This is a genomic window from Streptomyces hokutonensis, from assembly GCF_042751305.1.
Taxonomy (GTDB): Bacteria; Actinomycetota; Actinomycetes; order Streptomycetales; family Streptomycetaceae; genus Streptomyces; species Streptomyces hokutonensis_A.
Map to the genome: position 1 here is coordinate 68,352 of NZ_JBHYWD010000022.1, position 56,735 is coordinate 125,086.

The window sequence follows — 56,735 nt, forward strand, 5'->3', positions numbered from 1 at the left end:
GGTCCCCCCGGGGGGCGGGGGGGGGCCGAGTCCGGCGTGCCCCCGGGAGCCCCCGCCGCCGCGGGGGGGCGGGGGGGCCAACGGCTTGCGCACCGACGGTACTTATCACTCCGTGGAGCGGTCGGGTCCGTCGAGTGCGAACTCCACATCCACAACCCCCTCGACGCCTCGGACGAGCCGCGCCGCCACGGGAACCAGGGAGGTGTCCCGTACCCGGCCGCCGAGCCGTACGACCCCGTCCCGCACCTCGACCCGGACCGCCGACGCGGGACCGGGGAACAGGTACGCCACCACTTCTCGCCGCACCTCCTCGGCGATCTCCTCGTCGTCCCGGAGGAACACCTTCAGCAGGTCGGCCCGGCTGACGACGCCCTCCAGCCGGCCCGCGTGGTCGACGACGGGCAGCCGCTTGACCTTCGCGCGGGCCATGGTCCGCGCCGCCTGCGCGAGGGTCGCGCCCGCGCCCACGGTCAGGGCGGGCGACGTCATCAGCTCGCCCGCGGTCACCGAGCCGGCCTTCGCGAGGTCGGACAGCCGGCGCAACTGCGTGTACCGGTCGGGGTCGTTGTCGCGGAACTCCTCCTTGGGGAGCAGATCGGCCTCCGAGACGATCCCGATCACGCGGTCCGCCGCGTCGAGCACGGGCAGGGCGCTGACCCTCCGCTCCTGCATCGTGCGGACGATGTCCTTGAAAGCGGCCCCCCGGACGACGCTGGCGACGGTGCGGGTCATCACGTCGCTCACGATGTGCGGTGATCCATGCATGGTCACTCCTTGCTCGTGGCGGTCCGTCGGCACGGTCACCGCATGCCGCCGCTGCCGTACGGGGCGTACAGGTCCAGCAGCCGGGTGCGGGCCGAGCGGAGCCGGTGGGCCACGATGTCGCCCACCCACTGGGAGACGGTCATGCCGAACTCGGGATCGTCCTTGCACAGCGTGCGTACGGCCGTGGCGTCGAACTCCCAGGCGCGTACCGGTGTCGTCGCCTCGGCGCCCAGGTGCCAGGAGTGCGGGCCGAACAGCCAGGACCAGCCGACGAGTTCGTTGTGTCCCAGCGACTCGATGACGGCGGCCCGTCGGCCGGGCACGCGCATGTCGAGGGCGATCGTGCCGGTGCGGATGATCCAGAACCGGTCGGCGCGGGCGCCCTCCTCGAAGAGCCGGGTGCCCTGGGGGATCGACACCTCCCGTGCGAGCTTCATCAGCCGTTCGCGGTGCTCCGCGGGCAGGGCCCGCGGCATGCCCGTGGTGGGGGAAGCGTTCATGGCGTGCCTCCAGAGAGTCTTACGGACCTACCACCTCCAGCGTGTGCCCGTTGGCCCCGCCCTGCCATGGGCCACTTGGCCTGCGGAACGGGCCGACCGGCGCCCCCGGGGGAGCCCTGCGGCACCCTGTGCCGCCGTGTCTGCCGCGGTTCGATGAAACCGAGAGAAGTACTCGGCAGAGATACGGCAGAGACGAGGGGGTGGACACCGTGGGTACGACCTTGACACCGGAGTTCTGGAGGCAGTTCGCCGTCCTGCTGGTGATCGCGACCGCGCTCACCGTCGTGGTCGGCGCCGCGCTCGACGCGCTGGTGCTGCGGATGCGCGCCCGCCGGACCTCGCAGCGGACCTCGGCGTCGCCAGTGGTTCGCACGCACCGGCCGGCCGGGCGGACGCCCGTTCACCACTGACGCACCGTTCACGAAGGCCGGACCCGCAGTCGCCGATCCATTTCGGTGACCTGCGGGTTCGTCGTTTCTCGGAACGTGGGGGGCGCTGTCTGTGGCCCAGCAGTGGGTTCGTACGATCGGACAGTGATCAAGCAGACGACGGTGCGCATGGGACGGAAGCAGGTCCTCGGGACCGTCGTCTGCGGTGTGATCGCTCTTTCCCTCGTCGGTGTCGCCGTCTACATGGCCGTCTCGGCCGTCGGTCGCCTGGGGCTGATCGGGCAGCAGCTGACCATGCGGGTCACGTATTGCGACGCGACCGCGCCGGCCACGACATCCCGGGGCGGCACTCATCCCGACCTCGTGTGCCGGGGGTTCGTGGATCCGGCGCAGATCTCCGACGACAGGACACACCGGATCACGGCGACCGGCTTCTCCTCCGAACCCCGCTTCGGTGCGCCCGTGGAGGTGTCCAAGGAACCGTGGGGGTCCTGGGTGCCGGTGGACCAGGGTGACTGGAACAAGCTGGGCCGCGCGCTCTCCCCACTGATCCCGCTCGCCTTCGCCGGCTTGTTCGCCAAGGTGCCGGTGGCCGTCTGGCGCGGCCGGAGGAACTCCGGACGGCTGGTCGCGGGGCCGTCGGAGTAGGAGGAGGCCGCGCTCCGGCTGCGGCCTGAAGTCGCGCGCTCCGTAATGGCGTTCGCGGCAACCGTACTGACGGCCGGTCAGCGGGCCGGACAGCACCGGCGCCGGCACGGCGACAACAGCTACCACTCCCGTGCCGGGGCTTTGGCGCGCTCCTCGTCCGTGCGCACAGCGTGCCCCCGAAGGGGCGAGGGGTCCGCCTTCTGGCCCGATGGGCCGCGCACTGACCGAAGCCTGTCCTGCCGGAGGCCCAACAGGCCCCGCGGAAGGGGCCGTTCAGCCCGCCACCGGCGGACCAACGGCATCAGGTGACGGACGTCCCGCCGCACCAGAGTGAGCGGTGCAACGAACGATCCGACACCTCGAAGGGACCACGATCATGGCTGTGCACGAGCACCCGCACCGCACCTCCGGCTTCCACCTGCCGACGTTCCGCAGGAACGGGTCCGCGTCCGAGGGCGCCGTGACGGCAGTCGCCACGGCGACCACCACGGCGCGTGCCTATGGGTTCGCGTCTCTGCGTCTGCTGACCGGGTTCGTCTTCCTGTGGGCGTTCCTGGACAAGACGTTCGGGTTCGGTTATGCGACTCCGTCCGGGAAGGGCTGGGTCGACGGTGGTTCGCCGACGAAGGGTTTCCTGAGCGGTGTGGCTGCGGGTCCGATGGAGTCCACGTTCCATGACTGGGCCGGTGCGGGCTGGGCGGACTGGCTGTTCATGCTCGGTCTGCTGGGTATCGGTGTCGCGCTGGTCTCGGGTGTCGCGCTGCGGCTGGCCGCGGTGGCGGGCACGGCGATGATGGCGCTGATGTGGATCGCCGAGTGGCCGCCGGCCAGGCACCTGTCCGACGGGTCGCTGAGCATGTCGACGAACCCGTTCGCCGACTACCACCTGATCTACGCCGTCGTGATCATCGCCCTCGCGGCGGCCGGTGCCGGCGCGACCTGGGGCCTGGGCAGGGTCTGGGCCAAGCTCCCCGTCGTCCGAGACCACAACTGGCTGCGCTGACCACGCCAGATACGGCGGGCCCCCGTGAGAGGGCCCGCCCTGCGGCTGCCCATTGGGCCGAACGGCCCCTGTCGGGGACCTGCGGCCCCTGCCGCGGGAACCCCTACGCCACGACTCTGGAATCAGACATCCGTTCAGGAGGAAGAATCATGGTCCGCACTGTTGTCGCAGGACTCGACGGTTCCCCGGAGAGCCGTGCCGCCGCCGAATGGGCGGCCCGCGAGGCGAAGCTGCGCGGCCTGCCGCTGAAGGTCGTCCACGTCTGGGAGCCCGCCCCGGATCCGCTGGCCCAGGCGCCGCTGCTGGGCGCGGAGACGCAGCAGCACTGGAGCCAGCGGATTCCGCGCGAGGCGGGCGAGGGCCTGCGCCTGCGTCACCCGGGTCTGGACGTGATCGAGGACCAGGTGACCGGCACGCCCTCGGACGCGCTGCTCGACGCGGCGAAGGACGCCGAACTGCTGGTCCTCGGCTCACGCGGACTGAGCGGCGTCGGCGGATTCCTCGTCGGCTCCGTCGGCCTCTCCGTCGTCGCTCGCGCCGAGTTGCCCGTGGTCCTGGTCCGGGCCGGCGAACAGGCCGCCGACGAACACGAGAAGGACCCGGCGGGCAGCCCGTCGACCGGCACCCCGTACCGGCCGGTGGTCCTCGGCCTCGACGCCGACACCCCCGCCGACACGGTCATCGAGTTCGCGTTCGCCGAGGCCGCCCGCCGCGACACCGGCCTTCGGGTCGTCTACGGCTGGAACCTGCCGCCGTACTACGCCTACGGCCTCGCGATGGACGCGGGCCTGAACGACGAGCTCTCCCGAGAGGAGACCACCGCCCTCACCGAGGCCCTGCGCCCCTGGCGCCAGAAGCACCCCGACATCGAGGTCGCCCTGCAACCCCGCGTCGGCAGCGCCGCCGACCACCTGGTGGACGCCTCCCGCGAGGCCTCCCTGGTCGTCATCGGCCGCCGGATCCGCCGCGCCGCGCTCGGCGCCCACATCGGCCCGGTCGCGCACGGCGTCCTGCACCACGCCGTCGCCCCCGTGGCCGTCGTCGCCCACGACTGACCCACCCCCGACTTTCCCCCTGAGGAGCATTGGCCATGAAGGCAGCAGTTGTACGGGCGTTCGGTGAGCCCCTGGTGATCGAGGACCGCCCCGACCCCGAGCCCGGCCCCGGCCAGGTCCGTGTCCGCGTCGAGGCCTCCGGGCTGTGCCACACCGACATCCACGCGGCCCACGGCGACTGGCCCGTCAAGCCCAACCCGCCCTTCGTCCCCGGCCACGAGGGCGTCGGCCTCGTCGAGAAGCTCGGCGACGGCGTCACCCATCTGACCGTCGGCCAGCGGGTCGCCGTGCCGTGGCTCGGCAAGGCCTGCGGGCGGTGCGAGCACTGCCTGTCCGGCTGGGAGACGCTGTGCGAGCAGCAGATCAACACCGGCTACGGCTGCGACGGCGGGTACGCCGAGAAGATGCTGGCCTGGGCCGACTTCGCCCAGCCGGTGCCCGACGGCGTGAGCGCGATCGACGCCGCCCCGCTGACCTGCGCGGGCGTCACGACGTACAAGGCGCTCAAGGTCGCCGGCGTGCGGCCCGCCCAGCTCGTCGCGATCTCCGGCGTCGGCGGACTCGGCCACCTGGCCATGCAGTACGCGAAGATCGCCGGAGCCCAGGTCGCGGCCATCGACGTCACCGACGAGAAGCTCGAACTCGCCACCGCGCTCGGCGCCGACCTTGTCATCGACGCCCGCAAGGACGACGTGGGAGAGGTCCTCAAGCGGCACGGCGGTGCGCACGCGGCGATCGCCCTGGCCGTGAACGAGGACGCGTTCGCCGCCGTCAACTCCGGTCTGCGGCGCGGCGGGAAGCTCGTCATGGTCGCCCTGCCCGCGCACGGCACCATCCAGGTCCCGATCTTCGACACCGTGCTCAACGGCACCTCGGTGATCGGCTCGATCGTCGGCACCCGGCAGGACCTCGCCGAGGTCTTCCAACTGCACGCGGCCGGCCGGACCAAGGTCATCTCCGAGACCCGCCCGCTGAGTTCCGTGAACGAGTCCATCGCCGACGTGCTGCGCGGCGGTGTCAAGGCCCGGATCGTCTTCGACCTCGGTGCGGGGCGGTGACGGTGATGACGAAGGCCCTGCCGATCGTCGTCGGCGTCGACGGTTCCGAGCCCAGCCTGCGGGCCGTCGACTGGGCGGCCGACGAGGCCGCCGTACGCGGACTGCCGCTGCGGCTGGTGTACGCGTCGCTGTGGGAGCGGTACGAGGGAACCTCGCTCGCCGACGAGGTCGGCAAGCCCACCGAGCAGGTGCTCGCCGAGGACATCGTCGACAGCGCCGCCCGCCGGGCGCGCGGCCGGCACCCGGACCTCGACGTGAGCGTCGACGTACTGCCGGAGGAGCCCGAGTACGCCCTGGTGAGCGAGGCACGGCACGCGACCGCCCTCGTCCTCGGCACCCGAGGGCGCAGCGGCCTGACGGAAATGCTCCTGGGCTCCGTCAGTCTGACCGTGGCCGCACACGCGGACTGCCCGGTGATCGTGCTGCGCGGCAGCCACGACAACCGGGCCGGCTCCGGCACCCACGGCCGTGTCGTGGTGGGTGTCGGCGAGGACGGCAAGGAGTCCCCGGCCGTGCGCTTCGCGGCCGAGGAGGCCAGGCGTCGCGGGGTTCCTCTGGAGGCCGTACGGGCCTGGCGCTGTCCCGCGCACGAGACCACCGACCATCCGTTGATGTCCGGCGAACCCGCCCGGCTGCACGAGGAACGGGCCGTGGAGGCCCTGGACGCCGCGGTGGCGGACGTACCGGCCGACGTGGAACTGCACCGGCGCACCGTCGAGGGAAACGCCCGCCGGGTCCTCCTCGACGCCGCGGCCGACGCCGACCTCCTGGTCGTCGGAGCCAAGCGCCGCGACGTCACCTTCGGGCTCCAGCTCGGCCGCGTCGCCCACGCGGTGCTGCACCACTCCAGCTGCCCGGTCGCCGTCGTACCCCAGCGTGTCTGAAGGCCGCGGCTGCGCCCTGCTCCTCCGCTCGATGACGTCACCTCGATGACTTACGGAGTCACCATGACCAAGGTCGAAGACCAGCAGAGCACCGCCCTCTCCGACGACGAACTGCGCACCCTGGACGCCCACTGGCGCGCCGCCAACTACCTTGCCGCAGGCCAGATCTACCTGATGGCGAACGCCCTGCTCACCGAGCCCCTGAAGCCGGAGCACATCAAGCCGCGGCTGCTGGGCCACTGGGGCACCTCGCCCGGCCTCAACCTCGTGTACACCCACCTCAACCGGGTGATCAAGGCGCGCGATCTGGACGCGCTGTGCGTGTGGGGACCCGGCCACGGCGGACCCTCCGTGGTCGCCAACTCCTGGCTGGAGGGCAGCTACAGCGACACCTACCCGAACGTCCCGCGCGACGGGGCGGGGATGGAGCGGCTGTTCAAGCAGTTCTCCTTCCCCGGCGGCGTGCCCAGCCACGTGGCACCCGAGACCCCCGGTTCGATCCACGAAGGCGGCGAACTCGGCTACTCCCTGGCCCATGCCTACGGCGCCGCCCTCGACAACCCGAACCTGCTGGTCACCTGTGTCATCGGTGACGGCGAGGCGGAGACCGGCCCGTTGGCCGCCGCCTGGCACTCCAACAAGTTCCTCGACCCGGTCCACGACGGCGCGGTCCTGCCGATCCTGCACCTCAACGGTTACAAGATCGCCAACCCGACCGTCCTGTCCCGGCTCCCCGAGTCCGAACTCGACGAACTGCTACGGGGATACGGTCACGACCCGATCCACGTGACGGGCGACGACCCGCTCCAGGTGCACCGCGCCATGGCCGCCGCGTTCGACGACGCGCTGGACCGCATCGCGGCGATGCAGCAGTCCGCCCGCGAGGACGGCGTCACCGAGCGCGTGCACTGGCCGGTGATCGTCCTGCGCACCCCGAAGGGCTGGACCGGTCCCGCCGAGGTCGACGGCGTCCCGGTCGAGGGCACCTGGCGCGCCCACCAGGTCCCGCTGTCCGAGGTGCGCGAAAACCCCGAGCACCTACGGCAGTTGGAGGCATGGCTGCGCTCCTACCACCCGGAGCAGCTCTTCGACGCCGGCGGCCGGCCCGTCGCGGACGTCCTGGCCTGCGTGCCCGAAGGCGCCAAACGCCTCGGCTCCAGCCCGTACGCCAACGGCGGCCTGCTGGTGCGCGACCTCCCGGTCCCGTCCCTGGACCGTTTCGCGATCCCCGTCGAGAAGCCGGGCACGACCCTGCACGAGCCGACCCGCGTCCTCGGCGACCTCCTCGAACAGGTCATGCACGACACCTCGGCCAGCCGCGACTTCCGTGTCGTGGGCCCGGACGAGACCGCCTCCAACCGCCTCCAGGCCGTCTTCAACGCCAGCGGCAAGGCCTGGCAGGCCGAGTACCTCCCGGTCGACGAGCACCTGGAGCGGCACGGCCGGGTGATGGAGATCCTCTCCGAACACACCTGCCAGGGCTGGCTGGAGGGCTACCTCCTCACCGGCAGGCACGGACTGTTCTCCTGCTACGAGGCGTTCGTGCACATCGTCGACTCGATGGTCAACCAGCACATCAAGTGGCTGAAGACATCGAGGGAGTTGGCGTGGCGGGCACCGATCGCCTCCCTCAACTACCTGCTGACGTCGCACGTCTGGCGCCAGGACCACAACGGCTTCTCCCACCAGGACCCCGGCTTCGTCGACCACGTCCTCAACAAGAGCCCCGAGGTCGTCCGCGTCTACCTCCCGCCGGACGCCAACACCCTCCTCTCGGTGGCCGATCACGTCCTGCGCAGCCGCGACTACGTCAACGTGGTCGTCGCCGGCAAGCAGCCCTGCTTCGACTGGCTCTCCATGGAGCAGGCCCGCGCCCACTGCGCGCGCGGCGCCGGGATCTGGGAGTGGGCCGGCACGGAGAACGGTGGCGAACCGGACGTCGTGCTGGCCTGCGCCGGCGACGTTCCGACTCTGGAGGTGCTGGCCGCCGCCCAGTTGCTGCGCCGCCACCTGCCCCAGCTCGCCGTCCGTGTCGTCAACGTCGTCGACATGACCCGGCTGCTGCCGCGCGAGGAACACCCGCACGGCATGAGCGACTTCGAGTACGACGGCCTGTTCACCACCGACAAGCCGGTCATCTTCGCCTACCACGGCTACCCGTGGCTCATCCACCGCCTCGCCTACCGCCGCGCCGGCCACGCCAACCTGCACGTGCGCGGCTACAAGGAGTCCGGCACCACGACCACGCCCTTCGACATGGTCGTCCGCAACGACCTCGACCGCTACCGCCTGGTCATGGACGTCATCGACCGCGTACCCGGCCTCGCGGTACGCGCCGCGGCCGTACGCCAGCAGATGGCCGACGCCCGCACCCGCCACCACGCCTGGATCCGCGAACACGGCACCGACCTGCCCGAAGTCGCGGACTGGACCTGGAACGCCTGAAATCCCCTTCCCGGCAAAGGAGTTCACCGCCATGACCGTACGCGTCGGCATCAACGGCTTCGGCCGCATAGGCCGCACCTATCTGCGCGCGGCACTCGACCGCGCGGAGGCGGGCACCCAGGACGTCGAGGTCGTCGCGATCAACGACATCACCTCGCCCGCCACCCTGGCCCATCTCCTGGAGTACGACTCGACGTTCGGCCGCATCGGACGCGAGGTCACCCACGACGACACCTCGATCACCGTCGACGGCCGGCGCATCGAGGTCACCGCCGAACGCGACCCGGCCGCCCTGCACTGGTCGGACTACGGCGCCGACATCGTGATCGAGTCCACGGGCCGCTTCCGCGACCGCGACTCCGCCGCCCTGCACCTGAAGGCGGGCGCCCACACCGTGCTGCTGTCCGCGCCCGGCAAGAACGCGGACGCCACCATCGTGATGGGCGTCAACGACACGACCTACGACCGCCGTCAGGACCGGATCGTCTCGGCGGCGTCCTGCACCACCAACTGCGTCGCCCCGATGGTCAAGGTGCTGCACGAGACCTTCGGCATCGAGCGCGGCATGATGACCACCATCCACGGCTACACCAACGACCAGTCCCTCCTCGACGCCCCGCACAAGGACCTGCGCCGGGCCCGCTCGGCCGCCCTGAGCATCATCCCGACCAGTACCGGCGCAGCCCGTGCCGTGGGCCTGGTGGTGCCCGAGATGGCGGGCGCCCTGGACGGCATCGCCGTACGCGTCCCCGTGGAGGACGGCTCGCTCACCGACCTCGCGGTCGTCCTGAACCGCGAGACGACGGTGGACGAGGTCAACGCCGCCTTCGCCGAGGCGGCCGACGGCCCGCTCAACGGCATCCTGCGCGTCTCGAAGGCCCCGATCGTCTCCCGTGACGTCATCGGCGACCCCGCCTCGTGCATCTTCGACCCGGCGCTCACCCAGGCGAACGGCACCTTGGTCAAGGTCTTCGGCTGGTACGACAACGAGTGGGGCTACACCAACCGCCTCCTCGACCTGACAGCGCTGGTCGCCGACGGCTGAGCACGACCGCGAGAGGCCCCGTGAGGTGGGCCTGTGGGCGGATTCCTGAGGGCCGAAAGGCCCCATGGTCCGCCCCCAGGCAGCCCATGGGGCCTCTCCCCGTTCCGCGGGACGCTCGAAGTGTCGAAGAACCCCGGAGGAGATCCCCGATGACGGACGACGTGCTCAACCGACCCACAGTCCACGCCTTCGAACAGACATGGCACGGCCCGCAGGGCGGGCTCGTCGTCCAGCGCGGCGACGAAGTGCAGTTCGGAGGTGCCGGGGTTGGCGAAGCACACCTCGACGCCGGAGTCCCGGAGGGTGCGCGCGACGGCACGGGCACCGTTCACGGTGATTCCGCCCTTCATGGGGTCAGTCGAAGAGGACACCGGGGTTGAGGATCCCGTCGGGGTCGAAGGCGTGCTTGATCCGGCGCATCAGTTCCACCTTGGCGGGATCACGCCGCGGCGAGCAGCCGGGGCAGGGAGGCGCGGGGTACCACGATCTCGTCGGCGCCGGCCGCCTTGGAGGCCCAGAACGCCCGCTCCCGGGCCTCGATCAGTTGCCGCGCGGCTGCTGCGGGCAGCAGGTAGACGTCGGCCGCGCCCAGTTCGAGCAACTGCCCGCCGAGCGACTCCACATCGGCTTCGAGCCGATCGGCCGACCGCTCTTCGAGGACCACGACCAGATAGGCGAGCGCCGTGTCGCGGACCTGTTGCGGGATGCCGAGCCCGAGATCCTGCTGGGCGGTCATCGCCGCCATCGTGAGCATGTCGACGTACTCCAGGGCCAGCGGATCCAGTCCCCGGGCCAGCAGGCGCGGTACCGCGCGGGCGATTTCCTCGGCTGTCGCGAAGGGCGCCAGCACCGTCGCGCCGTGCCCGGCGCGGGGCTTCAGGCGCAGGACCGCCTCGGTGACGAGGGCGAGGGTGCCCTCGGAGCCGACGAGTAACTGCGTCAGGTCGTAGCCGGTGCTGGTCTTGACGTACTTCCCACCACTGCGCACGATCGCGCCGGAGGCCAACACGGCCTCGACACCGAGGACATGGTGGCGGGTGACACCGTGCCGGACGGCGTGCATGCCACCGGCGTTGGTGGCGATCGTGCCGCCGACCGACGCGCTCGGCTCACCCGGGCGCACCGGATAGCACAGCCCGAACTCGGCTGCGTGGTCGTCGAGTTCGGCCAGGGTGACCCCCGGCTGGACCACGGCCACGTGGTTGTCGGCGTCGATCTCCACCACGTGGTTCATCCGCTCGAAGGACACGACGATCCCGTCCGCGCCGGGCACGCAGGCCCCGCACAGCCCGGTGCCGGAGCCCCGTGCTGTCACGGGGACCCGCCGCATGGCGGCGACCGCCAGGATCTCGGACACCTCGGCGGTCGCCGCGGGTCGCACCACGTACCTCGGCCGTCGGGCCGCGACGGCCAGCGACTCGTCGTGCCCGTACTCCTCCGGAACGCGGTCCTCCATGAGCATGTGCTCCGGCCCCACCACCTTCGCCAGGAGTGATCCGGTGTCGGTCATGTTCCCGTTCCCTTCGTCGGGTTTCCCGCCTGCCAGGTCAACTAGCCCTAATGCAAGGCCAGTTGATCCTTCCGCTCCCACTCAGGCCAGCGGCGCCCTGAGCACGTCGAAGGCCGTCGCCGGATCGGCCAGGGCGTGGTAGATGCCGGGTATCTCGCGCTCGTCGAGGCCGAGCAGGCCGTGGACGGCGTGCATGGCGCCGCGCACGGAGTACTCGACGGTGAAGACCACGTCCTCGGGGATCTCCGTGAACTGGCCCAGGAAGGCGAAGTTGGCGGAGCCGCGAGGGATCACCAGGGGGCGGTCGTGCACGGTGCGCGGGGCGAACTGGCTGGTGATGTACGGCATCATCACCGGGATCACGGTCGTGCTCGCCGCGACCTGTTCCTCGATGTCCGACATCCCGAGGTGGCCGAGGAGTTCGGTGAGGATCTCCCGGCCCGTGGCCTCGGCCATCGGCTTGCCGACGAAGTCGCCGTCGCGGTCGGTGAACAGGCCGTAGCCCCACAGGGTGTGGACGTCCTCGGGCTGGCCGTCGAAGTGCGGGGCGTGCGGTACGACCACGGACATCAGCCAGTTGGAGTCCTTGAACGTCATCAGGGCGCCCGTGCCCGGGAGGTTGCCGGACAGTTCCTCGATGCGGTGCAGGAGCAGCGGGTCGCGCAGGGTGAGGGTGAAGGACTCCCACTTGGCCTCGTCCACGTTGCCGTTGAAGGCGGTGGGCCGGCCGAAGTCGTCGGCCTTGGCGGCGATGGTCTCCCACAGCCGCCATCCGCCGTCCCGCTTGTCGCGGACCAGTTCGGGCGCGGTGTCGTCGGTGCCGTAGGCGGCGTCGGCGGTCATCGATCCCAGGGTGAGGAACGCGTAGTCGTCGGCGGTGAGTTCGTACGTGTCGGGGTGCCCGTCGCGTTCGAGGTGCAGGCGGTGTGCGCGCCGTACGCCGTCCTCGGCGGTGGCGAAGTCGACGTCGGTGACCCGCACGCCGTACTCGAAGACCACGCCACGGGCCTCGAGCCAGGTACGCAGCGGCCGGATGATCGAGTCGAACTGGTTGAGGCGGGTGCGGCGCACGCCGGCGAGGGTGTGCATGCGGGGGAACTCCTGCATGAAGCGCAGGAGATAGCGCTTGAGCTCGATGGCGCTGTGCCAGTTCTGGAAGGCGAAGGTGGTGCGCCACATCGTCCAGAAGTTGGTGGCGAAGAAGTGCGGTGAGAAGAAGTCCTCGATCCTGCGGGCGCCGATGACCGCTTCGGGCAGCACGAGCAGGCGGGTCAGTTCCAGGCGGTCGCGGGTGTCGAGGCCGTAGTCGGCGGCGTCGAGGATCGTGGTGCCCCGGCCGATCAGGCGGGCCTTGGCGTCGGTGGGCCACTTGGCGTTGAACTCGGTGATCTCCTCGCGTACCGACACCGTCTCGTCGGTGAGGGTGGGGATCGTCTCCAGGAGGTTCCACAGGCAGGTGTAGGCCTCCTCCTCCAGCATCCGTCCGCCCCGGGTGACGTATCCGGCGGGCTCGCCGCTGCCGTCCATCGAGCCGCCGGCGACGGGGAGTTCCTCCAGGATGCGGATGTGCTCGCCGGGGAAGCCGGCGTCGCGGACGAGGAAGGCGGCGGCCGCGAGGGAGGCGATGCCGCCGCCGACGAGGTAGGCGTGGGATGCGTTCGGAGCGTCTGCCATGACGTCCCTCCGTTCTGCCGCCCGGGGTGTACGGGCGGTCGACAGTGTTCAGGACCCGGGCACGGACACCGGTTCTGGTTCCGCGGTGTGTGGTGCGGGGTGGCGCCGGGCTGCTCGGGACGAGCGTGGCGGCCTTGGTGTTCAGTCAACTCACGGGGTGATCGACCGGGCAGGGGCCGGAGGTCCCTGCCCACCGGCAGATGGTCCCGGCCTTGGTTGCCCGTGGGACCGAGGGTGTTCACGGCTCTGGCCCCCCGCCGGGGTCGGCGGCGCCTCCTGCGCTCGCATGCCGACGGCCCGGCTGGAGAGCCGGGCCGGGCGGACGACAGGTGGGGGAGTGGGCTCACCAGCGGCCGAGGACCTTCAGCCACAGGGCGCCCACACCCATCCAGATGACGATGTTGGCGCCGGCGGCGATCAGCCCGGTACGCCACCATTCGCCGAGGGTGACGTAGCCGCCGCCGAAGAGGACGGGGGCCGGGCCGGAAGCGTAGTGGGTCAGGCCGCCGTAGAGCGAGCTGATGAAGCCGAGCACCAGGGCGGCCATCACCGGCGGTGCGCCGGTGGCGATGGCGGCAGAGAGGAAGGCGGCGTACATCGCCGCCACGTGCGCGGTGTTGGAGGCGAAGAGGTAGTGGGAGAAGAGGTAGACCAGCGTCAGGATCACGAACGCGGTCTGCCAGCCCACCCCGTCGGTGGCCTTGGTCATGGTGTCGCTGAACCAGCCGATCACCCCGAGCTCCTGAAGCTGACCGGCCATCATGACCAGGACGGAGAACCACACCAGCGTCGTCCAGGCCGACTTCTCCGCGACCAGGTCACCCCACGTCAGCACACCGGTGACGAGCAGCAGGGCCACACCGGTGAAGGCGGAGACGGTGGCCGACAGGTCCCAGACCTGGCCGCCCACCGACCACAGCAGGAGCAGCAGGACGAAGACGGCCGCCATGGTCCATTCCTGACGGGACATCCGGCCGAGCTCGGCGAGCTGGGCGCGGGCCTGGCCAGGAGCCTCCGGCGTGGCACGCACGGTGGGCGGGAACACGCGGTACAGCAGCGCGGGGAGCACCAGCAGGGCGACCAGACCGGGAACGATCGCCGCCGCCGCCCAGGAGGTCCAGGTGAGGTGGATGCCGTGGTCGGCGGCGAGCTTCTGTACCAGGGGATTGGCGGCCATGGAGGTCAGGAACATGGCACTGGTGACCGTGTTGATCTGCATGGCGGTGACGGTGAGGTAGGCGCCCAGCGTGCGGCGGCTCTCGTCCCCGGGATGCGAGCCGGCGTTGGCGCTCAGCGAGCGGATGACCGGCTGGATGACACCGCCGGAGCGGGCGGTGTTGCTGGGTGTGGCCGGGGCCAGCACGAGGTCGGTCAGGGTGATGCCGTACGCGAGTCCCAGGCTGCTGCGGCCCAGAGCGCGGACGAACAGCAGCGCGATACGACGGCCGAGGCCCGTCTTGGTGAAGCCGAGGGAGATGAAGAACGCCGCGACGATCAGCCAGATCGTCGGCTCGGAGAACCCGCCGAGCGCGACGTCCGGCTCCAGGGTGCCGGTGATCATCGTGACCGTCAGGCCGACCAGGGCGACCGCGCCCAGTGGGAGCGGCTGCAGGATGAGGCCGAGCACGGTGGCCGTGAAGACGGCCAGGACCGCCCACCCACCGGACTTGATTCCGTCGGGCTGCGGAAGGAGGTAGACGACCAGGCCCGTCAGGACCGGAACGATCCACTTCAGCGCCGTTCCCACGGTGACTGTCCTGGGCGGGGTGACGCTCGTGCCGGGCGCCGCTCCGGTGGGCGATCCCTCGGAGTCCTTGAAGGGAGCCATCTTTTCCATCCCGTGGGTAGGGTCCGGCGCTCCTCGGAGACTCGGCCGGAACAGGGGCGATCTTGCGTGTCCACGCTGAGGGAGCCGGGTGCGGCCGGGCATCGGGCGATCGGCCCTGCTCCGGGGGCCGAACGGCACCGGCCGACTCCGTCATGTGGAGGCCGAGTGGGGCGGTGCGCACCTGCTGGGCCGTTCGGGACGTGGCGATGGGGACCAATGGCCCCGGGTGGGGATATTCGGCCACTGATCACGGGCGCCGGCTCCGAGAAGGATCGTGCGTGGATCGACTGATCCGCACCGACCCGCACAGGGAGCACAACCATGCCCAGGACCCCACGAAGTGACGGCACGTCACTTCCCGAAGCCGCCCTCGGCCTCTCCGGCGCGACCGCGCTCGTGGGCGGCACCATCATCGGCACCGGGGTGTTCGCGCTCCCCTCGGCCCTCGCACCGTACGGGCCGATCTCGCTCGTGGCGTTCGGGATCGTCACCCTCGGCGCACTCGCCCTGGCGGTGACCTTCGGCGCGCTGTCGAAGCGCGTCCCGGCGAGCGGCGGACCGTACGTCTACGCCCGAGAGGCCTTCGGTGAGTTCGCCGGATTCCTCAACGCCTGGTCGTACTGGATCACCGCCTGGGCGGGCAACGCCGCGATCGTGGTGGCCTGGGTCGGCTATGTCGAGGTGTTCGTCAACACCGGCCACAAAACGGCGATCTCGATATTCATCGCGCTGATCGGGCTCTGGATACCCGCCGCGATCAACCTCACCGGCGTACGGAACATGGGCGCCTTCCAGGTGTTCACCACCGTGCTGAAGTTCGTCCCGCTGCTCTTCATGGCCACCATCGGCCTGCTGTTCGTCGACCCGCACAACTTCGGCTCGTTCAACGCCAGCGGCCAGTCGGCGATGGGCGCGATCTCGGCCGCCGCACCCATCGCGCTGTTCAGCTACATCGGCCTGGAGGCCGCCTCGGTGGTCGCCGGCCGAGTCCGCGAGCCCGGCCGCAACGTCCCGCGCGCCACGATCTACGGCACCCTCGCCTGCGCCGTCATCTACATCCTCGGCACCCTCGCCGTCCTCGGCACCGTCTCCCACGGCCGACTCGGCGCCTCCACCGCCCCGTTCACCGACGCCGCCAACAACATCCTCGGCGGCACCTGGGCCGGCGACACGGTCGCCGTCGCCGCCATCGTCTCCGGCATCGGCGCCCTCAACGGCTGGACCATGCTCTGCGCCGAGATGCCGTACGCCGCCGCCCGCGACGGACTCTTCCCCGGCGCCTTCGCGAAGCTGCGCGGCGAGAGCGGCGTCCCGGTCTTCGGCATCATCGCCTCGACCGTGCTGGCCTCGCTGATCACCGTGTTCAGCTATACGCGCTTCGACGACGTCTTCACCAAGATCGTGCTGCTGAGCGTGCTGACGGCCGTCATCCCGTACCTGTTCTCCGCCGCCGCCCAGCTGTACTGGCTGCTGGTGCGCGGACGCGAGAGCATCGCCGGCCGACGGCTGGCCCGCGACATCACGGTCTCCGTCCTGGCGATGGCCTTCTCGTACTGGGCGATCCAGGGCAGCGGCTACCAGACCGTGTACTACGGCCTGTTCGTCCTGCTGCTCGGTCTGCCGGTGTACGTCTGGCTGAAGCGCGGCCAAGGCGTCTACGGCGAGGAGCCGACCCGGAATCCGGTCTCCGAGGGCCGGGCCCCAGAGACCGTCACACCGCCGGTCAAGCGGATCTCCCGCGGACTGCCCACCACCCGCACCGGCGGCATCCTCAAGAGCGACCTGCCGCTCGCCACCCCGCACAGCCTGGTCTGGAACGCGCTCGACGCCGAGGACTTCGCGCTTACCCCGCTGCCCAACCACCTCTTCCCGCGCGACAACTCCTGCTGGATGTACGACCGTCTGTCGGTCAACCCGATGGCCAAGCTCGCCCGCCGCCGCGAGAGCCTGCACGCCGAGGCCATCTACCGCTTCCACCCGATGTTCGCCGGCACCGTGACCACGCCACCACTGGACGGCGAGGTCGGCACCCTGGAGGGCGGCGACGTCCATGTCCTCGGTAACGGCGCCGTCATGGTCGGCATGGGGGAGCGCACCACGGCCCAGGCCGTGGAGAACCTGGCCTCCCGGCTCTTCGCCACCGGCACGGCGAACCGTCTGATCGCCGTCCAACTCCCCGCCGCCCGCGCCTACATGCACCTCGACACCGTGCTCACCATGGTCGACCGCGACGCCTTCACCATCTATCCGGGCCTCGCGGACTCCCTGCGCTCCTGGACGCTGAGGCCCAGCGACGCCCGCGAGACGGGCTTCGACGTCACACCGAACTCCGACCTCGCCGGCGCCCTGGCAGAGGCCCTGGATCTGGACAAGGTACGCATGCTTTCCGCGCCGCAGGACATCCGGAGTGCCGAGCGCGAGCAGTGGGACGACGGCAGCAACTTCCTCGCCGTGGCCCCCGGCGTGGTCGTCGGCTACGAGCGCAACGTCACGACCAACACCTACCTCCGCAAGCAGGGCATCGAGATCGTCACCATCGCCGGTGCCGAACTCGGCCGCGGCCGGGGCGGACCGCGCTGCATGAGCTGCCCCGTCGAACGCGACCCGGCCGTCTGACCCGAGAACGAGGAACTTCACCCTGACCGTCGACCTGCGAGGCCGCTCCTACCTGAGCGAACTCGACTTCACCGCCCCCGAGATCCACCACCTCCTCGACCTCGCCGCCGACCTCAAGACCGCCAAGCGCAACGGCACCGAACAACCCCGGCTGACCGGCCGCAACCTCGCGCTGATCTTCGAGAAGACCTCCACCCGCACCCGCTGCGCCTTCGAGGTCGCCGCCGCCGACCAGGGAGCCCGCACCACCTACCTCGGCCCCGGCGACACCCACATCGGCGCCAAGGAGTCCATCGCCGAAACCGCCCGCGTGCTGGGCCGCATGTTCGACGCCATCGAGTACCGAGGCTCCGACCAGGCCCTCGTCGCCGAACTCGCCACCCACTCCGGTGTCCCCGTCCACAACGGCCTGACCGACACCGCGCACCCCACCCAGAGCCTGTGCGACGTCCTGACCATGCACGAGCACAGCCCCAGGCCCCTGCCCGACATCGCCTACTGCTACCTCGGAGACGCGCGCAACAACATGGGCAACTCGCTGCTGTCCATGGGCGCCCTGCTCGGCATGGACGTGCGGATCGCCGCACCGAAGGAACTGTGGCCCGCGGCCGAACTCGTCGCCGCCTGCCGGACGTTGGGCGAGAACAGCGGAGCCCGGATCACCCTCACCGAGGACGTCGAGACCGCCGTGCACGGAGCGGACTTCCTGCACACCGACGTATGGGTCTCCATGGGCGAGCCCGCCGACTCCTGGCGAAAGCGGATCGAGTTGCTCCTCCCGTACCAGGTGAACGAGAAGACGCTGGCCGCCACCGGCAACCCGGACGTCAAGTTCATGCACTGCCTGCCGGCCCTGCACGACCGCCGCACCCACCTCGGCCAGGACCTGTTCGACACCTACGGACTGGACGGCCTGGAGGTCACCGACGACGTGTTCTCGTCCCCCGCGTCGATCGTCTTCGACCAGGCGGAGAACCGCCTGCACACCATCAAGGCCGTACTCGTCGCCACCCTGGAGGACTGAGCCATGCGCATCGTCATCGCGCTGGGCGGCAACGCCCTGCTGCACCGCGGCGAACGCCCCGACGCGGCGGTCCAGGTGGCCAACATCGACCGGGTGACCACCGCGATCGCGGCCCTCGCCCACGATCACGAGATCGTCATCACCCACGGCAACGGACCCCAGATCGGCCTGCTCGCCATGGAGAGCGCCGCCGATCCCGCCCTCAGTGCCCCCTACCCGCTCGATCTGCTCGGTGCCCAGACCCAGGGCATGATCGGCTCCCTGCTGGCGCGCACCCTGCACGACGCGCTGCCCGGCCGTCGTATCGCCGCGCTCGTCACCCACACCCTCGTGCGGGCCGACGACCCGGCCTTCGAGCACCCCACGAAGTTCGTCGGCCAGGTGTACTCCCACGACCTCGCGTCCGCGCTCTCCCGCCGACGCGGCTGGCACATCGGCGCCGACACCACCGGTTGGCGCCGCGTCGTTCCCTCCCCGGCACCCGAGCGGATCCTGGAGACCGACACCATCCACGACCTGCTGAGCAGCGGCACACTCGTCATCTGCGCGGGCGGCGGAGGCGTCCCCGTCACGGCGGACTACGACACCGGCGCCCTGACCGGGGCAGAGGCCGTCGTCGACAAGGACCTCACGGCGGCCCTGCTGGCCGAGCATCTGAAGGCCGACTTCCTGCTCATCCTCACGGACGTGCCCTGCGTCTACTCCGGCTACGGCACCCCCGAACAGCAGCCCGTCCTCGGCGCCACCCCCGAGCAGCTGCGCGGCGGCGACTTCCCGGACGGCTCCATGGGACCGAAGACCGAGGCCGCCGCCCGGTTCGTCGAACGCACCGGGGGGCTGGCCGCGATAGGGGCCCTGGACGCGGCGTACGAGATCGTCCACGGCAGGTCGGGCACCCTCGTCCGACCCGATCTGCCCGTCGTATGAGCGGGTCCCGACCGGGGAGGGCCGTTCGGCCCTCCCAGAGGGTCGGACGGCCGGGATCAGGGCCCTGACCGGCCCTCTCATGTGCCGACGTATCGCACGAGTATCGGTAGTGAGGCATTCCAGTGCGAAGCAAGGGAGAGAACCGGCGATGACGACGACAGTGGCAGTCGGAACACGCGTATCCGAGGCATGGCGCGGCTTCGCCGGTACCTCCTGGCGCGAGCGCGTCGACGTGCGCGACTTCATCCAGGCCAACTACACGCCGTACGAAGGCGACGCGACCTTCCTGACCGGCCCCACCGACCGCACGCGCGCCGTCTGGGAGAAGGTCAGCGCCCTGTTCCCGGAGGAGCGCAGCCGGGGCATCCTCGACGTCGACACCAAGACCCCCTCGACGATCACCTCGCACGCCCCCGGATACATCGACCGCGAACGGGAGTTGATCGTCGGCCTCCAGACCGACGCCCCGCTGAAGCGCGCGATCATGCCGAACGGCGGCCTGCGCATGGTCGAGAACAGCCTCAGGGCGTACGGCTACGAGGCCGACCCGTTCGTCACAAGCGTCTTCGGCACCTACCGCAAGACGCACAACGACGGTGTCTTCGACGCCTACACCCCCGAAATGCGGGCAGCCCGCAAGGCCGGCATCATCACCGGACTGCCCGACGCCTACGGCCGCGGCCGGATCATCGGCGACTACCGACGCGTCGCGCTCTACGGCACGGACCGGCTGATCGAGGTCAAGAAGGCCGAGCGTGCCAAGCTCGACGCCTGCGCGTCCGGCACCGAGGTCATCCGCGACCGGGAGGAAATCGCCGAGCAGATACGGGCGTTGGGCGAACTGACACGGATGGCGGCCACCTACGGCTGCGACGTCTCCCGCCCCGCCGCCACCGCCCACGAGGCCGTCCAGTGGCTCTACCTCGGCTACCTCGCCGCCGTGAAGGAGCAGAACGGTGCCGCGATGTCGCTCGGCCGCACCTCCACCTTCCTCGACGTCTACCTCCAACGGGACCTGGAGGAAGGCGTGTTGGACGAGTCCCGCGCCCAGGAACTTATCGACGACTTCGTGATCAAGCTGCGGATCGTACGGTTCCTGCGCACCCCCGAGTACGACGCTTTGTTCTCCGGCGACCCGACCTGGGTGACGGAGTCCATCGGCGGCATCGGCACCGACGGCCGCCCCCTGGTCACCCGCACCTCCTTCCGCTTCCTCCAGACCCTCTACAACCTCGGCCCCGCACCCGAGCCGAACCTGACCGTCCTGTGGTCGCCCCAACTCCCCGTCGCCTTCAAGGAGTTCTGCGCCCAGGTCTCGATCGACACCAGCGCCGTCCAGTACGAGTCCGACGAGCTGCTGCGCCCGCACAGCGGCGACGACACCGCGATCGCCTGCTGCGTCTCCGCGATGGAGGTCGGCAAGCAGATGCAGTTCTTCGGCGCCCGGGTCAACCTCGCGAAGGCGCTGCTCTACGCGGTCAACGGCGGCCGGGACGAGATGACCGGCGAACAGGTCGCGACCCCGACGCCCCCGCTGACAGAGGAGTACCTGGACTACGACGAGCTGTCGGCGGCCTACGACCACGTCCTGGACTGGCTGGCCCGGACGTACGTCAACGCGCTCAACGTCATCCACTACATGCACGACAAGTACGCCTACGAGCGCATCGAGATGGCCCTGCACGACTACCCCGTGCACCGTTTCATGGCGTGCGGCATCGCCGGCCTGTCGGTCGCCGCCGACAGCCTGTCCGCCGTCAAGTACGCCCGGGTGAAGGTGTTCCGGGACGCCACCGGCCTCGCCGTCGACTTCCGCACCGAGGGCGACTTCCCGGCCTATGGCAACAACGACGACCGCGCCGACAGCATCGCCGTAGGACTGGTGGAGTCCTTCATGGCGAAGGTGCGCCAGTACCCCGCCTACCGGGGCGCCGAGCACACCCAGTCGGTCCTCACCATCACCTCGAACGTCGTCTACGGCAAGCACACGGGCAACACCCCCGACGGCCGCCTCGCCGGACAGCCCTTCGCACCCGGCGCCAACCCGATGAACGGCCGCGACCGGCACGGAGTCGCCGCCTCCGCCCTCTCGGTGGCCAAGCTGCCGTACGAACAGGCCCGTGACGGCATCTCGTTGACGACGACGATCACGCCCGAGGGACTGGGGCACGCACCTGACGAGCGTGCCGGCCACCTGGTGGGCATTCTCGACGCCTACATGGCCGCGGGCGGCTTCCACATGAACGTCAACGTCCTCGACCGCGCGACGCTGGAAGACGCGATGGAACACCCGGAGAACTACCCGGACTTGACCATCCGGGTATCCGGTTACGCCGTCAACTTCGTCCGCCTGACCCGCGAGCAGCAGCTCGACGTGATCAGCCGTACCTTCCACGGATCGCTGTGAGTGCCATGCGGACCGCGACCACCGGCCGGATCCACTCCTGGGACCTGTCCACCGGCGTGGACGGTCCCGGGACCCGGTTCGTCCTCTTCGTCTCCGGCTGCCCGCTGCGCTGCCTGTACTGCGCCAACCCCGACACCTGGCACATGCGCGACGGGCAGGAGATGAGCGTCGAAGCGGTCATGGGGGAGATCGGGAAGTTCCGCGACTTCGTCACCACGGCCGGCGGCGGGGTCACCATCACCGGCGGCGAACCACTGCTCCAGCCCGCCTTCACCGCCGAAATCCTCCGCCGCTGCAAGGCGGCCGGCCTGCACACCGCCCTCGACACCTCCGGCTTCCTCGGCGCCCGCGCCACCGACGAACTCCTCGCCGACACCGACCTGGTGCTCCTCGACATCAAGTCCTTCGACGTCAACACCTACCGGAAACTGACCGGCGGCGAACTCGCCCCCACCCTCAACTTCGCCACCCGCCTCGACCGGCTCGGCGTCCCGATGTGGATCAGGTACGTCCTGGTCCCGGGCTGGACCGACGACCTGGCGTCCGTGGACGCCCTGGCCCGCTTTGTGTCGGGTCTCGGCGCGGTCGAGCGGGTCGATGTCCTGCCCTTCCACAAGCTGGGCGCCTCGAAGTACGACGCTCTCGGTGTGCCCTTCCCGTTGCACGACACCCCGGTGCCTGGCCCGGCTCTGGTCGAGAGAGTTCGCGCATGCTTCAAGGAGCATGGAGTCCCGGCTTTTTGACTGTCTTGGGGTGAGGTGGATCCGCAGCCACTCTTTCGGGTGGTGCTTCTTGGCGAGGCCCTGGCTGTGGGCGGCGAAGATCCGTGCCGGTACGTCGTGAGAGTGGCTGCCCACCGATCTCTTGAACCCGGCGCGCTCCATCCGTGTCCAGCCCACCTTTGGCGGCATCGGCGCGACAGATCTGCAGCGCCTGGAGGAGAGCCACCGGTCACGCATCGAACCTGTGGTCGCGGACGGACGCCCGGCCCTGGCGCGGACGTACATGGGGGCGGGCAAGGGCGAGATGTGGGTGGTTCGGCCGGTGCCGAGCGACCCGCGTTTCCCAAAGGCCTGCCTCTTCATCGCCGTCGCGGGGAGCCTCACCGCGTACGTCGACGACGGCTGGTACCGGTCGACGATCGCCGGCGCCCATGGCATCGCCCAGGTCGCCGACATTGCACGGCAGGGCGTCGGTGTCCTCGGCCGAGCCCGGCCGCCGCCCGACTGGAGAACATCGCCCGCTTCAGCGACTTCATCAGCGAGAGCATCCTCCGCGCGGCGGAACAGGTCCGCGAAGTCCTCCGCACGAAGCCCGGGACGGTACCGGTGACCCCACCGCAGCCGGTGCGGATCGCGGACAGGCGGCCACTGGTCGACGAAGCGTCAGTGGACGTGACGGCGGAGGGTGTCGGTGACGTCCGTGAAGACCCTCTCACCCGCTGCCGCCGCGGCCGGCGAAAGGGTGTCGAGGGTGAGGAACCCGTGGACCATCCCGGCCTCGCAGCGGTGTCTGACGGGAACGTTCGCGGCGGCCAGCCGAGCGGCGTAGGCATCGCCCTCGTCCCGCAGCGGATCGTGCTCGGCGGTGACGACAACGGCGGGCGGCAGCCCACGGAGATCGACGGCGTGCAGCGGGCTGACCTCGGGGTCGGCGCGCCGGGACGGGTCGGGCACCCACTGCTCGGCTCCCCAGGCGACGTCGTCGGTCGTCAGACCCCAGCCCGTGGCCTTCGACCGCGTGCTGGGACACGAGAGCGTCAGATCGGTGTTGGGGTACAGCAGGACCTGGGCGGCAGGCAGCGGTCCGCCCTCGTCACGCAGGCGCAGACAGGCGAGCGCGGCGAGGTTGCCGCCTGAACTGTCACCCATGACGACGATCGGGCCCACGGTCCCGGCAACCCCGCCGGCCGCCGCCCACCGGATCGCGTCCACGCAGTCGTCCACGGCGGCCGGCCACGGGTGCTCGGGAGCCCGCCGGAAGTCGACGCTCAGCACGACCGTCTCGGTACCGAGCGCCAATCGTCGGCATGCCCGGTCGTGCGACTCCAGATCGCCGATCGTCCACATCCCGCCGTGAAGGAACACCACGAGTGGCCCGTCTCCCGCCGACGGCCGGTAGAGGCGGGCCCCCACGGCAGCCGAGCCGACCGTCAGATCCTCGACGTGGGCCATCTCGGGCCCCGGAGGCCGGACTTGGGCACGGAGTCGCTGTGCGCGACGCAACTCCGCCGCGCCCACGCCCCGGGCGGGAGGCCCGGGGTCCTGCCGAACAGCCCTGACGAAGGCGGTCAGTTCGGCATCGGCGAGTGGAACGTCGATCGGTTCGGCCATGCGGGCCAGGATGTCACCTTGATCGACCGAGCCGGTCTCCCAACTCGTGAGCCGCCGGACGGTGATGTGCCGCCGGGCCCCGGTCGCGCACAGTCCGGCCGACAGCCGCACGGGTCCGGCGCGCCCTCAACGGGCAGTACAGCGACGGTGGTTGGGGCGCAGCACCCGTTGCCCTGCCGGGCGTCCCGGCCTTCCTCCGCCGCCCCGGCCGCGATCACCAGGGCGGCGGCCGGGTCGCCCCAGGACCAGCCGGGTACAGCGTTGGTGACCAGGTCGGCCGGCAGCACCGCCGACAGACAGGTGCACAACAGGGTCTGCCTGGAGTCGGCGACCGCCGAGGCCGAACCCAGTTCGCGCCCGGCCCGGCGTTGGGCGGCGGACAGGAACGGCATCACCGCGAGCGACACGGCGGCCAGGGCGACGACCGCCTCAACGACGTTGTGGGCGGTGGTCGCGCCGCCAACAGCCGTATGCGGCGGGCGAGTTCGTCGCGGCGGACCGGGGACGGGCCCGGAGGTGCCAAGGGTGTCCCGGCGCTCAGCAGCAGCCCTTCGCGTGGGCGTCCGGGCAGGTGCGGTCGCTCTCCACAGTCGGCACCGCCGTGCGCGGGTCCTGCGGTACGTGGCCGAGGCGGGGATCGGCGAGCTCGTAGCGGGTACGGCGGCCGACCGGCACGGCGACGACGGGACCGCAGTCGCGCAGACACGCCAGGTGGTTGGAGAGCCGGGTGCGTGAGATGCCCAACTCCTCGGCCGGATCGGAGGGTTGGGCCGGGGCCTCGCGCAGGGGGAGCAGCGGACGGCAGCGGTGCAGGAACTCCTGAGAAGCAGGCCGCCGGACGCTCAGTGGTCGTGAGGGCCGGGGCGGTGGACGGGACCGTGGGCGTCGTCGCAGTGCGCGTCACGGTCGTCGGCGGTGGCGCTGGTGATCTGGAGGAGGTCGGGGGTGTCCTCGCCCAGGTGGTCGACCTGCAGTGTGGCGTGGCCGATGCGGTACTCGTCCAGGAGCATTTTCTGCAGGCCGCGGCGTACGGCGTGGCAGTCGCCGCCCGGCTCCACCAGGACGTGGGCGGACAGGGCGCTCTGGCCGGAGGTGATCGTCCAGACGTGCAGGTCGTGCACCTCGACCACGGTGTCCTGCGCGGCCAGGCGGTCGCCGAGGACGTCGGGGTCGATCCCGGAGGGCGCGGCCTCGAGGAAGATCCGTCCGGAGTCGCGGACCAGGCCGTAGCCGGCCTTGAGCATCAGGACGACTACGAGTAGGGAGGCGATCGCGTCCGCGCGGGCGAAGCCGGTGGTGAGGACGACGGCTCCGGCGACGGCGGTGGCGATGAAGCCGAACAGGTCGGTGAGGATGTGCTGGTAGGTGCCCTCGACGTTCAGGGATGTGCGGTTGGCCCTGGAGATGCACCAGGTGGCCACCAGGTTGACCGCCACTCCGATCAGCGCGGTGACGAGGACCAGGCCGCCGGTGACCTCAGGCGGTGAGACGAGCCGACGTACCGCCTCGTAGGCCAGCCAGATCGAAAGCAGCAGCAGGGTCAGGCCGTTGGCCTGCGCGGACAGGATCTCCACGCGCTTGAGGCCGTAGGTGAAGTGCCCCTTCGCGGGGCGGGCCGCCAGTCGCATCGCGATCAGCGCCAGCACGATGGAGGCGACGTCGGTGAGCATGTGCGCGGCGTCCGAGATCAGCGCCAGCGAGTTGGCCGCGACCCCGACCACGACCTCGGCGAGCATGAACACGCTGATCAGCACCAGGGCGATGGTCAGCCAGCGCCGGTCGGCGTCCACGGACACCCCGTGGGAGTGACCGGAGTGGCCGCCGCCGCTGTCGTGGTCGTGGCCGCCGTGCTCGTGGTCGTGGTGGTCGGACACGGGAGCTCCCAGGGTCGCGGTATTGCGTCGGCGGAGGGCAAGTCAATCGCGCTCCGGAGGGTTTCTCCAAAGGCTGCAATGAGCACCGTTACCACTGTCACCTGCGGCGATGCCGGAACCGGCTCAGGAGCCGCCGACGTGCCCCGCCGCCGCCGGCGCCAGTTGCCGACAGATCAGCTGATGGGCGAGTCGCGCCGTCGCGAGCAGATCCGTGCGAGACGTGTCGGTGTTGGACCGCACCGACAGTCCGTGCCAGAGGGACTGGACGAGCCCGGTCAGGGCCGCCGCGTCGGTGCCGGCGGCCAGTTCCCCGTCCTGGACGGCTCGCTTGATGCGTACGAGGAGGGCCCGCTCGTTCGACTTGTGCAGTTCGGCGACGTAGGCGCTGGTGTCGAGCGTGCTCGTGCTGTCGGTCATGACGGAGCTGCTGATGAGACACCCGGGATGCGTGTCACCGGGCTGGGTGAACTCGTGGACCGAGTCGACGAGGACGCGTTCGAAGACGGTCTGTATGTCCTTCTCGTCGACGGCCTGTTGATAGATCTCGCGATAGCGCTCGGCATAGGTCCGCACCGCTTCCTCGAACAGTCCGGCCTTGCTGCCGAAGGCGGCGTAGAGGCTGGAGGTGGAGAGCCCGAGGGCCGCGGTCAGGGCGCGGGTCGAGGTGCCGGAGTAGCCGCGTCGCCAGAAGAGGCGGGCGGCGTCCAGAACCGCGCGGTCGCGGTCGAAGGCCCGTGGTCGCCCACGGCTGTGTTCGGTCACGCTTGCATTGTAGATCGTTCGCTCCATAATTCAATTATGGAGCGAACGATTCAGAAGAAGCTGTCGGTCGGCGGGGACAGCTGGGTCACGGTCGATGTGTACGGCGAGCCGGACGCCCCGGGCCTCGTCGTCGTCCCGGGCGTGATGAGCGACGCGCACGCGTGGCGCCGCGTCGCGGGCACCATCGACGCCTGGCCCTCGGTGGCTGTCGTCAACCGCCGGGGCCGTGCCGCCTCGGGGCCGTTGACCCCGTCTTACTCGCTGCGGACAGAGGTCGAGGACCTCGGCGCGGTCCTCGACGAGTTCGCCGGCACGAGGGCACTCTTCGGCTGGAGTTACGGCGGCCTCATCGCCCTGCTGGCCGCCAACGATCGCCCGATTCCCCAAGTGATCGCCTACGAGCCGGTGATGCGGCCGTTCGGACGCGATGCGCTGCCCGACCTGAAGAGCGCGGAGGAGAAGGCGGACTGGGACCGCTGCGTCGAGATCATCAACCGGCGGATATCCGGCTTCTCCGCCGCACATGTCGAGGAACTTCGGGCCGATCGTGACGGTTGGGAGACCCTCCGTCGCCTGAGCCGACCGCTCTACGCCGAACTCGGCGCGCTCAACGCGGCACCTCTTCCCGGTGAGTTGGCGCGACTGACAGCCCAAGTCGACCTGATCATCGGCCAGTTCAATCGCGGCACCGCCCCCTACGGAACGTCCTTCGACACCGTACGACGGCACGTCGCTCACGCCCGAGTCCACGAACTCCCGGGGCAGGGCCACCTGGCCCACATCCAGGCGCCCGCGGAGCTCGGCCGACTGCTCAACACCCGAGCTTCTTCGGCGAGCACGTGACGAAGTCCGGTTCCTGGGCGGGGAGTTGACTGCCTGTCTCACCTCCCTTGCCGTTGCGATCCCTGTCCTTCCCGGGCAGGCGGGTCGGCTCCATGCCGAGCGCACACGACCGGCGTGGAGGTGCCGGTGCGAGGAGTACAACTCCCCTTCCTTCGCGGTCCATTGGGGGCCACCGATTGGCGGGGAGCGGCATTCCAAGCGCGAGACAATGTCTCTCCACACCGCCTGATTGAGTGCGTAGCCATAGGGGCGGACGGAGACCGATCCGCCCTGTGGTCCCTTGGTCCTGCCCGGTGTGCTGGGCTGCGGAGGCCGTCCGGCTCAGCAGTTGCGGATCGAGTACACCGGTGACCAGTTGACGGCGTAGACCGCGTTGTCGGCCGGGACGGTCTGCAGCAGGCCGCCTCCGGAGCCGTAGAGACTGGCGACGGCGCCTCCGGTCTGGCTGTTCTGGGCCTCGGCCCAGTCGATCCAGTTCGAGAGGGTGTAGCGGTTGCAGGAGTAGAAGAAGAAGATCTTGAACTTGCCGGCCGTCGGGTCCCAGACCGAGGCGCAGAAGTAGCCGCTCTGGCAGTACACGCCCCCGCCGGCACCGGCGTAGGCCGTGCGGACGGCCGGAGAAGTGGACGGGGCCGCGGCGAGGAGCGCCGCAGGGCGGGCCGTCTTCGGCGCCGCGGGCATGGTCATGACGTGACCGTCGGAGGTTCCGTGCGAGGCCGGGGTGGCCTGCGCGGTACCGGTGGTGAGGAGGGCCGCCCCCATTGCGAGGGCGGCGCACAGGCCGGCAAGTGATCGCTTGGTAGGCACGGTTCGGCAGTCTCCCGTCCGGCATGGCGGTGTTCGCGCATGCTCGTGTCGTGGTTGGCCCCGGTCCGACGACCGTCTCCGGGGCGCGCATGGCCATCATGTGCGGCCGGACCACGGGGACAGCGGCCTTTCGAAGAGGTTCGAAAGGCTTCTGTCGGGCCCGCGCGATCGGCGATCGTCGCCGTCAGGGCACGTTCCGTGCCGCTGTCCCAGATGTCCCGCTGCCGTCTCGACGGAGGTCTCATCCATGCGCGCGAAGCGCTCGCTGCTCGGCATCATCGGCGTGGTGGTCGGCATGCTGATGGCCGTCCTCGCCACCGGTCCGGCACAGGCGGCAACCGCCTCCGGCCCCCGTACCGGTAACCATGCACAGGCCGTGGCCGCAGTCTCCCCGACGATCTCTCCGTCCACCACCGTCAGCTACCGCACGGACGACCAGACGTTCACCTGTGGAGCGGGGAACCTCTGCCTCGAGGTGTGGGATCCGACCGTGTCCAAGTGGAAGATCTTCTACCTCTACAACTGCAACCGTTACTACCTGTCCAACTGGTACGGCAACGGCTACTACCTCAACAAGCAGACCGGGTCGGTCACTTCCTACCTCTACGACGCCAACGGGAACGTGCTGCGCGCCTTCTCCCCGCCGCAGGTGGGTGACCAGGACTGGAACCCCGTCTGGTCCGTCCGCAACTGCTGACACACGTGTCGTGGCCGGCCCCTCCAACGGTGGCCGGCCCCGACACGTTCCGCTTCGGCCCCGTCCGAGCCAGGGAGTCGTTCGTGTCACCGTTCTCGTCACACAGACCGCGAGGCGGATTTGCCTCGTGGCGGCCTGGTTGGTCCTGATGGCCGCCCTGTTCGCCACGCGGCACCAGCCCGTGCCCAGACATCCTCACCCACCACCTCGCGCACGGCCTCGGTGAACGTACCGCCGGGCGTCACCGCCGGAATCGCCGTGTACGACCGCCGGACCGGGACCTTCACCGAGCAGTCCAACGCTCACACGCAGCTCCGTTCCGCCTCGGTGGTGAAGCTTCTGATCGCTCTGGACCACCGGTGGGACCGCGGCCCCGGCTACGGCCTGCCGTCGGACGACCGGGCCCGCCTCGACAGCAATGGCCGAGAAGGGCGTCTGGCGGGGGATTTCCCGGCCAAGACGCCCTTTTACGTGTCTCTAGAAGAAGCCCAACTTCTTCGGCGAGTACGACACGAGGAGATTCTTGGTCCGCTCCTGGTCCGGAACTTGGTGGTTGGGGGCCTTCTTCGGCAGACAGAGGATCTGCGTTTCAGCGCGTCGGAAGTTCCCCGGCATCGGGTGCGGATCTGCGGGCTGTTCGTCGTCGACTCGTAGGCCGACTGCGGGTTGTACGGTCGGTAAGCCCGCTGGTGTGTGGAGCTGGGTGATTCCGGTCCTGGCGGGGTTCTGGTTTGTCGAAGGGGAGTTGCCGGGCGGTATCTGCCTGTAGGCATCTGCGATGGCGGGTGACGGGGAGTCGGGGTGGGGATCGGCTCGTGGGGCCGGTGCGGTCGGTGTGGGCTAACCATGACCGCGACAGTGAGGGCACCTTCGTCTTCCTCCTCGCCGTCTCCTGGGGCGTCATCCTGCGGGTCATGGGCGGCGAGATGCTCCCCTTCCGCATCCGCGCCGCCGCGATGTCCGTGGACGCCGCCTTCAACTGGCTCGCCAACTGGGCCGGCACCGAGAGTCTTCCTCGCATGGCGGACTGGAACCTGTCGGCCACATACGCCAGGATGCGCCGTCACGCCTGCGCACGCCGATCTGCATGGCTGACGGTTGCGTCGCTCCTGGTCAGACGGGGACGCTCACCCGTTGTCGCTCCGCCTCCGCGAGGCGCGCCGAGCGTGTCCGGGTGCCGAAGGCGGCCAGGGCGATCGCGCCGAGCAGCCAGGTGCCGGCGATGAAGTAGAAGACGCTCTGGTAGCCGTGGCCGTTGTAGAGCGCGGCGACGATCAGTGGGCCGGCGGCGTTGGACAGGCGACCGAGGCCGTAGGAGACGCTCGTGCCCAGTGAGCGGCTGCGGGTGTCGAAGAGTTCGGGGGAGTAGGCGTAGGCGAGGGCGGTGTAGCCGCGTTCGAAGAGGTTCACCAGGAAGCCGAACACGACGATGAGGACCGGGTTGAAGGTGAGGCCGTACAGCAGGCCGCAGACCGCGATCACCGTGCCGAAGGCCACCAGACACCACTTGCGCTCGAACCGGTCGGTGACCAGGGAGGCCAGGTAGCAGCCGAGCGGTGCGCCGACGGTGGTCAGGGCCACGTAGAAGACGGACTTCTCGACGCTGAAGCCCTCCTTGGCCAGCAGGGTGGGTGCCCAGCTGGAGTAGCCGAAGAAGCCGATGGTCTGGGTCATCCACAGCGCGGTGAGCAGGAGCGTCGGCAGGAGGTACTTCCGCTGGAGGAGCAGCCGCAACGGTGCCTTTGGTGACGGCTTTTCGTCGACCGGGGGTGCGGGCTGGGGGAGCGGACCCTTCTCCGCCGCGACGCGTGCCTCGATCTCCCGCAGGATCGCGTCCGCCGCGGTGTGGTCTCCCCGGCTTTCGAGCCAGCGCGGTGACTCCCTGAGGTGCCGGGTGAACAGGACGAGCAGGATGCCCAGGGAGCCCCAGAGGTAGACCAGCCGCCACGACCAGTCGTTGATCGGTACGACCGCGCTGGCGATGAGGTTGGTGACGGGTGTGCCGCAGATGCCGATGGCGATGGCGTACGCCTGGTACTTCCCGCGGGTCGCCGACGGGTACATCTCGTTGACGTAGACGACTCCGACGACCGTCATCGCCGACAGGCCGGCCGAGGTCAGGACGCGGAAGACGCCCAGGGAGACCAGGTCCCAGGAGAACACCGCGGCGAAGGACGAGAGGCCGAAGAAGAGGGTCGTCCAGAGCAGGACCCGTTTGCGGCCCCACCGGTCGGCGAGTGATCCGGCGACGATCGCGCCGACGAACATGCCGACGAACGACAGCGAGGTGACGTAGGCGATCTGATCGACCGTCACGCCCCACAGTTTGATCAGTTTCGGTGCGGTGGTGGCGAAGCTGTTGATGTCCGCGAACTCGAAGAAGTACGCGAAGGCGACGGCGAGCAGGGTGACCTTGTGGAAGCGGGATATGGGAAGCCGGTCCAGCCGGTTCAGCGTGTTGGCGTGTTGCATGAGCGGCCCTTGTCGAAGTCGGGGATGAGGAAAGGGAGTTGGGGAGTCAGCAGTCCTCGCCGGGCCAGTACAGGCGCATCGGGTTGGCGACGAGGAGCTTGTGGCGCTGGTCGTCGGTGACCGCCACCCGCGGGACGTGGTCGACGAGGAGGCCGTCGTCCGGCATGTGGTCGGTGAGGTTGGGGTGCGGCCAGTCGGTGCCCCACAGCACCCGGTCGGGGAACTCCTCCACGACACGTCGGGCGAAGGGGACGACGTCGGTGTAGGCGTGGCGTTCGCCGTTCAGGGCGGCTGGTCCGGTGACGCTGAGGCGCTCGGGGCAGGTCACCTTCACCCATACGTCGTTGTCCTCGACGAAGCGCAGGAAGCGGGTGAACTCCGGCCCGTCCACCGGCCGGGTCACGTCCGGGCGGCCCATGTGGTCGACCACCAGCGGCACGGGCAACGAGCCGAAGAATCCCTCCAGTTGGGGCAGGTCGGCGCTCTCGAAGTAGAGGACGACGTGCCAGCCCAGGGGGGCGACCTTCTTGGCGATCGTCTGGAGGTCGTCCTCGGGTGAGGCGTCGACCAGACGCCGTACGAAGTTGAAGCGCACACCGCGTATGCCCGCCGCGTCGAGTGCGAGCAGTTCGCTCTCGTCGATGTCCGGTCGTACGGTCGCGATGCCGCGCGCCCGGCCGCCCGCCGCCCGGACGGCGTCGACCATGGCGCTGTTGTCCGCGCCGTGGCAGGTGGCCTGCACGATGACGTTGCGGGCGACGCCCAAGTGGTCGCGGAGCGCGAACAGTTCGTCCTTGCCGCCGTCGCAGGGCGTGTACTTGCGTTCCGGCGAGAAGGGGAACTCGGCCTGCGGGCCGAAGACATGGCAGTGGGTGTCGACGGTTCCCGGCGGCAGCCGGAAGGCCGGGGCGGACGGATTCTCGTACCAGTCCAGCCAGTTGGGGGACTTGGGGGCGAGCGTGCTCATGTACGTCACCGCCCCTGGCGCTTCAGCAGCGCGTCGAGGCGGGGGTACACGGCGCGGGCGTTGTGTTCCTGGACCGCCGCCAGGTCGTCCGCAGGCAGTTTCGCCGCCTCCGCGTAGCGGAGTGTGTCGTCGAAGTGGTGGCCGGTGCACGGGTCGACGTCCCGCACCGCGCCGATCATCTCCGAGGCGAAGAGGATGTTGCGCGCCGGGATGACGTCGTAAAGGAGGTCGGAGCCGGGCTGGTGGTAGACGCAGGTGTCGAAGTAGACGTTGCCCAGGACGTGTTCCTCCAGCGGAGGTTTCCCGAGTGCCATCGCGAGGCCCCGGAAGCGGCCCCAGTGGTAGGGGACGGCGCCGCCGCCGTGCGGGATCACGAGGCGCAGGGTCGGGAAGTCGGCGAACAGGTCGCCCTGGATCAGCTGCATGAACGCCGTGGTGTCGGCGTTGAGATAGTGCGCGCCCGTGGTGTGGAAGGCCGGGTTGACGCTTGTACTGACATGGACCATCGCCGGGATGTCGTGCTCCACCATCTTCTCGTAGAGCGGGTACCACGAGCGGTCGGTGAGCGGTGGTGCGGTCCAGTGGCCGCCCGAGGGGTCGGGGTTGAGGTTGACCGCTACGGCGCCCAACTCCTGGACGCAACGCGTGAGTTCAGGGACGCAGGTGGCCGGATCGACGCCGGGCGACTGCGGGAGCATCGCGGCGGGCACGAAGCTCTCCGGATACAACTGGCTGACGCGGTGGCAGAGTTCGTTGCAGATCGCCGCCCAGGCGGCGGAGGTCTCGAAACCCCCGACGTGGTGCGCCATGAACGACGCGCGCGGCGAGAAGACGGTCACGTCGATGCCGCGCTCGTCCATCAGCCGCAACTGGTTCGGCTCGATGCTCTCGCGCAGCTCGTCGTCGCCGATGCGCAGGTCCGCGCGGGCGGGGGCGGCCGACGGGTCGGTGAGGGAGGCGATCTGCCGCTTGCGCCATGCCTCCAGGGCCGGCGGGGCGGTCGTGTAGTGACCGTGACAGTCGATGATCATTACGGCGTCCTTCTCGGGCTGCTGGGTGCCGTGCAGCCTGGCCCCGCCCCGCACCGGCGGACGAGAGGGCCTAACGCAGAACTAACCTCCCCTTAACACTCCGGCGGGCACCCGGTCGGTGTGGTCTACATTCGGCTGGACGGGGTCGCCGGACTGGCCGAAAGGAGGTGGGCGGAGTGCAGATACTGCTGGCCGAGGACGACGACGGCGTGGCCGCGGCGCTCGTGGAGGTCCTCTACGACCACGGTCACGTCACCCGACGCGTCCGCTACGGCCGGGACGTCCTGACCTACCACCGCAGCTCCGACCTGCTCCTTCTCGACCTGGGCCTGCCCGACACCGACGGCCTGGACGTACTGCGCGCCCTTCGCGCGGTCAGCGACATGTCCGTCGTGGTACTCACCGCCCGCGGCGACGAGCGCTCGGTCGTGCGCGGACTGCGGCTCGGAGCCGACGACTATCTCGTCAAGCCGGTACGCCTCGCGGAACTGTTGGCGCGGATCGACGCCGTCACCCGGCGGACCGCGGCGAAAGGCGGCTTGACGGTGCGGACGGTCCGTGCCGGTGACGTCGAGGTGGATCTCGACGCGCGCCGGGTCCGGGTCGGCGGGGCCGAGGTCGAGCTGACCACCAAGGAGTTCGACATCCTCGCCGTGCTGGCCGGACGGGCGGGTACCGCGGTCAGCCGTGAACAGCTCCTGGACGAGGTGTGGGGCGACGCCTACCACTCCGTGTCCCGGTCGCTCGACGTCCACCTCACCCAGCTCCGGGCCAAACTCGCCCGCCCCGAACTGCTCACCACGATCCGGGGCTTCGGTTACCGCTTCGGGGATCTCGGGAACTGAGGAACCGACGCGTGCGTACCCGGGTCCATGCCGCGCTGCTGCTGTTCGTCGTGATCGCGGTGGCCGCGTTCGCCGTACCCCTGCTGCTGTTCACCGCGTCCGACCGCACCCAGCAACTCGTCCTCGCCCGCAGCGCGGACCTCGACCGCTTCGCCTCCCTCATGGACCAGGCCGCGCAGACGGGCGACACCTCGGCTGTCACCGCCGAGGCGCGCCGCTACACCCAGCTGTACGGCGAACCGCTCGTCGTCACCGACACTCGCCGCAGACCGATCGTCCAGACCGGCGGGATGCGCGCCGCCGACCCCGCCGTCGGCCGGCTCCTCGACGCGGCGCTGCGCAACCAGACCGCGTATCCCACGGGGGCGCTGCGTCCCTGGTCGAAGGGGTCCCGGATGTTCGCCGAGCCCGCGGGTACCGGGACCCGGGTCTCCGGCGCCGTCGTGCTCCGGGCCTCGGTCGGCACGGCGGCGGAGGACATCACCCGGCGCTGGGCCGCCGTCATCGCGGGGACGGCTCTGGTCGCCGTCGCCTGCACGGTCCTCGCGCGGGCCGCGACGCGGTGGGTGGTCAGCCCGCTGCGTCGCCTGGACCGCGCGGTCGGACAACTCGCCGCGGGACTCCCGCCCGAACAGACCAGGGCCGGCGGCCCACCGGAACTGCGCCAGCTCGCGACCGGCTTCAACCGCATGGCGCGTACGGTCACAGCGGCCCTGGAACAACAGCGCCGACTCGTAGCCGACACCTCCCACCAGATGCGCAACCCCATGGCGGCGCTCCGGCTGCGTGTCGACGCCCTGCACCGCCACCTGCCCGCGTCCGCCGACCGCACGTACACGGGCGTGACCACCGAACTCGACCGCCTGGAGACCCTGCTCGACGACATGCTGACCCTCGCCACCGCGGAACACCGGGCCGGGGAACTGACGGTGACCGACGGCTCGGACGCCCGGTGCGACGCGACGGCGGTCGCGACTGCCCAGTACCGGCTGTGGGAGCCGGTCGCCCACCGCGCCGGCACCTGCCTCACCCTCCACACCGACGCGCACCCGGTCATGGCCGCCTGCACGGACCACGAACTCGCCCAGATCACGGACATCCTCCTGGACAACGCCATCAAGTACGCGGGACCGGACGCCGAGATCTCCCTGCGCTGCACCGCCGAAGGCCGGCACGTGGCCCTCACGGTGACGGACGACGGACCCGGCCTGACCTCGGAGGAAATCGCCCAGGCCACCACGAGGTTCTGGCGCTCCGGCCGGCAACGACAGGACGGGACGGCCGGTACGGGCCTGGGGCTCGCCATCGTCGAACAGCTGCTGGCGGGCAGGGGAGGCCGACTGGAACTGGGCCCCGCGCGGCCACGAGGACTGCGGGCCACGGCGGTTCTACCGTGTGCCGTGGCCGGTGCGGCCGACTCCGGGAACGGCGGTGCGGGATGAACGGCCACAGCCACGCCCGTCGCCCGCCGCACGAGACGACCGCGGCCCGCCGTGATCCGCGCGGCGGCACACGATGACCCGCCCCGTCGACCGCCGCACCCTTCTCCACGCCGCCCTCGGCGCGACGACCGTCGCCGTGCTCGGGGGTGCGCTCACCGGCGACGCCTCCGGGCAGCGGCCCGGACCGAGCGGTGTCCTGCGCTTCGCGACCGGAGAACCCACGGCCTTCTACGAGGCTTTCGGCCGCATCCTCGCCGCCGAACTCACGGCGGCGTACCCCCGACTGAGCTGCCACGTCCGCACCACCCCGGGCAGCCTCACCAACATCGAACTGCTCCGCGACCGCCGTGCCGACCTCGCGCTCGTCCTCACCGACACCGCGCGGGCGGCCCAGGGCACCGCCCTCTTCCCGCACCCCGTGCCCCTGCGCGCGATCGGCAGGCTGTACGAGACCTACCTCCAGTTCGTGGTCCGCGCCGACTCGCCCGTGCGTACGGTGGCCGACCTGGCCGGACACACCGTGTCGCTCGGCGCGGCCGGATCGGGCGCGGCCGTGCTCGGCGAACAGATCCTGCATGCCGCGGGTCTTTCGCCGGGCACCGAGGTCGCCGTACGCCATCTCCCGCTGGCCGATGCGGCCGACGCCCTGCGGGCGGGCTCGGTCGACGCGTTGCTCGTGGCGGGCGGCGTACCGCTGCCGGTTCTGTCCGAACTCGACGACCGGTTCGGTCTGCGGTTCCTGCCGCTGGCCGGCCTCCTGCCCCGGCTCGGCGGACCGGGCGGCCAAGCGGCCTCGGGCCTGGAAGAGGTGTCCCTGCCGCAGGGCGCGTACCGGGCGGCGGGCGGGGTCGCCACCATCGGGGTGTCCAACCTGCTGGTGTGCCGCCCCGAACTGCCCCGCGGTGTGGCCGAGGCGCTCACCCGTCTGCTGGTTCTGCGCGCGAGCGACCTAGTTCCCCGCAACGCCGTCGGTACCCAGTTCCTCGACGTCCGCAGCCTCATCGGGACGGGCGCCATCCCTCTGCACCCAGGGGCGGTCGCGGCGTACCGCGCGCTGCACGGCTGAGCCCGGGACGACCTTGCCGGTGTACCGCGGTACCAGTGACCAGCGGTCATTGTGGCCTCCGGGTCCACGGGTCGCGCCGTAGCCGCTCCTAGCCTCGAAGCAGTGACCCGGTCGAATGCCGGGCCCGACGGAAGCGGGGAGCACCACCGTGATCGAAGTTCGTGAACTGACCAAACGCTACGGGGACAAGACAGCGGTGGACGGCCTGAGTTTCACCGCGCCGCCGGGGCAGGTGACCGGGTTCCTGGGGCCGAACGGGGCGGGCAAGTCCACCACCATGCGGATGATCGTGGGTCTCGACGCGCCGACCAGCGGCACGGCCCTGGTCAACGGCAAGCCCTACGCCCAACACCGCGCCCCCTTGCAGGAGTTGGGGGTGCTGCTGGAGGCGAAGGCGGTACATCCGGGGCGCTCCGCGTTCAACCACCTGATGGCGTTGGCGTACACCCATGGTGTGCCGAAGCGGCGGGTGGAGGAGGTCATCGACCTGGCCGGTCTGCACGCGGTGGCGAACAAGCGGGTCGGGGCGTTCTCGCTGGGGATGGGGCAGCGGCTGGGTATCGCCGCCGCGCTGCTGGGTGATCCGGCGGTGGTCATGCTGGACGAGCCGGTGAACGGGCTCGATCCCGAAGGGGTGCGCTGGGTAAGGGAGTTGCTGCGCGGGCTGGCCGCCGAGGGGCGCACGGTGATGCTGTCCTCGCATCTGATGAGCGAGATGGCGCAGACCGCCGACCGGCTGGTGGTCGTCGGCCGGGGCCGGCTGCTGGCCGAGACGACCGTCGACGCGCTGGTGGAGGCGTCGGCGGACAAGGGGGTGCGGGTGGCCACCGGTGAACCCGCGCGGCTGCGCTCGCTGCTGGCCGCCCCCGGTGTCACGGTGACCTCGACGGGTGCCGAGCGCCTGGTGGTCTCCGGCCTGGACACGCGGCGGATCGGGGAGGTGGCCGCCGAGCACCGGGTGCCGCTCTACGAACTGGCCGCCGAGTCGGTGTCGTTGGAGGAGGCGTTCATGCATCTGACGCAGGACGCGGTCGAGTACCAGAGCAGCGACGTGGGGAGGGCCGCCTGATGAGCACGAGCACCATCACCACACCATCGGTGCGTCCGGCATATCGTGTGACCGGCCGAGGGGTGGTCCGGTCCGAGTGGTCCAAGTTCTGGTCGCTGCGCTCCAGTTGGATCACACTGGGGGTCGCCGTGCTCTTCCTGGTCGCGATCGGGGCGATCGCCGCCGCCCTCTACAGTCCGGACGGCCCGCTGGGCGGCAAGGACTCGGACTCCGGTGCGGCACTGACCCTGGCGCTGGCCGGCACCAACCTCGCGGCCCTGGCTGTCGGCGCGTTGGGTGTCCTGCTGGCGGCGGGCGAGTACAGCACGGGCATGGTCCGCTCGACGTTCGCCGCGGTGCCGGGCCGGCTGCCCGTGCTGTGGGCGAAGTGCGCGGTCTACGGTCCGATCGCGTTCGTCACGTCCACCGTCGGCGCACTGGTCTCGTTCCTGCTGGGGAGCGCCGCCCTGCACGGCGAGAAGATCGCGCTGTCGCTCGGGGATCCCGGGGTCTTCCGGTGCCTGCTGGGAGCGGGCGTGTATCTGGGCCTGGTCGGTGTGTACGGCGTGACGGTCGGCCTGCTGGTGCGCAACAACGCCGGGGGCATCGCGATCCTGGCCGGTGTAGTGCTCGTGCTGCCGGGGCTGACCGGGCTGCTGCCCAGTTCGCTGGGGGACACCGTCAGCCGGTATCTGCCCAGCAACGCGGGCCAGTCGGTGATGACCCTGCACGACTCCAGCGACTCGCTGGTCAGTCCCGGGGCGGGTTTCACGGCGCTGCTGGTGTGGGCCGTGCTGCTGGTGGCCGGTGCCGCCTACCGGCTGCGCCGCAGTGACGTCTGAGGTCGCGTCCGCGAGGATGGAGCCGATGGATCACACAAGGCCGGGTCACTCGGGCCGGGCGGGGGCGGCATCCCGCCTGCCCGGGTCGGCTCGGGCAGCGCAGGCATCGCCCTCGTCCGAGCCGGCCCCCGGGTGGACACCTGTCGGCCCGGGGACCGAGGCTGTCTGGGCGCACCCCGTGATGCGACTGCTGATGCGGGTGCTGGGCCGGCTGCGGGCGGCCGACCGGCGGCGTCCGTGGCTCCTCGACACCGCCATGGTGATCCTCGTCATCGCCGCCGCGCCGCCGGATCTGCTGGTGCACAGCCCCGGGCATCCCGTGTCGCGCCCGGTCGGTGGTGGGCTGCCTGTCGGTGTGGTGTTGGGTATCGCCGCTGTGCTGGTCGTGCCGTTGTGGTGGCGGCGCCGTCGTCCCGCCGCGGTTTTCGGGGCCTGCCTCGTGGTCTGTCCGGTCATGTGGTCACTGGGTCTGGGGCCCGCGGCCGCCGCCGTGCTCCTGATCGCCCTGTTCGACCTCGCCCTGCACGCCTCGCCCCGCGCGATCTGCTGGGCGCTGCCGGTCACCGTGACCGGGTGGGTGCTGCTCGTGGTCACCGTGATCCCGACGGACAGTCCGGTGGCCTTCCTCGTCCTGTCCGTCGGTACCGGCGTCGGGGCGGTGGCCCTTGGCCTGACCGTCCGGATCAGCCGGCTGTACCTGTCGGCGCTCCGGGACCGGGCCGCGCGGCTGGAGGTCGAACGCGACCAGCGCGTCCGGCTGACGGCGGCGGCGGAGCGCTCGCGGATCGCCCGCGAGATGCACGACATCGTCGGCCACAACCTGTCGGTCATGGTCAACCTCGCCGACGGTGCCGCCGTGCTCACCACCCGCGAACCCGGCCGCACCGAGCAGGCGCTCCATCTCATCGGAGACACCGGTCGGCAGGCGATGGACGAACTCCGGCGTGTGCTGGGGGTGTTGCGCGAGTCCCCGGAATCCGAGGACAACAGCTCGCCCCGGTCCCCGCAGCCTGGTGTCCGGGACCTGGAAATCCTGCTCGACCGGGTTCGCGCGGCCGGACTGCCGGTGGCGTACCGCACCGTCGGCCCGGTCGACGCCCTGGGCCGCGGAGTGCAGCTCACGGTGTTCCGCGTGGTGCAGGAGGCCCTGACCAACACCCTCAAACACGTCGGCCCCGGCGCAACGGCCGACGTCACGGTCGCGGTCGAGGACGAGTTGCTGCGCGTCCGGGTCACCGACACCGGTTCGCTGTCGCGGAGACCGTCCACGGCTCACCGCGGGGACAGTGGGCACGGCCTGGTCGGCATCCGCCAGCGGGCCGCGCTCTACGACGGCACCGCAACCATCGGACCACGCGACGACGGCCAGGGATGGATCGTCGACCTCCTGCTCGATCCGTCCGCCCAGGCCACATCCGGAGAGACCACGCCATGACCACCGTCCTGATCGCCGACGACCAGCCGCTGCCCCGCATGGGCTTCCGGATGCTGCTCGACGGCTCCCCCGGCGTGAGCGTCGTCGGCGAGGCCGACAACGGCGCGCAGGCTGTGCGTATGGCGGCTGAACTGAGCCCCGACGTGGTCCTGATGGACGTACGGATGCCCGGTCTCGACGGCATCGAGGCGACCCGCCGGATCGTGGCGGCGGGCGGCCGTACCCGCGTACTGATCCTGACCACCTTCGACCTCGACGAGTACGCCTACGCCGGTCTGCGCGCCGGGGCGAGCGGCTTCCTGCTTAAGGACGTCAAGCCGGCGGAACTCCTCGCCGGCATCCAGGCGGTCGCGACCGGCGACGCCGTCGTGTCATCCAGGCTCACCCGCCGCCTGCTCGACGCCCACGCCCACGACGTCCTGGCACCCGATGCCGGGCCTCGTACCGACCCGCGGCTCGCGGCACTCACCGAACGCGAGCACGAGGTGCTCGTGGCCATCGGCACGGGCTGGACGAACACCGAGATCGCCGAACGCTTCGTGCTGACCGAGTCCACGGTGAAGAAGCACGTGGGCCGGGTGCTGGCCAAGCTCGGCGCCCGGGACCGCATCCAGGCGGTGATCATCGCCTACGACGCGGGACTGGTCACGCCCCGGCAGTGAGCACCGCGCCCATTGGTGTCGGATGGTGTTGGAGACATGACAGTGTGCCGCCGTGGTGATCCGGCGGCACACTGTCGTGCGTCAGGCTTCTTGTCTCAGTTGGTCGACGTCGAGGCGGTCTCCTTCCTGTACAGCTTCAGCGGTACGCGGCTGATGACCGAGTCGAGGGAGGAGTTGTTCCGCCCGTCGGCCCAGGTGACGTAGGCGTACTTGTCGGTCAGCGTGATGCCCGACCAGCGGTCACCGGGCGGGCCCGTCTCGCCGACCGGCTCGGTCACGTGGTTGACCTGCACCGGGGCGCTGAAGGAGCGTCCGTGGTCGAACGAGACGGCCGAGAACGCGTCGCCCGTGGTGGTCCGCCACATGACTCCCAGGTCACCGTCGGGACCGAAGTCGATGGCCGGCCGCAGGGCGCTCGACGCGGAGATCGTCGCCGGTCCGGTCCAGGTCCGGCCGGCGTCCGGGGTGACGTAGACGTCCAGGGTGTTGGAGTCCCGGGGCACCATGACGGCGAACCGGCCGCGGTGGGAAGTGTCGGCCGCCACCCACGGGACGGGGTCGGCCGCCGCGCCCAGGGCCGGAACCGGCACCAGGGATCCGGTGCCCGCCGCGACCGGGTTTCCCTGGCCGTCCTGGAGGGTGGTGTTCGTCCACGTCCTGCCGTCGTCCCGGCTGACGTGGAAGTTCACCGGCTGGCCCGCTTCCTGGGAGGCGGAGACGAGGATGCCGCCGTAGACGGCGATCTCGCGCCCGGGATAGCCGCACACGAGCGGGATGCCCGGTGCCACCTCGATGCAGGGCATCGGCCCCGGGATCACCCGAGAGTCGCTGCTGAAGGTCTTTCCGCTGTCGGAGCTGACGGAGACCGCGCTCGGGTACTCCCAGGCCGCCCCGGCGACGGCGTAGACCTTGCCGGTCGCCGCGTCCACGCGCATCTTCGGGGCACCGCCCAGGAGCAGCGGGGTGGACACCGGGTCGGTCCAAGTCCGGCCGCCGTCCGTGGACTTGGCGACCTGGTTGTGGTTCACCAGGTTCGCGGCCAGCCCTGAGCTGACCTGGTTGTTGTCCACGTACACGGTGCCCTTCGCGTCGAACTGCACGCTCGGTTCACCGCACTTGGGCGCCGCCGTGCCCAGCGGCCACGCCACCCGGGTCCAGGTGTCGCCCCGGTCGTTGGAGTAGGCCAGGAAGCACCCGCCGTCGACCGGCTCCAGGCCCGGCGACGGCGGGAAGATCGTCGAGACGAACACCAGGTTCTTCGGATTCCTGGGGTTGACGGCGACCGTCGGCTGGCCCTCCTTGGTGGCCGGCATGTTGGTCACGTCGACCTCGTGAATGGCCGCGTTCCCCGCGTCGATCGGCGAGGCCACGGCGGCAGGTGTTCCATACATCAGGAACAGCGCGGAGAATGCCGCCGCGCTTAACGTCGCCGAAGAACTTCTGAACAGCACCATGTGATCCCCAATTTCCACGTCCGGTAGAAGAGAATTCTTTTGTCGTCTGCGACATGGGACCGAAATCGGTCGGACTGATATCGACCCCGTGGCCGCGGGCTCGGCCAACTCGACTGCGCCAGGCGGTAAACCGGCTTCTCTTCGCTTCGTTGTGATCCGGCCCGCTCAGGCTAGAGAGACTCGGTGCCGTGTCCGTGGGACCGCGGGAGACAATTGGCCCGATGGCGTGGTACCGCAGTACCAGTCCGCCGAAAAGGGCAGTGGAGATTGAGCGGCGAAACGCCTCCCGGGTGGAGGACATGGCCGCTGGCCTCAGTGACTGCTGCCGCTCGTCTGGGAGTTGTTCCGGAACGCGAGCACGGCCAGCACTCTGCGGTGGCCGCTGTCGCTCGGTGGCAGCCGCAGTTTGAGGAAGATGTTGCCGATGTGTTTGCTGACCGAACGTGCCGCGATGACAAGGGTCTTGGCGATCGTCACGTTGTCGTAGCCCTCGGCCATGAGCGCCAGCACCTCGCGTTCACGCGGCGTCAGCAGGTCCAGGGGCGAGTCCCGTCGACGGGTCAGCAGTTCGCCCATCACTTCGGGGTCGAGGGCGGTGCCGCCGGCCGCGACCCGTTCCAGTGCGTCGAGGAACTCGTCCACCCTGCCCACCCGGTCCTTGACCAGGTATCCGACCCCTCTCGCGCCGTCGGCCAGCAGCTTTGCCGCGTACGACTCCTCGACGTACCGCGAGAGCACCAGCACCGGCAGTCCGGGGATTCGCTGCCGTGCTTCGAGCGCCGCACGCAGCCCCTCGTCGCGGAATTCCGGCGGCATCCGCAGGTCGAGCACTGCCGCGTCCGGGCGGTGTTCCAGGAGCGCGGGGAGGATCTCGGGGCCGGTACCGACTACGCCCACGACTTCGTGCCCGGCCGAGTTGAGCAGCAGGACGATCCCCTGCCGGAGCAGGGCGTTGCCCTCGGCGATCACCACTCTCACGACGGCGCCTGCCCGGTTCCGGCCACCGGGGGAATGGGAGTTCCACCCCGATCGGTCGCGTCCGCATCTCCTTGCCCTTCGTCCCGGACGACGACTCCCAACCGGGCGCCAAAGCAGTCGAGTTGGGCCGAAGGGCGCCCGGGTCCGCTGTGACTGGAGATCGGCGGATGGATGCCGCGCACGACGTGCCGCAGTGCCGACAGCACCTCCCGGGCCTGCTCCTGCAGGACGGTCCTGGTCACGATCCCATCCCCTTCGGCGTCGGCGGCATCCACGGTTGGCGAGGCTTCAGACCTTTGCCTCGGCGACCTTCGCGGTGTCTGCCGGGCCATCGGTGGCCGGCCCTTCCTGAGGGGCGAGGTGTCGGCGTGGAATGAAGCAGGCGATGACGAAGGCGAGGACGGCCGAGCCCGCGCCGATGGCCATCACCACCTTGAAGCCGTTCTCGGCGGGCAGCGGGTGGCCGCCGAAGTCGGTGGTCATCTGGGCGAGGACGACGCCGGCGATGGCGCCGGCGAAGGAGGTGCCGATGGACCGCATCAGGGTGTTGAGGCTGTTGGCGGCGGCGGTCTCGGAGGGGGGTACGGCGTCCATGATGAGGGCGGGCATGGCGCCGTAGGCGAAGCCAATACCGGCGCCGATGGTGCAGGCGATCAGTGTGATGTGCCAGACCTCGGACATCAGCACGAGGCTCAGGCTGTAGCCGGCGGCGACGATGACGGCACCGCACATCAGGGTGATCTTGGGGCCCTTGGCCTTGGTGACGCGTGCCGACACGGCGGACATCGTCATCATCACCAGGCCCTGCGGTGCCAGGACCAGACCCACGGCCAGCATGGACTTGCCGAGGCCGTAGCCGGTCGCCTCGGGCAGTTGGAGCACCTGCGGCAGCACCAGGGACATCGCGAACATCGAGAAGCCGATCGCCACCGAGGCGAGGTTGGTGACCAGTACCTGGCGGCGGGCTGTGGTCCGCAGATCCACCAGTGGCTGGCCGGTGCGCAGTTCGTAGTAGCCCCAGACCGGCAGTACGACGATCGTGGCGGCGAACAGGCCGAGCGTGGAGGTGCTCGTCCAGCCCCAGTCGCTGCCCTTGGAGACGGCCAGCAGCAGGGAGATCAGGCCGACCGCCATGCCGAAGGCGCCGATCAGGTCGAAGCGTCCGCCGGTCCGGACCTCCGACTCGGGTACGAGGACCAGGACGAGCGCCAGGGCGACGGCGCCGAGGGCGGCCGAGGTCCAGAACAGAACGTGCCAGCTGAAGTTGTCGGCGATGAAGGCGGACGAGGGCAGGCCCAGGGCGCCACCGACGCCGAGAGACGCGCTCATCAGCGCGGTGGCGCCGGCCAGCCGCTCGGCGGGCAGCACGTCCCGCATGACGCTGATGCCGAGCGGGATGACACCGGCGGCCAGACCCTGCAGAGCTCGTCCGGCGATCATCGGGAGCACGGAGTCGCTCAGCGCGCAGACGACCGAGCCGGCTATCAGCAGGACGATGCTGACCAGCAGCATGCGCCGTTTGCCGTACATGTCACCGAGGCGGCCGATCACCGGAGTGGCGACGGCGGCGGCGAGCAGGGTGGCGGTGACCGCCCAGGCGGTGTTCGACGCCGAGGCATTGAGGAGGCGGGGCAGCTCGGGGACGATCGGGATGACGAGCGTCTGCATCAGCGAGACGACGATCCCGGCGAAGGCCAGCACCGCCACCACAGTGTTCGACCTCACCGGGGCGGAGCGCCCGACGGCTGAGGGCCGGGCAGGGACGTCGGACATGGAACGGCCTCCATGGAAAAGAAGCAAGGGGGAGAGCGCAGAGGGAGATGCGATTGCCGGAACCCGGCACGTCTTCTGCCGTCCTGGGCTACTCGTCGAAGACGACGACGACCTTCTCCGCGGCGCCCGGCGTCAGCGTGAGCTCGAAGGCGCGGTCGGCCTCGGCGAACGGGACGCGGTGGCTGATCAGTTTCTCGAAGCGCTCGTGGTGCTCCACGATCTCCGGGGTCACCTCGAAGATCTCCGTGGGGTAGCCCTGGGAGGCGATGAGGGTCAGTTCGCTGCGGAGCATGCCGCCCAGATCGATGTCCGAGCCCTTCTTCTGTACGGCGACCATGACCAGCTTGGCGCCCCACTTCGCGGAGTCGACGGCGGCCTGGAAGACGGCAGGAGCGCCGGCCGCGTCGATGTAGATGTCGGTCCCTGCGCGCGGCTGGCCGAGGGCGTTGGCGGCCTGGCCGTGCAGTTCGGTGAGCCGTGTTGTGACGTCTTCCTCCGCGGAGTTGATCACCGCGTCCGCGCCGACGGCGAGCGCGGTGTCCAGGCGGGACGGGATGACGTCGGCGACGACGACGTGCCCGACCCCGCGCAGTTTCAGCCAGATCGCCGCGCCCAGGCCGATCGGCCCGGCGCCGAAGACGACCACCTTGTCGGCGGGGGCCGCCTGGGAGCGGTTGACAGCGTGCCGGGCGACCGCCATCGGCTCGTTGAGGGCGGCGACGTCGAAGGGCACGGTGTCCGGGAAGACGGCGACGCTCCTGCCGACGACGGCGTTCTCGACGAGCAGGTACTCGCTCATTCCGCCGTACTTCCCGCCGCAGCCGATGAGCCCGGTCGGGGCGTCCTGCGGATTGACGACCACGCGGTCGCCCACCTTGAGGCCGGCGACCTCGGTGCCCACCTCGACGATCTCACCGGCCGGCTCGTGGCCCAGCGGCACGGGCACGAGGTCCCCGCCCAGATGCGCCATCGCCGGCATGCCGCCCATGTGGAGAAAGGTGACGTCGGTGCCGCAGATACCGCACGCGCGGATCCTCAGCAGCACGTCCTTCGGACCGGGCACCGGCCGCTCGACATCGACTGTCTCGATCTTGCCGACGCCACCGGTCTGTACGGACTTCATCGTGGCCATGAGGAGCTCTCTTTCTGAACCTTGCTGAGAACGGGGGAGGGGCAGACGGTTCGTCAGGCGGCGGACCAGCCCTCGTCGACGGGCAGGACGGTGCCGTTGATGTGGGCGGCAGCGTCCGAGGCCAGGAACAGAATGGCGGCGGCCTGCTCCTCGACGGTGGCGACGCGTCCGGTTCCGCCGAAGCGGGGAGCGAGAACGTTGTCACCGTGGACCTTGGACACGGCGGCGCCCGGGAAGTCGGTACCGGTGCCGCCCGGGGCGATGGCGTTGGTACGGATGCCGACCCCCAGGTAGGTCACGGCGAGTGACCTGACCAGGCCGATGACGCCGTGCTTGGAGGCGGTGCAGGCGGCCCCGGCGATGCTGCCGCGCAGTCCGGCCTCGGCCGCGGTGAAGACGATCGAGCCGCGCCCCTCGGCCATCATGTGCGGCAGCACGGCACGGGTCAGCAGGAACGGTGCCGTCAGGTTGACCTCGATGACGCGGTACCACTCGGCGTCGCCGGTCTCGCTGACGACCGACATCCGGTCCATGATCGCCGCGGTGTGCACAAGGACGTCCACACCGCCGAAGGCTTCGACGGCGGTGTCGACGACATGGTCCACGATCCGCTGGTCGCTGAGGTCGCCGACCACGCCGAGGGCGGTTCCTCCCACCTCCGCGACCGCCTTGACTGTCTCTTCGGCCCCCACCCGTCTCAGGTCCGCGACCAGCACGTACGCGCCCTCCCGCGCGAACCGCACGGCCGCGGCCCTACCGGTGCCGGACCCGGCGCCTGTGACGATCACACTGCGCCCTTCAAGACCAGTGCTCATGGCGGGTGCTCCTTCGTGTCCAAGGTGGTTCTGGGATGTTCCGCGTACGGGAGAGGGGCCCTGTCCTGTTGGGTCGGGGCGTCGTTGGTGATCTCGGACCCGGCGACGGACGAGGTGTCCGTCCGCCGCCGGGTCCGGGGAGAGCGCCGGCCTCCGTCCCCACGGGGTCGACGCTCCGGGGACGCCTCCGCTCACAGCGCCCCGGTCTGCTGGTCGGCAACGGCGTTGGCCGGCGTAGTGCGCGCCGGACGCCGGATCAGCCGAGCTTGATCTGGTCCGTGCCGTGGCCGATGTGCGAGACGACGAGTCCGGCGGCGGACACCTCGGCGTACTCGGCGGTGTGGTGGCGGAAACTCCGCCCGGCGGTCGCGCCCCGTCGGACCTCGACCGACCACCGCAGCTCGCGGAAGAAGAACCAGTCGTCGAAGTGCCGGTTCACGACCTCGATCGAGCGCACGGAGTACGCCTCGTAGAAGGCTTCGAGGTGCGCCCGCAGGTCGTCTTGGTGTGCATCTCGGGCAGGATCCCGGAATGCGACACGTAGTCGCGCACACCCCATGGATCTCGGGGTGGGCCTTCTCGACGATCGTGTCGACATCGCCGTTGCGATACGCGTCCAGCAGGGTCTCGTGCAGCCCGGCCACCGCGTACCGGCCGGCCAGCACCCCGTCGGCCGGGTCTCCCGGCACGCTGTCCTGCTGGGTCCTGCCCCAGAACAGCTCCCCGGTGATGCCCTCGGAGCCCATGGTCGGGAACAGCACGATGACCGGCCGCTCGCTCTCCTCGCCGGTCGTCTTGAGGCGCCCTCGTCCACGGCCGCTGACGAAGGTGTACCAGGAGGTGTCGATCTCCGCCACGGGGCGGATCGCCACCACGGCGGCGTACCGGTGCATGCCACGGTAGGACGCGGCGATCTCGTCGAACGTCGTGACGATGCGCTGGGTCGGAAGCTCCTTGCCCTCCTCGACCGACGGGCTGACGGTGTACGCGTACGGGCCGCTCGGGGCCGGCGTCGCCAGGATGTCGTCGATGATGTCGACGTACTGCCCTGACGTGCTTCCAGGCGGTCTCCGAGGACTGCACCTGCAGATCCGATGCCGCGAGCAGGTCCTCGACCTTGGCCCTGTCTTTCATGGTCTTCCTTTCTGGGGGCGGGAAGCCCGAAGGTGTGAGAGTGGGGGAACTCTGTGCGCGAGGAGCCGCACGTCACCGGAACGGGGCAGAGGTTCGCTCGGGTGGGCAACTCCCCGTCAGGGCAGAGAAGTTGACAGCCAGGTCGGGTCCACGGGCTCGTCCGAGCGGCACGGGTCGGCCGACAGGCATGGGGATTCACGGGAGCGCAGGAGCAGTCGTCGTCAGGAGCGAACTGCTGCGCGGGCCGTTCCAGTCGTCACGGACGCTCGCTTCGGAGTCGCGCCGTGCGGTGCTGTGTGTGGGGGTCTTACCTCCGTGCTGGTGTGCCGGCTTGCTGTGAGGCGGATAAGGCGCCTCTGTGAGACATCCTGGTGGACTGGACCTCCTGGTCGGAGGGCGCGGCCTCTTCCCGGGGGGAATCCCTCACGAACGCGGGAGGAACGCGGTGAGGCGGCCCTCCATGACGGCCAGCGCCAGGTCCAGCCGTGAGCGGCATCCCGTCTTGGCGAACACCTGGGTGAGGTTGTTCTCGACTGTCTTCTCACTCACCTGGATTTCCCTCGCGATCTGCCGGTTGGTCAGCCCCCGCCCGACCAGGGCGGCGATCGGCCCTTCGAGGCCGGACAGAGCTGCGGGGCCACTACGGGCGCTGTCGTCGCAGGCTGTCGGAGCCAGGCCGGACGCTCCCATCGACTCCGTCATCGGGGTTCGATGGAGGCTGTCGCCGAGACCTCGGGCGATGTCGTGGGCCTCCTGATGCCACGGACGCGGGTCGTCGGCCAGGAACGCGACGGTCATGCACGCCCGCAACAGTTCGCTCCGGCCGCCGTGCTCGCGCAGGACGTCCACCGCTTCGATCGCGCTGTCGGTGTCGCGCTCGGCGAAGGCGCGGGTGATGAGTGCGGCGGCCTTCAACTCCGCACCGCCCAGCCGGGAGTACCACTGTTCCGCCTCGGTACGCAGGCGGGGCAGAAGCTCCCGGCGACCGCCCTCCCCCCACTCGGTGAACGCGAGCCGGATGAGCAGTCGGCCGACGCCCACCACACTTCCCTCGGCGCTGCGTTCCGCAGACCTGTCGCAGAAGCTCCAGCCGAGTGTCCGGGCCCGCTCCCACTCCCCGGTCCGGCAGGCCAGTCCCGTAGAGGCCCAGGCCCGCAGCGCGGGGAAAGGACAGTCGTGTCCTGCCGACTCCAACTCCAACCATGCGGCGCTGCCCTCGTAGTCGCCCATCGTCGAATGCACCTCTGCGGCGATCAGGCGGACGGCGTGGTGGACGGGGGTGCAGGGAGGCCCTGCGAGTTCGAGTGCCCGGGCCCCGGACGGGATGCCGGCCCAGTTTCCGTCTCGGTAGTCCCGCATGATCCGGGCGTAGGCCGCCAGCGGGCCGGTGACCGGTTCGCCGTAGGCCGCCGTCCCGAGCACCCGCCCGAAGAGTGCCACCGGGTCGAAGCGGTCGCAGTCGGTGAGGTCGGTAGGGACCGTGTCGACTCCGTCAGGACGGAGACTGGCGAAGGCGAGGTGGACCCGGCTGGTCCGGAGCGGCACCCGGCCGGTGAACCAGCCGTCGGTGAACTCCAGGGCGCCGCGGGTCTCCGGGGCGTTGGCCAGGGCTTCTCGTACCGGGGCCGGCACCGGTCGCCCGGTGTGGACTGCGGCGAGCGCCGCGTACGCCGCGAGTTTCGCGTGCCGAGGACCTCCACCGGCGCGCACTCCTTCGGCCACGGCCTCGGCGAGACCCTCGTAGTCGCCCGTCCGCACCAGCAGCGGCAACAGGGCGGCCAGGATGCGGGAGTGCGCGCTGTCACCGGGCTCGCAGTGACGCAGGGCGGCCCGGTATCGGCGTGCTGCCCGTTCGGGAAAGGTCCCGAGAGCCAGGCCGGCCTGGCTCTCCAGAAGCGGCACGACGGAGGGGATGGGCGGCAGCGCGCGGCCGGCGAACACGATGTGGTCAGATGTCACCGCCGGGTCCGGTGACGCTGTGCCGCCACCGCGCAGGTGATGTTCGGCAAGGGCGCGGTGCACCTCGGCCGCCTCGTCCCGGGCCGGGCCGGGCAGTACGGCGGGGACCAGCGCGGGGCAGGGGACGCGCAGGACTCCGTGGTCGTCGCACACGAGGGCTCCGACAGCGACAAGGCGGTCCACGGTCTGGCCGCACGCTGCGAGCGCGCGGCCGGTGGCCGCCGCGAAATCCGCCAGACCATCCATGGCGAAGCGGCCGGACAAGGCGGTGATCGCGAGCAGTTGCCTGCCGGTGGCGCCGCACTCCGCGACCTGCCGTACCAGGGCATGGTCGGCGGGCAGGGCCGGCCTGGTGGCGGGCTCGCGCAGACACAGGTGGCCCTGGAACCGCACGAGGTGGCCCTCGCGCCGCAGTGCCTCGAAGGTGTCCAGCACGGTGCCCGGGTTTCCGGCCAGTGGTCCCAGGGCGGCGCGCAGCGCGGGTGCCACGGCCTGGTCCAGCGGCTCCCTGGCGGCGACCGTCACCAGGTCGTCGATCTGGTCCGCCGGCAGTGGGCTCAGGTCGATGACACGATCCGCGAAGGTATGCGGCGAGGCCGAACCGGTCGGCCTGATGGCCCAACCGTCCTCGCGGTATGTCGCCACAACCGTGCAGCCGACGCGGTGGGCGGCGGCCACGACGAGTGCGGGGTCGGGGGCGGTGTGGAGATCGTCGATGAGTACGGCGCCGGGAGCGTCCTCGGTGAGATGCGCGAAAAGTCCCACCAGTTCGGCGAAGAGAGCGGATCGCGCGCGGGCCGAGCCGTAGCTTTCCGGCAGGCAGAGCCGGTTCACCGCGGCCATCGCGTCGGGCAGTGCGGAATTCCCGCTGTCGGGAAAGGAATCACTGAACGCTTTCACCACCGCTCGGGCTCCGAACAGGTCCCAACGCGGAATGGCCGCAGAACATTTGATCCGTACGATCCCGGGGCCGCGCCTGTGCCAGGTTCGGTGGACTTCCCGCAACAGGGTCGTTTTCCCCAGGCCGACCTGTCCACGGACGATGAAGAGCAGCGGACGTCCGTATGCCTCGTCGACGGCCGACAGTTCGGCTTCCCTGCCTTCCCTGCCGGACACGGCCCGACCCCCTCTCGGTGCCACCGCTCCCGCCCTCCTCACCCTCGTATCGGCTCTCTTCGCTGGACAGACGCGGCCGGTTAACATCTGGTTGAGCCCTGCCACCCTGCGAGGATCCATGCATACAGCGCATAGCGTCCCGCCTTACGCACGTGTCGCCGTCGATACCCTCGAAGCGATCCGTGCGCCCGGCTCCCCGAGACTCGTCGTGCTGAGCAGCCCTTCCGGTATGGAACTCGGCTCCGTTCTCGGTGAATTGTCGGCGTACGACAGGGTGTACGGGACAGAGGCCCTTGCCGCCGCCCCGGAGACAGTGCGCATTAACTTTGCCGATCCTTCACCCAAATTCCAGCTTTCCGACCACCTTCTCGGTTACGAGGCCGGAGATGGAAAGCGTGGACAGGTACTCGTACTCGAACATCTCCAGCATCTCTCCCCGGATGAACTGTTCTCGTTGGAAGGCTTGATCCGACAGCTGGGCGGGACGAAGACACGATGTGTGGGTACCGTCACGCTTCCCGTGTCCCGGGCGTCCCGGGCCGTATTCGCCGCGGTGTTCGGCCGACTGCGGCAGGAAGGGCTGGTACACCACGTGAACCTGCGGCCCCTCTCGCTCCGCCGGCTCGGTGACATGATCGCGGCCGAGATCGAGGCCAGGGCGGAACCGACGCTGGTCTCCTGGCTGTGGCGCCTCACCCGGGGCTGGCCCGCCGCGGCCCGGGCGGTGCTGCGAACCGCCCGGGAACAGGGCGTCGTCCGGGTGGTCGACCGGCATGCCTATCTCGTCGGCGGCGACTCCTGCACGCTCCCGTTCGTCATCGACCAACTGATACTGCCCGTCCGTGACACGGACGGGCCTCTCTGGGAGGTCGCCAAAGCGGTGGCCGTCCTCGGCCCGCTGGGCGAGGCTGTGCCAAGACTGACGGCCGAGGCCGTCTCCGTCACCGAGCAGGAGGCCCGTGGCCTGCTCGCGCGGCTGGCGGAGGCCGGCGTACTTCGCCACCGCCGGTCGGATTCCGTCTGGGAGTACCGGCTGCCGCTGGCCGGGGCCGCGGTCCGGGCCTCGCTCGGCCCCTACGAGCGGCGGAACCTGGCCCGGATCGCCGTGTCCGCGCTGTGGCAGGGCACCGCACGCTGCGCCGATCGCTCCTATCTCCCCGAGCAACTCGCGGCTGCGGGAAATCTGGTAGACCCGAAGCGGGCGAGAACCGAACTGATGGCCGCCACCAAGCGGTTGGCACACGACAACGGTGACAACGCGTACGACGACCACCGCGGCGCCCGATGGCTGCGGGCGGTCGCCGAGCTGACCTCGGACCCGGTGGAGCGGCCCCGCCTGCTGCTGGAGCACGCGAAGATCTGCTTGGCGCAGGGCAGACCCGAGGAGGGACTGAACTCCCTGCGGCTCGTGCAGCGGACCCACCGCGACCACCTGCGTCCGGACCAGCTCCTCGACGTCTGCTTCGCCCACCTGACCGCTCTGTACCGGGCGGGCGAATTCACCACCCTGGAAAAGATCGCGGCCGACGGCTGGCTCCAGCACCCCGGCCCGGACGGGCCTCTGGAACGAGCCGTCACGCGCGGCTGCGCCCTGCTGCTGCTCGGCCGTTGGCATGAGGTCCGTGAGCTGCTGTGGGCGGTCCGCCGGCGCGACATGAGCGGACTGGTCGAGTGGAAGGCCGAATTCCTCACCGCGACGGCGGAGTTGTGGCTGGGCACCAAGGAGGGGGTGGAGCGGAGCATCGCCACCCTGCCCGCCCGTCACCGCGCCGGCGGGGCGACCGCCGCCGAGGTGCACTGCCGGGTCGGCGAACTGCTGACGCTGGGCGAGATCCGCCGGGCCGAACAACTGCTCGCCGACACCGGGAGGAACCTTCGGCAACTGGGCCTGCCCAGCCGGATGCTCATCACCCTCCACCGGGGGCGTCCTCGGGAAGCCGTGGACCTGGCGCGCCGGAGCGCCATCACCGGCGTGCACACCTGTGACGCCGTTCAGAGCGAGATGTATCACCACGCGGCGGTCCTGCTCGTGTACGGCGGCAGGTTCACCCGCGCCGGCGAACTTCTCGCGCTGGCCCGCGCCAGGCAGCCGATGCTGCCTCATCTGCTCACCTCCGCCCAGGCTCTGTGCGAACTGGTCGGCAGAGAGGTCGAACGTGCGGAGAACCTGCTGCGGACGGCCGTGCACCGCGCCGAGTCGGACGGCGTGGTGGCGGGGACCGACCTGTTGTGGCTGCGGGTGGCCGACGCCGCGATGCACGCCGGACGACCCGAGGTCCTGAAGGAATGCCTGGCGAAGGCAACGGGAGTCGCTCACAGGCTGGGTACCGAGCGGGCCGAGATGATCCGGCTCGTCCTGTACGCGGCCGTACACACAGACCACGGCGCGGGGCGGGCCGCGCGGCAGCTGGCCCAGCAGCGGCAGCAGCCTCTGGAAGAGAGTGCCGTCCTGTACCAACTCATCCGCTCCGGCATGGGTGATCCAGTGATGCTGCGGGAGACCTACGCCCTGCTCGGCGAATTCGACGCGCTGATGCCCCGGTTCTGGCTGCGCCTTCTCATGCGCTCGCGCGGAGTGGCGGTACCGGGCCGGCGGGCCACCGCGGAGGAGAACGAACGGCTGCTCGCCGTACTCGTCTCCGAGGGGCTGACGAACAAGCACATCGCGAGGATCCTCCGGACCAGCGAGAAGAGCGTCGAGGGCCGATTGTCGCGACTGTTCTCCCGCACGGGCCACGGCTCACGCGTCGAACTCGCCATGGCGATGCTCGCCGGCCGACTGCGCCTGTGAAGATCTGGTTCGGCCCGTTCCAAGAACGCACACCCGAGGCGGCGACAGAATGATCGCGGCCAGCCTTTCGTGATCATGCGCTGCCCGCGTACCCGTACCCGTCGTCGGCGTACTGGTCCGCGCCTTCGGTTATCTCGTCGGCCTCGTTGCCGTCGTCACCTCCGTCGTCGTCCTGGGACTTCGCTTCGGGACTGACGGCGCCTGTCGAGTGAGTGCGTTCGGCGGCGAGTCGGGCGAGCGCGCGGACGCCGAAGGGGCTGTTGTTGCCGCCCGGCACCCGGCGCTGGCGGGTTTCGTGTATCGAGCGACCCAATGACAATCCATGACTTCCTGAATTCAGGATAGCTTGTATCGTTGTGAGGGTGCTGACCCTTGCCCCCGAGGTGGAGGCGCTGGCCCGTTTCGGCCGCGCCCTCGCCGACCCCATCCGCTGTCGTCTGCTGCTCGCGCTGCGCGAAGCTCCGGCGCATCCCTCCGACTTGGCCGACCGGCTCGGCGTCTCCCGCACCCGGCTGTCGAACCATCTGGCGTGTCTGCGGGACTGCGGTCTCGTCGTCGCGGTGCCGGTGGGGCGGCGTACGCGTTACGAGCTGGCCGACCCGCGCCTCGGGCACGCCCTGGACGACCTGCGCGCGGCCGTCGTGGCGGTGGAGACGGACCGTACCTGCCCCGACGCGGATGAGAAGGGCTGCTGCTGACCGTGTCCGAGATCTCCCTCGGCCCCTCGCCCGCCCGCCGCGACCAACTGACGCGCCGGATACGCCTGCTCGTGACCGCCACCATCGCCTACAACGTCGTCGAGGCCATCGTCGCGATCACCGTGGGCACTCTCGCCTCCTCGACCGCGCTGGTCGGCTTCGGCCTCGACTCGGTGGTCGAGGTGTCCTCGGCCGCGGCGGTCGGCTGGCAGTTCTCCGCCCGCGATCACGCCGTACGCGAGGCCCGGGAGAGGACAACGCTACGGATCATCGCCGTCTCATTCTTCGCCCTCGCGGCTTACGTCACCGTGGATGCCGTACGAGCTCTCGCTGGAGCCGGGGAAGCGGAGCGGTCGATGTCCGGGATCGTGCTCGCGGCTCTCTCGCTGGCCGTGATGCCGTTCCTGTCCGCTGCCCAGCGCCGGGCGGGACAGGAGCTGGGCTCCGCTTCCGCGGTGGCCGATTCCAGGCAGACGCTGCTGTGCACCTACCTCTCCGCTGTCCTGCTCGTGGGCCTGGTCGTCAACGCCGTCCTCGGTTGGACATGGGCCGACCCGATCGCGGCGCTCGTCATCGCGGGAGTGGCGGTGAAAGAAGGGCGGGATGCCTGGCGGGGTGACGGGTGTTGCGCGATACCCCCCTCCGCCGTGGGGGCGACGAGCGAGGACGCGTGCGCCTGTTGCTGACCGTGGCAGGGACGGTCGGACGACTTCCAGCCTGAGCGCCGTGGCCCGTTTCACGTACCGGGTACGGCTGTTGCTCACCTCCCCTTTCTTGGAGGCGTGGCCTTCGTGACGTCGGTGGGGCGGTCAGGACACCGGCCACCCGGTGAGCACCAGGATCACTCCCAGTACGCCCGCTCCCAACAGTGGGCTGACGACGCCCCGGCGGGCGGCCGGAACCCCGTACTGCCAGGCGTGTTGCAGTGCCAGGGCCAGGGGGATCGCCGATCCGGCCGACGTAACGGGCGGGCTGTTGTGGGGAATTGCTGCGGTAGACGGCGACCGCACGGCGACCGCGTTGGTGCGGCGGAGCGTGACGAGCAGCCGGCCGTCGTCGGTGAGCGTCACCGCGTTCGGCTCGTAGCCCACGGACGCCTCGGGCCACGGCTGGGTGGCGATCGTCTGGACGACATTGCTCTTGCGGGTGTCGATGACCGACACGCTGTTGTCGGCGGTGTCGGTGTCGGTGACGCTGACCGTGCTGGTGGTGCCGGCGCCCGTCTTGGGGTTGGCCGGGACGTCGGTGCCGTAGGAGTTGACGGTGGTCTGGCGGGCCTCGCCGGGCGACCGACCTCGTTGCTGACGTACAACGTGCCGCCGACCAGGGCGATTCCGCGCGGGGCGGTGCCAACTGCCCATTTCTGCTTGATGGTTCTGGTCGCCGCGTCGATGGCGACGACCTTGTTCTGGCCGTTGACCGCGGAGTACACGGTGGAGCCGTCGGCGGAGAGGACGGCCGTGCCCACCATTGCCTGCTTGGCGCCGTCGGCCGCGATCGGGACGGCGGTGGGGCTCGCGAGGGTGCCGTCGGCGTTGACGGTGGACGTGGTGCAGCCGTCTGCCTGGCCGAGCCGTAGTTGCTTGCCGTCGGGCGAGTTGGTCGGGCCCTCCCGGCCGACTGCACCGCTGCTGATGCGCAGGTGGTCCGCCGTGCTGCTGGTGCCGATCTTCTACGTCCGCGTCAGCCGCCCCTGGCATCGGCCAGGGCGATGACGGGCAGCCCGTGCCGTTTGTGCCTGGCCGGCCAGTGACGTCTCATCGGGTGGCCGGTGCGGCGCTGGGCGGGTGTCAGCGATCCGTCGGTCAGGACGACGCTGCCACCCGCGTGAGGAGGCGGGTGTCGGCCGGCACCAGCGGCGGTCACCTCATCGCCCCACCGTTCGCTAACGGGCTGTTGGGCCGAGGTCCGCCTTGGGAGACGGGTCGTGGTCTCGGACGTAGACGGTGACTCGGGCCCCGTTGACGTGGCTTGTTCCGTA

52 protein-coding genes and 4 pseudogenes (1 of these 56 only partly in view) are annotated in these 56,735 nt (G+C 70.3%); 29 read left to right on the top strand and 27 right to left on the bottom strand.

Features of this window, described 5'->3' with window-relative positions; translation table 11 throughout:
• Window positions 1-105: 105 nt before the first annotated feature.
• Window positions 106-765 (bottom strand): CBS domain-containing protein, encoded by a 660-nt coding sequence (locus ACFXC1_RS39680; protein ID WP_381252199.1) that lies wholly within the window; start codon window positions 763-765, stop codon window positions 106-108.
• Window positions 766-800: 35 nt separating this feature from the next.
• Entirely contained in the window at window positions 801-1,265 is a 465-nt protein-coding gene (locus ACFXC1_RS39685; protein ID WP_381252201.1) for a cyclic nucleotide-binding domain-containing protein, read from the bottom strand.
• A gap of 209 nt (window positions 1,266-1,474) precedes the next feature.
• On the opposite strand from ACFXC1_RS39685, the gene ACFXC1_RS39690 reads away from it, so the two are divergent.
• From ACFXC1_RS39690 to gap, 8 genes are all read left to right on the top strand, one after another.
• Window positions 1,475-1,675, top strand: a complete 201-nt coding sequence (locus ACFXC1_RS39690) for a hypothetical protein (RefSeq protein ID WP_381252203.1) — start codon at window positions 1,475-1,477, stop codon at window positions 1,673-1,675.
• Between the two features lie 123 nt (window positions 1,676-1,798).
• The gene (locus ACFXC1_RS39695; RefSeq protein WP_381252205.1) at window positions 1,799-2,302 is read left to right on the top strand and encodes a hypothetical protein; all 504 of its coding nucleotides are present in this window, start codon (window positions 1,799-1,801) and stop codon (window positions 2,300-2,302) included.
• 376 nt (window positions 2,303-2,678) lie between these two features.
• Window positions 2,679-3,305, top strand: a complete 627-nt coding sequence (locus tag ACFXC1_RS39700) for a hypothetical protein (RefSeq protein ID WP_381252207.1) — start codon at window positions 2,679-2,681, stop codon at window positions 3,303-3,305.
• Window positions 3,306-3,454: 149 nt separating this feature from the next.
• On the top strand, window positions 3,455-4,360 hold the full coding sequence (locus tag ACFXC1_RS39705; protein ID WP_381252209.1) for a universal stress protein: 906 nt from the start codon (window positions 3,455-3,457) through the stop codon (window positions 4,358-4,360).
• Between the two features lie 35 nt (window positions 4,361-4,395).
• Complete coding sequence (locus ACFXC1_RS39710) at window positions 4,396-5,418, top strand: zinc-dependent alcohol dehydrogenase (protein WP_381252211.1); 1,023 nt, start codon at window positions 4,396-4,398, stop codon at window positions 5,416-5,418.
• Window positions 5,419-5,423: 5 nt separating this feature from the next.
• Window positions 5,424-6,302, top strand: a complete 879-nt coding sequence (locus tag ACFXC1_RS39715; RefSeq protein ID WP_381252213.1) for a universal stress protein — start codon at window positions 5,424-5,426, stop codon at window positions 6,300-6,302.
• A 63-nt stretch (window positions 6,303-6,365) separates the two neighbouring features.
• On the top strand, window positions 6,366-8,747 hold the full coding sequence (locus tag ACFXC1_RS39720; RefSeq protein ID WP_381252215.1) for a phosphoketolase family protein: 2,382 nt from the start codon (window positions 6,366-6,368) through the stop codon (window positions 8,745-8,747).
• 31 nt (window positions 8,748-8,778) lie between these two features.
• Complete coding sequence (gene gap, locus ACFXC1_RS39725) at window positions 8,779-9,792, top strand: type I glyceraldehyde-3-phosphate dehydrogenase (protein WP_381252217.1); 1,014 nt, start codon at window positions 8,779-8,781, stop codon at window positions 9,790-9,792.
• Here gap and ACFXC1_RS39730 read toward each other — a convergent pair.
• The 5 genes from ACFXC1_RS39730 to ACFXC1_RS39750 all read right to left on the bottom strand — a co-directional run bounded on the left by ACFXC1_RS39730 (window position 9,744) and on the right by ACFXC1_RS39750 (window position 14,804).
• Window positions 9,744-10,142, bottom strand: a complete 399-nt coding sequence (locus ACFXC1_RS39730; protein ID WP_381252219.1) for a thiamine pyrophosphate-binding protein — start codon at window positions 10,140-10,142, stop codon at window positions 9,744-9,746. The genes gap and ACFXC1_RS39730 overlap by 49 nt on opposite strands.
• 4 nt (window positions 10,143-10,146) lie before the next feature.
• Entirely contained in the window at window positions 10,147-10,212 is a 66-nt protein-coding gene (locus ACFXC1_RS39735) for an FAD-linked oxidase C-terminal domain-containing protein (protein WP_381252350.1), read from the bottom strand.
• Between the two features lie 19 nt (window positions 10,213-10,231).
• A complete protein-coding gene (locus ACFXC1_RS39740) occupies window positions 10,232-11,302 on the bottom strand; it encodes an FAD-binding oxidoreductase (RefSeq protein ID WP_381252221.1) in 1,071 nt (356 codons plus the stop codon).
• Between the two features lie 81 nt (window positions 11,303-11,383).
• A complete protein-coding gene (locus tag ACFXC1_RS39745; protein ID WP_381252223.1) occupies window positions 11,384-12,976 on the bottom strand; it encodes an oleate hydratase in 1,593 nt (530 codons plus the stop codon).
• 343 nt (window positions 12,977-13,319) lie between these two features.
• Window positions 13,320-14,804, bottom strand: a complete 1,485-nt coding sequence (locus tag ACFXC1_RS39750) for a DASS family sodium-coupled anion symporter (RefSeq protein ID WP_381252225.1) — start codon at window positions 14,802-14,804, stop codon at window positions 13,320-13,322.
• A gap of 396 nt (window positions 14,805-15,200) precedes the next feature.
• Here ACFXC1_RS39750 and ACFXC1_RS39755 point away from each other — a divergent pair, with 396 nt between their 5' ends.
• The 6 genes and pseudogenes from ACFXC1_RS39755 to ACFXC1_RS39780 all read left to right on the top strand — a co-directional run.
• Window positions 15,201-17,420, top strand: a complete 2,220-nt coding sequence (locus ACFXC1_RS39755) for an arginine deiminase family protein (RefSeq protein WP_381252352.1) — start codon at window positions 15,201-15,203, stop codon at window positions 17,418-17,420.
• 22 nt (window positions 17,421-17,442) lie between these two features.
• Window positions 17,443-18,444 carry an ornithine carbamoyltransferase gene (gene argF, locus ACFXC1_RS39760; RefSeq protein WP_381252354.1) on the top strand — a complete coding sequence of 334 codons (1,002 nt, stop codon included), beginning with the start codon at window positions 17,443-17,445 and terminating at the stop codon, window positions 18,442-18,444.
• Window positions 18,445-18,447: 3 nt separating this feature from the next.
• A complete protein-coding gene (locus ACFXC1_RS39765) occupies window positions 18,448-19,371 on the top strand; it encodes a carbamate kinase (RefSeq protein ID WP_381252227.1) in 924 nt (307 codons plus the stop codon).
• A gap of 148 nt (window positions 19,372-19,519) precedes the next feature.
• Entirely contained in the window at window positions 19,520-21,778 is a 2,259-nt protein-coding gene (gene pflB, locus ACFXC1_RS39770) for a formate C-acetyltransferase (RefSeq protein WP_381252229.1), read from the top strand.
• A gap of 5 nt (window positions 21,779-21,783) precedes the next feature.
• Window positions 21,784-22,521, top strand: a complete 738-nt coding sequence (gene pflA, locus ACFXC1_RS39775) for a pyruvate formate-lyase-activating protein (protein WP_381252231.1) — start codon at window positions 21,784-21,786, stop codon at window positions 22,519-22,521.
• 373 nt (window positions 22,522-22,894) lie between these two features.
• Window positions 22,895-23,100 (top strand): annotated as a pseudogene (locus ACFXC1_RS39780) (MarR family transcriptional regulator); the annotation flags it as partial.
• A 63-nt stretch (window positions 23,101-23,163) separates the two neighbouring features.
• Here ACFXC1_RS39780 and ACFXC1_RS39785 read toward each other — a convergent pair.
• The 5 genes and pseudogenes from ACFXC1_RS39785 to ACFXC1_RS39805 form a co-directional block, all read right to left on the bottom strand.
• The gene (locus tag ACFXC1_RS39785; protein ID WP_381252233.1) at window positions 23,164-24,111 is read right to left on the bottom strand and encodes an alpha/beta hydrolase; all 948 of its coding nucleotides are present in this window, start codon (window positions 24,109-24,111) and stop codon (window positions 23,164-23,166) included.
• A gap of 89 nt (window positions 24,112-24,200) precedes the next feature.
• Window positions 24,201-24,533, bottom strand: a pseudogene (locus ACFXC1_RS39790) (cation transporter); the annotation flags it as partial.
• 115 nt (window positions 24,534-24,648) lie between these two features.
• Window positions 24,649-24,918 (bottom strand): annotated as a pseudogene (locus ACFXC1_RS39795) (helix-turn-helix domain-containing protein); the annotation flags it as partial.
• 35 nt (window positions 24,919-24,953) lie between these two features.
• Window positions 24,954-25,985, bottom strand: a complete 1,032-nt coding sequence (locus ACFXC1_RS39800; protein WP_381252235.1) for a cation diffusion facilitator family transporter — start codon at window positions 25,983-25,985, stop codon at window positions 24,954-24,956.
• Window positions 25,986-26,108: 123 nt separating this feature from the next.
• Window positions 26,109-26,747 carry a TetR/AcrR family transcriptional regulator gene (locus ACFXC1_RS39805; RefSeq protein ID WP_381252237.1) on the bottom strand — a complete coding sequence of 213 codons (639 nt, stop codon included), beginning with the start codon at window positions 26,745-26,747 and terminating at the stop codon, window positions 26,109-26,111.
• A 36-nt stretch (window positions 26,748-26,783) separates the two neighbouring features.
• Between ACFXC1_RS39805 and ACFXC1_RS39810 the strand changes: the two genes are divergently transcribed.
• Window positions 26,784-27,590: an alpha/beta fold hydrolase gene (locus ACFXC1_RS39810; protein ID WP_381252239.1), complete on the top strand. Its 807-nt coding sequence runs from the start codon at window positions 26,784-26,786 to the stop codon at window positions 27,588-27,590.
• 321 nt (window positions 27,591-27,911) lie between these two features.
• Here ACFXC1_RS39810 and ACFXC1_RS39815 read toward each other — a convergent pair whose 3' ends face one another.
• Complete coding sequence (locus tag ACFXC1_RS39815; RefSeq protein WP_381252241.1) at window positions 27,912-28,397, bottom strand: hypothetical protein; 486 nt, start codon at window positions 28,395-28,397, stop codon at window positions 27,912-27,914.
• A gap of 247 nt (window positions 28,398-28,644) precedes the next feature.
• Between ACFXC1_RS39815 and ACFXC1_RS39820 the strand changes: the two genes are divergently transcribed.
• From ACFXC1_RS39820 to ACFXC1_RS39830, 3 genes are all read left to right on the top strand, one after another.
• On the top strand, window positions 28,645-29,094 hold the full coding sequence (locus ACFXC1_RS39820; RefSeq protein ID WP_381252243.1) for a hypothetical protein: 450 nt from the start codon (window positions 28,645-28,647) through the stop codon (window positions 29,092-29,094).
• 222 nt (window positions 29,095-29,316) lie between these two features.
• Complete coding sequence (locus ACFXC1_RS39825) at window positions 29,317-29,748, top strand: hypothetical protein (RefSeq protein WP_381252245.1); 432 nt, start codon at window positions 29,317-29,319, stop codon at window positions 29,746-29,748.
• A 179-nt stretch (window positions 29,749-29,927) separates the two neighbouring features.
• On the top strand, window positions 29,928-30,320 hold the full coding sequence (locus ACFXC1_RS39830; protein WP_381252247.1) for an MFS transporter: 393 nt from the start codon (window positions 29,928-29,930) through the stop codon (window positions 30,318-30,320).
• Here ACFXC1_RS39830 and ACFXC1_RS39835 read toward each other — a convergent pair.
• Genes ACFXC1_RS39835 through ACFXC1_RS39845 form a run of 3 tightly spaced genes read right to left on the bottom strand, consistent with a single transcriptional unit; the run spans window position 30,208 to window position 33,564 of the window.
• Complete coding sequence (locus tag ACFXC1_RS39835; protein ID WP_381252248.1) at window positions 30,208-31,566, bottom strand: MFS transporter; 1,359 nt, start codon at window positions 31,564-31,566, stop codon at window positions 30,208-30,210. The two genes, ACFXC1_RS39830 and ACFXC1_RS39835, sit on opposite strands and share 113 nt — an antisense overlap.
• A gap of 46 nt (window positions 31,567-31,612) precedes the next feature.
• A complete protein-coding gene (locus tag ACFXC1_RS39840; protein WP_381252250.1) occupies window positions 31,613-32,533 on the bottom strand; it encodes an amidohydrolase family protein in 921 nt (306 codons plus the stop codon).
• A 5-nt stretch (window positions 32,534-32,538) separates the two neighbouring features.
• Window positions 32,539-33,564 (bottom strand): amidohydrolase family protein, encoded by a 1,026-nt coding sequence (locus ACFXC1_RS39845; protein WP_381252252.1) that lies wholly within the window; start codon window positions 33,562-33,564, stop codon window positions 32,539-32,541.
• A 176-nt stretch (window positions 33,565-33,740) separates the two neighbouring features.
• On the opposite strand from ACFXC1_RS39845, the gene ACFXC1_RS39850 reads away from it, so the two are divergent.
• From ACFXC1_RS39850 to ACFXC1_RS39880, 7 genes are all read left to right on the top strand, one after another.
• The gene (locus ACFXC1_RS39850; protein ID WP_381252254.1) at window positions 33,741-34,409 is read left to right on the top strand and encodes a response regulator transcription factor; all 669 of its coding nucleotides are present in this window, start codon (window positions 33,741-33,743) and stop codon (window positions 34,407-34,409) included.
• 11 nt (window positions 34,410-34,420) lie between these two features.
• Entirely contained in the window at window positions 34,421-35,851 is a 1,431-nt protein-coding gene (locus ACFXC1_RS39855) for a sensor histidine kinase (RefSeq protein ID WP_381252256.1), read from the top strand.
• A gap of 73 nt (window positions 35,852-35,924) precedes the next feature.
• Complete coding sequence (locus ACFXC1_RS39860) at window positions 35,925-36,917, top strand: TAXI family TRAP transporter solute-binding subunit (protein ID WP_381252258.1); 993 nt, start codon at window positions 35,925-35,927, stop codon at window positions 36,915-36,917.
• 148 nt (window positions 36,918-37,065) lie between these two features.
• Window positions 37,066-37,986: an ABC transporter ATP-binding protein gene (locus ACFXC1_RS39865; protein WP_381252260.1), complete on the top strand. Its 921-nt coding sequence runs from the start codon at window positions 37,066-37,068 to the stop codon at window positions 37,984-37,986.
• A complete protein-coding gene (locus ACFXC1_RS39870; protein ID WP_381252262.1) occupies window positions 37,986-38,807 on the top strand; it encodes an ABC transporter permease in 822 nt (273 codons plus the stop codon). Before ACFXC1_RS39865 ends, ACFXC1_RS39870 begins: the two co-directional genes overlap by 1 nt.
• A 181-nt stretch (window positions 38,808-38,988) precedes the next feature.
• Window positions 38,989-40,242, top strand: coding sequence for a sensor histidine kinase (locus ACFXC1_RS39875; protein WP_381252264.1), 1,254 nt, complete (start codon window positions 38,989-38,991; stop codon window positions 40,240-40,242).
• The gene (locus ACFXC1_RS39880) at window positions 40,239-40,904 is read left to right on the top strand and encodes a response regulator (protein ID WP_381252266.1); all 666 of its coding nucleotides are present in this window, start codon (window positions 40,239-40,241) and stop codon (window positions 40,902-40,904) included. The genes ACFXC1_RS39875 and ACFXC1_RS39880 overlap by 4 nt, the downstream gene beginning before the upstream one ends.
• A gap of 95 nt (window positions 40,905-40,999) precedes the next feature.
• On the opposite strand, the gene ACFXC1_RS39885 is transcribed toward ACFXC1_RS39880, so the two are convergent.
• The 6 genes from ACFXC1_RS39885 to ACFXC1_RS39910 all read right to left on the bottom strand — a co-directional run bounded on the left by ACFXC1_RS39885 (window position 41,000) and on the right by ACFXC1_RS39910 (window position 47,513).
• A complete protein-coding gene (locus ACFXC1_RS39885) occupies window positions 41,000-42,295 on the bottom strand; it encodes a sialidase family protein (protein WP_381252268.1) in 1,296 nt (431 codons plus the stop codon).
• Between the two features lie 375 nt (window positions 42,296-42,670).
• Window positions 42,671-43,336, bottom strand: coding sequence for a LuxR C-terminal-related transcriptional regulator (locus tag ACFXC1_RS39890; RefSeq protein WP_381252270.1), 666 nt, complete (start codon window positions 43,334-43,336; stop codon window positions 42,671-42,673).
• 288 nt (window positions 43,337-43,624) lie between these two features.
• Window positions 43,625-45,109, bottom strand: coding sequence for an MFS transporter (locus ACFXC1_RS39895; protein WP_381252272.1), 1,485 nt, complete (start codon window positions 45,107-45,109; stop codon window positions 43,625-43,627).
• Between the two features lie 88 nt (window positions 45,110-45,197).
• Window positions 45,198-46,241 carry a zinc-dependent alcohol dehydrogenase gene (locus ACFXC1_RS39900; RefSeq protein ID WP_381252274.1) on the bottom strand — a complete coding sequence of 348 codons (1,044 nt, stop codon included), beginning with the start codon at window positions 46,239-46,241 and terminating at the stop codon, window positions 45,198-45,200.
• 53 nt (window positions 46,242-46,294) lie between these two features.
• Complete coding sequence (locus tag ACFXC1_RS39905) at window positions 46,295-47,056, bottom strand: SDR family NAD(P)-dependent oxidoreductase (RefSeq protein ID WP_381252276.1); 762 nt, start codon at window positions 47,054-47,056, stop codon at window positions 46,295-46,297.
• A gap of 256 nt (window positions 47,057-47,312) precedes the next feature.
• Window positions 47,313-47,513, bottom strand: a complete 201-nt coding sequence (locus tag ACFXC1_RS39910) for a hypothetical protein (RefSeq protein ID WP_381252278.1) — start codon at window positions 47,511-47,513, stop codon at window positions 47,313-47,315.
• A gap of 74 nt (window positions 47,514-47,587) precedes the next feature.
• On the opposite strand from ACFXC1_RS39910, the gene ACFXC1_RS39915 reads away from it, so the two are divergent.
• Window positions 47,588-47,959, top strand: a complete 372-nt coding sequence (locus ACFXC1_RS39915) for a hypothetical protein (protein WP_381252280.1) — start codon at window positions 47,588-47,590, stop codon at window positions 47,957-47,959.
• 654 nt (window positions 47,960-48,613) lie between these two features.
• Here ACFXC1_RS39915 and ACFXC1_RS39920 read toward each other — a convergent pair.
• Window positions 48,614-51,385 (bottom strand): AAA family ATPase, encoded by a 2,772-nt coding sequence (locus ACFXC1_RS39920; RefSeq protein WP_381252282.1) that lies wholly within the window; start codon window positions 51,383-51,385, stop codon window positions 48,614-48,616.
• A 217-nt stretch (window positions 51,386-51,602) separates the two neighbouring features.
• Entirely contained in the window at window positions 51,603-51,854 is a 252-nt protein-coding gene (locus ACFXC1_RS39925) for a hypothetical protein (protein WP_381252283.1), read from the bottom strand.
• A 3-nt stretch (window positions 51,855-51,857) separates the two neighbouring features.
• Between ACFXC1_RS39925 and ACFXC1_RS39930 the strand changes: the two genes are divergently transcribed.
• Window positions 51,858-54,056: a LuxR C-terminal-related transcriptional regulator gene (locus tag ACFXC1_RS39930; protein WP_381252285.1), complete on the top strand. Its 2,199-nt coding sequence runs from the start codon at window positions 51,858-51,860 to the stop codon at window positions 54,054-54,056.
• A gap of 73 nt (window positions 54,057-54,129) precedes the next feature.
• Here ACFXC1_RS39930 and ACFXC1_RS39935 read toward each other — a convergent pair whose 3' ends face one another.
• Window positions 54,130-54,369: a hypothetical protein gene (locus ACFXC1_RS39935; protein ID WP_381252287.1), complete on the bottom strand. Its 240-nt coding sequence runs from the start codon at window positions 54,367-54,369 to the stop codon at window positions 54,130-54,132.
• Window positions 54,370-54,418: 49 nt separating this feature from the next.
• Here ACFXC1_RS39935 and ACFXC1_RS39940 point away from each other — a divergent pair, with 49 nt between their 5' ends.
• Entirely contained in the window at window positions 54,419-54,754 is a 336-nt protein-coding gene (locus ACFXC1_RS39940; RefSeq protein ID WP_381252289.1) for an ArsR/SmtB family transcription factor, read from the top strand.
• A 2-nt stretch (window positions 54,755-54,756) separates the two neighbouring features.
• Complete coding sequence (locus ACFXC1_RS39945; protein WP_381252291.1) at window positions 54,757-55,440, top strand: cation efflux transmembrane domain-containing protein; 684 nt, start codon at window positions 54,757-54,759, stop codon at window positions 55,438-55,440.
• 268 nt (window positions 55,441-55,708) lie between these two features.
• Here the strand turns inward: ACFXC1_RS39945 and ACFXC1_RS39950 are convergent.
• Together ACFXC1_RS39950 and ACFXC1_RS39955 are read right to left on the bottom strand one after the other, a co-directional pair.
• Window positions 55,709-56,426, bottom strand: a pseudogene (locus ACFXC1_RS39950) (YncE family protein); the annotation flags it as partial.
• Window positions 56,427-56,639: 213 nt separating this feature from the next.
• Window positions 56,640-56,735: the 3' end of a glycosyltransferase family 39 protein gene (locus tag ACFXC1_RS39955; RefSeq protein WP_381252293.1), read on the bottom strand. The gene runs 1,305 nt beyond the window's last position; only the last 96 of its 1,401 coding nucleotides appear in the window; its start codon lies beyond the right edge, outside the window — the gene reads right to left on this strand; the stop codon is at window positions 56,640-56,642.

What these genes read in the sequence shown, in the direction of transcription:
- ACFXC1_RS39745 (WP_381252223.1), bottom strand. Translation starts at nt 12,976, where the DNA reads ATGGCAGACGCTCCGAACGCATCCCACGCCTACCTCGTCGGCGGCGGC.
- ACFXC1_RS39680 (WP_381252199.1), bottom strand. Translation starts at nt 765, where the DNA reads ATGCATGGATCACCGCACATCGTGAGCGACGTGATGACCCGCACCGTC.
- ACFXC1_RS39915 (WP_381252280.1), top strand. Translation starts at nt 47,588, where the DNA reads ATGCGACACGTAGTCGCGCACACCCCATGGATCTCGGGGTGGGCCTTC.
- pflA (WP_381252231.1), top strand. Translation starts at nt 21,784, where the DNA reads ATGCGGACCGCGACCACCGGCCGGATCCACTCCTGGGACCTGTCCACC.
- pflB (WP_381252229.1), top strand. Translation starts at nt 19,520, where the DNA reads ATGACGACGACAGTGGCAGTCGGAACACGCGTATCCGAGGCATGGCGC.
- ACFXC1_RS39765 (WP_381252227.1), top strand. Translation starts at nt 18,448, where the DNA reads ATGCGCATCGTCATCGCGCTGGGCGGCAACGCCCTGCTGCACCGCGGC.
- ACFXC1_RS39710 (WP_381252211.1), top strand. Translation starts at nt 4,396, where the DNA reads ATGAAGGCAGCAGTTGTACGGGCGTTCGGTGAGCCCCTGGTGATCGAG.
- ACFXC1_RS39740 (WP_381252221.1), bottom strand. Translation starts at nt 11,302, where the DNA reads ATGACCGACACCGGATCACTCCTGGCGAAGGTGGTGGGGCCGGAGCAC.
- ACFXC1_RS39920 (WP_381252282.1), bottom strand. Translation starts at nt 51,385, where the DNA reads ATGGATCCTCGCAGGGTGGCAGGGCTCAACCAGATGTTAACCGGCCGC.
- ACFXC1_RS39720 (WP_381252215.1), top strand. Translation starts at nt 6,366, where the DNA reads ATGACCAAGGTCGAAGACCAGCAGAGCACCGCCCTCTCCGACGACGAA.
- gap (WP_381252217.1), top strand. Translation starts at nt 8,779, where the DNA reads ATGACCGTACGCGTCGGCATCAACGGCTTCGGCCGCATAGGCCGCACC.
- ACFXC1_RS39835 (WP_381252248.1), bottom strand. Translation starts at nt 31,566, where the DNA reads ATGCAACACGCCAACACGCTGAACCGGCTGGACCGGCTTCCCATATCC.
- ACFXC1_RS39810 (WP_381252239.1), top strand. Translation starts at nt 26,784, where the DNA reads ATGGAGCGAACGATTCAGAAGAAGCTGTCGGTCGGCGGGGACAGCTGG.
- ACFXC1_RS39715 (WP_381252213.1), top strand. Translation starts at nt 5,424, where the DNA reads ATGACGAAGGCCCTGCCGATCGTCGTCGGCGTCGACGGTTCCGAGCCC.
- ACFXC1_RS39840 (WP_381252250.1), bottom strand. Translation starts at nt 32,533, where the DNA reads ATGAGCACGCTCGCCCCCAAGTCCCCCAACTGGCTGGACTGGTACGAG.
- ACFXC1_RS39685 (WP_381252201.1), bottom strand. Translation starts at nt 1,265, where the DNA reads ATGAACGCTTCCCCCACCACGGGCATGCCGCGGGCCCTGCCCGCGGAG.
- ACFXC1_RS39905 (WP_381252276.1), bottom strand. Translation starts at nt 47,056, where the DNA reads ATGAGCACTGGTCTTGAAGGGCGCAGTGTGATCGTCACAGGCGCCGGG.
- ACFXC1_RS39750 (WP_381252225.1), bottom strand. Translation starts at nt 14,804, where the DNA reads ATGGCTCCCTTCAAGGACTCCGAGGGATCGCCCACCGGAGCGGCGCCC.
- ACFXC1_RS39705 (WP_381252209.1), top strand. Translation starts at nt 3,455, where the DNA reads ATGGTCCGCACTGTTGTCGCAGGACTCGACGGTTCCCCGGAGAGCCGT.
- ACFXC1_RS39875 (WP_381252264.1), top strand. Translation starts at nt 38,989, where the DNA reads ATGCGACTGCTGATGCGGGTGCTGGGCCGGCTGCGGGCGGCCGACCGG.
- ACFXC1_RS39900 (WP_381252274.1), bottom strand. Translation starts at nt 46,241, where the DNA reads ATGGCCACGATGAAGTCCGTACAGACCGGTGGCGTCGGCAAGATCGAG.
- ACFXC1_RS39895 (WP_381252272.1), bottom strand. Translation starts at nt 45,109, where the DNA reads ATGTCCGACGTCCCTGCCCGGCCCTCAGCCGTCGGGCGCTCCGCCCCG.
- ACFXC1_RS39785 (WP_381252233.1), bottom strand. Translation starts at nt 24,111, where the DNA reads ATGGCCGAACCGATCGACGTTCCACTCGCCGATGCCGAACTGACCGCC.
- ACFXC1_RS39860 (WP_381252258.1), top strand. Translation starts at nt 35,925, where the DNA reads ATGACCCGCCCCGTCGACCGCCGCACCCTTCTCCACGCCGCCCTCGGC.
- ACFXC1_RS39820 (WP_381252243.1), top strand. Translation starts at nt 28,645, where the DNA reads ATGCGCGCGAAGCGCTCGCTGCTCGGCATCATCGGCGTGGTGGTCGGC.
- ACFXC1_RS39880 (WP_381252266.1), top strand. Translation starts at nt 40,239, where the DNA reads ATGACCACCGTCCTGATCGCCGACGACCAGCCGCTGCCCCGCATGGGC.
- ACFXC1_RS39845 (WP_381252252.1), bottom strand. Translation starts at nt 33,564, where the DNA reads ATGATCATCGACTGTCACGGTCACTACACGACCGCCCCGCCGGCCCTG.
- ACFXC1_RS39730 (WP_381252219.1), bottom strand. Translation starts at nt 10,142, where the DNA reads ATGAAGGGCGGAATCACCGTGAACGGTGCCCGTGCCGTCGCGCGCACC.
- ACFXC1_RS39700 (WP_381252207.1), top strand. Translation starts at nt 2,679, where the DNA reads ATGGCTGTGCACGAGCACCCGCACCGCACCTCCGGCTTCCACCTGCCG.
- ACFXC1_RS39885 (WP_381252268.1), bottom strand. Translation starts at nt 42,295, where the DNA reads ATGTATGGAACACCTGCCGCCGTGGCCTCGCCGATCGACGCGGGGAAC.
- ACFXC1_RS39870 (WP_381252262.1), top strand. Translation starts at nt 37,986, where the DNA reads ATGAGCACGAGCACCATCACCACACCATCGGTGCGTCCGGCATATCGT.